This window comes from Intestinimonas sp. HCP28S3_D6, from assembly GCF_052065695.1.
Lineage (GTDB): Bacteria > Bacillota > Clostridia > Oscillospirales > Oscillospiraceae > Intestinimonas.
The window spans coordinates 110,727-162,810 of sequence record NZ_JBQHTM010000001.1; the positions used below are offsets into that span (position 1 = coordinate 110,727).

A 52,084-nucleotide genomic window follows, 5' to 3' on the forward strand; every position below is an offset into this window, starting at 1 on the left:
GAGTACCCTCACCGCCGCCGTTGCCGACTGGCCCTATGAGACCAGATACGGTGCCGGGGTGGAGGCGAAGGTGACGCTGGAGGACGGCATGGTCCTCCGGGCCACCCTCTACGGCGATGGGGAGGACCTGATGGACCTGCGCCCCGGCGACGCCCTCGCGGTGACGGCGGACTGGTCCGGTCCGCCCCAGACTGCCATGGAGAGCTGGACCTACCGCCTTTCCCAGGGTATCCACCTGACGGGGAGTGTGAAGGCGCTGGAGGTCCGGCGGCCGGAGACGGTCCCCCTGTGGGCCCTGCCCGCCCACTGGTCCCAGGCCGTCAAGGAGGCCGTGGCCGCAGCTTTCCCGGCGGAGAGCGCCGGACTGGTCACCGCCCTCCTCACCGGAGATACCGACCGCCTGGACCAGGGGGACTACAATGCCCTCCGACGGGCGGGACTGGCCCACGCCGTGGCGGTATCGGGGCTCCACATGAGCTTTTTGGTCCAGCTGGCGGTGGCCCTCACCGGCAGCCGCTACCGCCGCCGCACTGCCCTGGTGGTGCTGCCGTTGATGGTGTGCTATACCCTGGCGGTGGGGTGTACCCCCTCGGTGGTCCGGGCCGCCGTCATGAATGGCCTGCTGCTGTTGGGGCCTCTGCTGGGCCGGGAGAATGACTCTCCCACCAGCCTGTCCCTGGCCCTGCTGCTGCTCCTGCTCCAGGACCCCTGGGCCTCACTGAGCGTGAGCCTTCAGCTCTCCTTTGCCTCGGTGGCGGGGATTTTGGCCTTCTCCGGGCGGGTGCGGGACTATATGACCGGGTTCTTTCCCGCGCCGGAAAAGAAAGAGAACAAAAAGCCTGGCCCGCTCCGCCGGCTGGGCTGGCGGGCGGCCGGCTCCTTGGGGGTCACCGTGGGCGCTATGGCCTTCGCCGTGCCCCTGATGGTGTGGTATTTCGGCAGTCTCTCGGTGATCTCCCCGGTGTCCAACCTGCTGTGCCTGCCCCTTTTGCAGCTCACCTTCCAGGGCGGGCTGCTCACTGCCCTGGTCCAGCTCCTAGTCCCCGCCCTGGGGTCTGCTCTGGGTCAGGTGGTGGGACTGCTGCCCCGGCTGGTGCTGTGGCTGGTCCGGGGACTGGCCGCCGCCCCATTCGCCTCTGTGGCGATGGCGGGGCCCTACCTGATGGGCGGCCTGGCTACGGTCTATCTGCTGTGGCTCTGCTACCTGGGATTGAAGGGCCCACGCCGGCCTCTGGTGCCCCTGTGCTGCTCAACTATCGTGCTTGCCGCCGCCCTGGTGCTCAACCACGCCGCCTACTGGTCCGGGAGTCTCACCATGACGGTGCTGGACGTGGGCCAGGGCCAGTGTGTGGTGCTCCGCTGCGGGGACCGGGTGGCGGTGGTGGACTGCGGCAGCACCGGCGAGGACGCTGGTGATCTGGCGGCCAGCTACCTGAGCACCATGGGGATTGAACGGGTGGATCTGCTGGTGCTCACCCACTGCCACAGCGACCACGCCAACGGGGTCGAGGCCCTCATGGACCAGCTGGAGGTGTCCAACCTGGCCGTTCCCCAGGTGATCGAGGCGCCGGAGCTCCAGACCGAGCTCGTGGCCCGGGCGGAGGAGGCAGGCATCCCCACCCTGATGGTGTGGGACGACGTGACTTTGGAGTTCGGGGACGCCCTGCTCACACTGTACGGCCCGCTGGGCAGCGGCGACACCAACGAGGAGGGCCTGAGCCTGCTGTGTGAGACGGGGGACTTCTCTACCCTCATCACCGGAGACATGGACCAGATCGTGGAAGGACGACTGGTGAAGTACGGGCACCTGCCCGACATTGACGTGCTGCTGGTGGGCCACCACGGCTCCAAATACGCCGCCTCCGATCTGCTGCTGGAGACGGTGACGCCGGAGACGGCGGTGGTCTCCTGCGGCTATAATACTTACGGCCATCCTGCCCCGGAGACCCTGCTCCGGCTGAGCGAGGCGGGCTGTGACATCTACCGCACCGATTTGCAGGGAAATGTCACCATCACGGTGAGATAAGGAGGCTCCCTATGGCCAAGACCAACAACGCCGACGCCGCGGCGGTGAAACAGCTCAAAAGCGACCTGTCCGCCGGGACCCTGGGACAGCTCTACATCTTCCACGGGGAGGAGGCCTATCTCCGGGACTTCTACCTGGGGCAGATGAAGAAGAAGTTACTCCCCGGCGGCATGGAGGCCTTCAACCTCCACACCTTCCAGGCCAAGGAGTGCGACCCCAAGGCCCTGGGGCAGGTCATCGACTGCCTACCCATGATGAGTGAGCGCACCATGGTGGTGGTCTACGACTACGACCTCTTCAAGGCCCCCGCCGACCAGCGGGAGGCCATGACCGCCCTCTTCGCCGACCTGCCGGACTACGTCTGTCTGGTTTTCGTCTATGACCTCATTGAGTACAAGCCCGACGCCCGGACCAAGCTGGCCACCGCCATCAAGGCCCACGGCTCGGCGGTGAAGTTCACCCGGCAGGAGCAGGGGGATCTGGTGGACTGGATCCGCCGCCGGTTTAAGGCTTTGGACCACGACATCGACTCCGAGCTGGCCCGGTACCTCATCTTCCTGTGCGGGGACCTGATGACGGGCCTCATCTCGGAGATCGGCAAGATTGGTGCCTATGCCCAGCACCGGGCGGTGACCCGTGCCGACATCGACGCCGTGGCCATCCCCCAGCTGGACGCGGTGGTCTTTCAGCTCACCGACGCCATCGCCGCCGGGGACTTTGACAAGGCCTCGTCGGTGCTCTCCGACCTCCTCCACATGGGGGAGCCTCCCATCAAGCTCCTCTCAGTGCTGGGGCGGCAGCTGCGCCAGCTCTACTCCGCCCGGCTGGCCATGGAGGAGCGGAAGGGGGCGGGCTACCTGGTGGAGCTGTGGGGCATGCGTTCGGCCTACCCGGCCCAGAAGCTCATAGACGCCGCCCGGCGGTTTGACCGGAACTGGTGCCGGTACGCCGTGCTGGAAGCCGCCCGCACCGACCTGGCCATGAAGTCCCAGGCGGGGGCCGACGGGGAGGAGCTCCTCATCGACCTCATTTTGAAGCTGGCCAACCGCCCGCCCAAGACGGGCATCGCGTGAGCGGGGGAGAGAAGGGAACAGGGTATGAAGCGGATCTATAATGTGGCCGGGGTGCGGCTGGCCCTCACCTGCGGGGAGGAGGAGGCCGAGACGGCCAACTTCCTGGCGGCTGTCCTGCGGAAGCAGTCCGCCCTAGGACCTATCCTGGCCCCGGGCAAGCGCATCCAGGTGGGGTGGAATTTCTTCCAGCTGGCGGAGGCGGAGGACGGCCTGACCCTTCTGGCCCCGGACTACCGGAAAAATCCCTTTACCGACACCACCGAGGACCTCACCCAGGCCCTGGAAGTGTTCCAGGGCCAGCTGACCGCCCTGCGCCGGGCGGGGCGGCCGCCGGTGGTGGACGTCTCCTTTCAGGACACCATGGTGGTCCGGTGGAAGGGCCTCCAATCCCCCCTGCTCTATCTCCAGCGCCTGACCCCCTCTCACCCGCCGGACTCCGGCTGGTATTTAGGGCCGCTGGGGGAACCCCGCAGCGACGACCCCAAGGACTATGTCCGCATCTATACCTATCAGCTTTTGGACGTCTGCCCCCAGGGGCTCTCCCTCCTGCCCTTCCCGCCGGGGACGCTGGCGGTCTTTGACCACGGTGCCCTGGTGGAGGCGGTGGACGGGGAGAACCAAAAACTGCTGTAACAGGAGGAAGCCCATGCTGCACATACAAGAGGCCATCGTGGTGGAGGGCCGCTATGACAAAAACACCCTCTCCCAGGTGGTGGACACGGTGATCCTGGAGACCGCCGGCTTCGGGGTATTCAAAAATCAGGAGCTGGTGGCCCTGCTGCGGCGGCTGGCGGAGGAGCGGGGGCTCATTGTGCTCACCGACTCCGACGGGGCGGGCTTTCTCATTCGCAGTCGTCTCAAAAGCGCCCTGCCCCAGGACAAGGTGAAGCACGCCTACATCCCCGACGTCTACGGCAAGGAGCGGCGCAAGCGGACTCCCGGCAAGGAGGGCAAGCTGGGGGTGGAGGGTATGTCCCCGGCGGTGCTGGAGGAGGTCCTCCGCCGGGCGGGAGCCACTTTCCTGGAGGAGCCCGTCGGCGGCAGCGCCCCCAGAGAGGCCATCACCAAGGCCGACCTCTACCTGCTGGGCCTCACCGGCACCCCCGACTCCGCCCAGCGGCGGGGCGCCCTGCTCAGGCATCTGGACCTTCCGGAGCACATGAGCACCAACGCCCTGCTGCCGGTGCTCAACGCCCTCTATGACCGGGAGGCCTTCCTGGAGGAGGCGGAGTCATGGATGTGAACACCCCCCTGCGGGAGCTCCCCGGGGTGGGGGAGGCCCGGGCCAAGGGCCTGGAAAAGTTGGGACTCCGGGTGGCCGGAGATCTGGTGGGCTACTTCCCTAGAAGCTACGAGGACCGGCGGCAGGTCTATACCATCGCCGGGGCCCCGGTGGGGGAGCTGTGCTGCGTCCGGGTCATGGCGGCGGAGGAGCCCCGGCGCATGCACATCCGAAAGGGACTGGACGTGACCCGGCTCAAGGTGGTGGACGGGGCCTCCGCCATGCTGGTGACCTTCTTCAACCAGGGCTATGTCCGGCAGGCCCTCCACCGGGGGGAGGAGTACATCCTCTATGGCCGGGTGGAGCTCATGGGCAGCCACCGGCAGATGACTAATCCCCAGTTTGAGGGGGCGGAGCGACCCTGGGCCTGCGGGCGCATTATGCCGGTCTACCCCCTGACGGCGGGGATCACCAACCACCTGCTGGCCGGGCTGGTGGAGAAGGCTCTCCACGAGCTGCCCCCTCCGGCAGAGACCCTGCCCGACGATTTGCTCTCGCGACACCGCCTGGCTCCTGCGGTGGAGTGCTGGCGGAGCATCCACTTTCCCGCCGATGAAGACGCTCTGGACGCCGCCCGGTGGCGCTTCGCCTTTGAGGAGCTCTTCTACCTCTCCCTGGGTCTGGCCCTGCTGCGGGAGCGGCGGAGCCGGGGCCACGGCCCCGCCTTCGGGGAGACGGACCTGGAGGGCTTTTACGGGCTGCTACCCTTCACCCTGACGGGGGCGCAGAGACGGGCGTTGGAGGAGTCCGCCGCTGACCTGGCTCTCACCCGGCCCATGAACCGGCTGGTCCAGGGCGACGTGGGCTCGGGCAAGACAGCGGTGGCCGCCGGCTGCGCCTGGCTGGCCGTCCGCTCCGGCTGGCAGTGCGCCATGATGGCCCCCACCGAGATTCTGGCCGAGCAGCACGCCAAGACCCTCTCCGCCATGCTAGCCCCCGCGGGCATCGAAGTGGGGCTGCTCACCGGCTCCATGAAGGTGTCTGAGAAGCGAAAGGTCCTCTCGGCGCTGGAGACGGGAGAACTCCCCTTCGTGGTGGGCACCCACGCCCTCCTCTCTCAGGGGGTGGTCTTTCACCGCCTGGGGCTGGTCATCACCGACGAGCAGCACCGCTTCGGCGTGGAACAGCGGGCCGCTTTAGCGGCCAAGGCGGGGGGCGAGGAGGATTTTTCGCCCAATGTGCTGGTCATGTCGGCCACCCCCATCCCCCGGACCCTGGCTCTCATCATCTACGGGGACCTGGACGTGTCGGTCATCGACGAGCTGCCTCCGGGCCGTGTGCCGGTGAAGACGGTGCTGGTGGGGGAGAGCAAGCGACAGCGGATGTACGGCTTTGTCCGGGACCAGGTGAAGGAGGGGCGGCAGGTCTACATCGTCTGCCCTGCCGTGGAGGAGAACCCGGAGGGGGCCTGGGACCTGAAGGCGGTGACCGAGTACGCCCGGGTGCTGGGGGAGGAGGTTTTCCCCGATCTGCGGGTGGGTCTGGTCCACGGCCGTATGAAAGCAAAAGAGAAGGAGGCCGCCATGGCCGCCTTCACCGCCGGGGAGACGAACATCCTGGTGTCCACCACCGTCATCGAGGTGGGGGTGGACGTGCCCAACGCCAGCCTCATCATCATCGAAAACGCCGACCGGTACGGTCTTTCCCAGCTCCACCAGCTCCGGGGCCGGGTAGGTCGGGGGAAGCACCAGTCCTGGTGCGTCCTGGTCAGCGACAACCGCAGCCCGGACACCCGGGCCCGGTTGAAGGTCCTCACCCAGACCAACGACGGCTTCAAAATCGCCGAGGAGGACCTGAAGCTCCGGGGACCCGGCGATTTCTTCGGACAGCGGCAGCACGGCCTGCCCGCCCTGCGGATGGCCGACCTGGAGACCGACACCCGGGTCCTCAAGGAGGCCCAGGACGCCGCCGCCGAGATATTGACAGCCGACCCGGGCCTCACCGAGCCGGAGCACCGCCCCCTGTTGGAGAAGGTGCGGCGGCTCTTTGAGGAGGACCCGGACCGGTTCAACTGACAGAGATAGAATGGAGAGAACAACAATGGATTTGAAAAAACGGGCTGAAGAGCTCCATCACACCCCGGAGCCCCACTACAACTGTGCCCAGGCCACCCTCATTCCCTTTGCCGAGGAGCAGGGCCTGGACGCCCAGACGATGTACCGCCTGGCGGCCCAGTTCGGCAGCGGTATGCGTCGGGGCTCTGTGTGCGGGGCGGTGACCGGCGGCCTCATGGCATTGGGGCTCCAGGGGGCGGACAACCACACCGCGGCCGAGTTCCAGCGCCTCTTCAAGGAGCGGGTGGGAGCCCTGGACTGTGCCCAGCTCCTCCAGAACGCCAAGGAGCGGGGGGAGGAGCGCGGCGCCCACTGTGATCGCATGGTCCTCACCGCCGTGGAGCTGGTGGAGGAGCTCACCTCCGGTAAAAACTAAAAACGAAATAAAGATCCCGTTTTCCAGCCGGAAAACGGGATCTTTTTGTTATACTCAGCCCAGCGCGGTCTTCCGCCCGGCCTTGACGAGCCGGACCGGCGGGACGACGGCGGGCGTCTTAGGGTCCCGGGCTGGGGCCCGGCGGCGGACGCTCAGGTGGACGCACAGGGTGATGAGACCGCTGATGAGCAGGAAGCTGTAAAAGCTGATGCCCCGGGCCACCATGACGGCGGGGGCCACCAGGCCGGCGCCGAAGAAGAGGGTGAAGGCGTGGAGGGCCACCCCCTCGGCGGCGCCCACGGCACCGGGCAGGGGGAGGGAGCCCACGGCCAGGGAGACCAGGGCCTGGGTTCCCACCATCTGGAAGAGGGAGGCGCCGCTGAGGCCGAAGCCCAGGTAGACGGCAAAGGGCACGGCGTAGAGGGCAGTGAGCTGGAGGAAGGTGAGGCCGAAGAGGACGGGCACCAGGCTCAGGTTGGCCCGGAGGCAGTCAGCTCCTTCCCGGTAGGCCTTCATCTGGCGTTCCAGACCGGCGCGGACCTTGTCTTCCTGCTTCACCAGGCCCACCCGGACGCCCAGCGTCACCAGGCCGCCGGTGAGACGGCGGGCGGCGTTGGGGAGGAACATCATGGAGAGCATGCCGGCGGTGAGGACGATCATCACCACGCCGCCGTAGAGGAGCAGCAGCCCCAATCCGCCGCCCAGTCCGGCGCGGACTTGGGGCAGGAGGAAGAAGGAGAGGGCGGCGTAGAGGAAGGTGACGGTCTGATAGCACACGGCAATGACCATCATGTTGAGGGAGCCGTGGGCGGCGGGGATGCCATCCTTGGACATGTAGAAAATCTGGGCGGGCTGGCCGCCGGTGGAGGAGGGGGTGATAGAGCTCACGTAGAAGCCGGCGAAGGAGTAACCCAGGCACTTCCGGTAGGGCATGGTGTGTCCCAGGCGGCCCAGGATGAGCTTGGTGCACAGGGCCTCACAGCCCACAAAGCAGAACATGAGCCCCAGGCCCAGGAGCACATATCCTGGCCGCACCGAGCGGAGGACCTGGAGCAGGGTGGAGAGGGGCTGCTGCCGTAGGAGGAAGAAGAGGGTGCCGCCGATGAGGGCGGCCAGGAGAGAAAGGCTGAGGATGCGCTTGCGGTCCATCAGAGGGCCTCCTTTCCGGCGCCCACGGTGAGGGCGGCCATGAGCCGCTCCAGGCTCTGGGCTTCCAGCTGGCCCTTCAAGCGGCGCATGTTCTGCCCCATTCGGGCCAGGGCGATGTCGTCGGTGAGCAGCCGGGTGATGGCCTCCAGGCAGGCCTCGGGCTCCTTGGGGGCGATGCGGCCAATCTGGTGGCGGATAAGGAAACGGGCGTTCTCCCGCTCCTGCTGAAGGAAGGGCTCCCAGGCCAGAATGGGCAGCTCAGAGAAAATGGTCTCGAAGAGGGTGATGCCGCCGGGCTTGGAGAGCATCAGGTCGGCCTGGGCCATGTAGTCGTACACCCGATCAGTAAAGCCCACCACCTCGATGTGCTCGTAGCGCCCGTGCAGACGGTCATAGAGCTTCTGGTTGCCGCCGGTGATGATGGTGGTGCGCACGCCGGGCATGGCGTTCAATTCCTCGTAGAACTTGTCCTTTTTGGGCAGCAGACCCAGGCCGCCCCCCATGATGAGGAGGTGCCGTTCCCCTAGACCCCGGTGCCCCCGCTGGGCGGGGCGCTTGAACTCCGGCTTCACGGGGATGCCGGTGACCAGGATGCGCTCCGGCTCCACCCCCTTGGCCACCAGCCGGTCCCGGATGTCCCGGGAGCCCACCAGGTAGCAGTCTGTGGCGTCGTTGAGCCACTCGGAGTGGGAGGAGAGGTCGGTGATGCAGGTCACCAGGGGAAGGTCGGAGGCGACCTCCTCCTTGTAGTCGGCCACCAGCCGAGCGCAGAAGGGGTGGGTGGCGATGACGGCGTCGGGCCGCTCCTCCCACAGCAGCTCGCCCAGCTTGTCCTGAAAAAGGTCGGAGAGCAGGGGCCGGGCCTTCAGGGTGGCGTTTTCAGTGGCCTTGTAGTAGATATTGTAGAGACCGCTCCCTCTGGTCACCAGCAGGGAGAAGGCCTTGTAGATGGCCTCAGAGGCGTCGGGAATGGCGTAGGCGGGCAGGTCCACCACCTCCACCTGGGAGCCGGGGAAGGCGCCCAGCAGCTGGAGGCGCAGCGACTGGGAGGCGGAGTAGTGCCCCATACCGAATTTTCCGGTAAGGATCAGGATCTTCATGGCTGTTCCTCCTTCTCTTGATGAGAACAGTATACAGAGAGAACTTTTAGAAAAACCTGTTCCAGTTCTTAAAACTAGCTTAAGAATCGCCGATACATTCTATAAGAGGGCCTGTTTCCGCGGCGCAGAGGGCGGCCCGCCAGCCCTCTCCGGCGTAGGCGGTGAAGGTGAGGCCGTCCAGCAGGGCGTGTTGTCCGGGGTCCAGAAGGGGGACGGCGATGTCCCGGGCCGGGACGGTGAGGCCGGTACCGGTGTACTTTACCCGGGCCTCCTTCAATGTCCACAGGGTGTAGAAATCTTCCCAACGGTTTCCACGGTCCTGGAACCAGGCAAACTCCGTCTCAGATAGGACCTTTTTGGGGAGAAAGGGGCGGCGGGGCCGGACCACCTCGATGTCGGCGCCCACCTCTCCGTCGCTGAGGGCGCACAGGGCGTAGGGGCCGCTGTGGCTCAGATTGAACTGGTATTGGGGCATACTGTGGAAAAAAGGCTTGCCGCCGGGGGCCTGGTCCAGGTCCGGTAGCTCCTTCATAGCCCACACCAGCCCGGCGGCCTGCCGGAGCAGAGCGTGAGCATCCACAGTCTGTGTGAAAAATAACCGCAGCAATGCCATTCCTCCCTTGCCCCCCTATTGTACCATGTCCGGGTGGGGCTGCCACCGGGAATTTGTAAAATCGCGGTCTGGCTCTGGTATTCTGGAGGGACATCCTGTACAATGGTGGGTGTAGTCCGGCGCGGTTACGCACCGGGATCACAGGAGGAACAACAGCATGAAATTCATCTCATGGAACGTCAACGGCCTGCGGGCCTGTGTGCAGAAGGGCTTTTACGACTATTTTCAGGCATCTGATGCCGACGTTTTCTGCCTTCAGGAGACCAAGATGCAGCCCGGTCAGGCGGAGATCGAGACGCCGGGCTATCTCCAGTTCTGGAACTCGGCAGAGAAGAAGGGCTATTCTGGTACCGCCGTCTTTACCCGGAAGGAGCCTCTGGCAGTGACCTACGACATCGGCGACCCCGCCCACGTGGGCGAGGGCCGGGCTATTACCCTGGAGTTCCCCGAACTCTACCTGGTGACGGTGTACACGCCCAATTCCAAGGACGGCCTGGCCCGGCTGCCCTACCGCATGGAGTGGGAGGACGCCTTCCGGGCCTATCTGAAGGGTCTGGACGAAAAGAAACCGGTGGTGGTCTGTGGGGACCTGAATGTGGCCCATGAGGAGATCGATCTGAAAAACCCAAAAACCAACCGGGGGAACGCCGGTTTCTCCGACGAGGAGCGCGCCAAGATGACTGAGCTGCTCGCCGCCGGTTTTACCGACACCTTCCGCTACCTCAACCCCGAGCTCACCGGCGCCTACTCCTGGTGGAGCTACCGCTTCAAGGCCAGGGAGAAGAACGCCGGCTGGCGCATCGACTACTTCCTGGTCTCCGACCGGCTGCGGGAGCGCATCGAAGCCGCAGAGATCCACAGCGATATAATGGGCAGCGACCACTGTCCGGTGAGTCTCACTCTGGCGGATTTGGCATAATCCATTCCAAGTCATTCCAGCCCTCCTCCCTGTATAGGCAAAAGAATCCTGCGGATACTAAGGTCCGTGACCAAATATCACCGCGGGAGGAGAAAGATAGATGAAAGCAACTGGCATTGTACGCCGCATCGATGATCTTGGCCGGGTCGTCATCCCCAAAGAGATCCGCCGCACGATGAGAATCCGGGAAGGGGACCCGCTGGAGATCTACACGGACAAGGACGGCGGCGTCATTTTCAAAAAGTATTCCCTGATGGGGGGACTGAGCGATTTTGCACTCCAGGTGTGTGAGAGCCTGAACAAGACCACGGGCCGGGTGGCGGTCATCACGGACCGGGACACCTGCATCGCCGTGGCGGGAGCCGCCCGGCGGGAGCTCACCGACAAGCGGATCTCCGCCGAGCTGGAAAATATCATGGAAGGCCGCCAGATCTATCAGCACCAGAACGGAGAGAACCCGCTGCCGGTCTGCGAGGAGAACGACAAGTACCGCCTGGACGCCGCGGCACCCATCCTGTCCGAGGGGGACGTGCTGGGCAGCGTGCTCTTTGTCTCCCAGGAGGGGAGCGAAGCCGGAGAGGCGGAGTACAAGCTGGTGCAGATGGTGGCGGCTTTTCTGGGCCGGCACATGGAGAGCTGAACGGCGCAGCGTGTGGGAGGGAGAGAACGTGCGTCTGTTTGTGGCGCTGGTGCCGCCGGAGGAATTCCGGCGGGACCTGGAACGGCAGGGGAGGGGGCTGCGTGCCCTCTGTCAGAGGGGTAGGATGGTCCCCTGGGAGAACATCCACCTCACCCTGGCCTTTCTTGGGGAGACCGACCGCCGTGCGAAGGCGGAGCGGGCCATGGAGCGTGCTGCCGGCGCACCGTTTTCCCTCCACATCACCCGTCCGGGCCGGTTTTCCGGCAAAAAGGGGGACCTCTGGTGGATGGGGGTGGAGGAGTGTCCACCCCTCCTGGCGCTCCGCCGCCGGCTGGTCCGGTCGCTGGGGGAGGAGGGGATGTGGCTGGACGACACCAAGTCCTTTCGACCCCATCTCACCCTGGGGCGTGATCTGCGGCCGCTGCCCGGCGCCGATCTCACGGCCTGGGCCGCCGCCTGCACCCCGGGCGCCTGGCAAACAAAGGAACTGATCCTGATGGAGTCCCGGCGGGACGAGAGCGGGCTGCGCTACATACCGCTGTCCCGCTGTTCCATGGAGAAATAAGGAGACCACGATGGAAAAACAGACATTTCTGGGGCTGCTGGAGGCATCCGGCATCCAGGTCCGGCAGGCGCTGGACCGTTTCATGGGCAATGAGGACCTGTACCTCTCATTCCTGGCAAAGCTACCGGGACAGCTGCATTTTGAAGACATCCTCCGGGCACTGGGGGAGGAGGACGAGGAGGCATTCTATCTCGGCGTCCACAACCTGAAGGGCCTGGCGGGCAACCTGGGCCTCACGCCCATTCACGACTGTGCCCAGGCCATCCTGGTGGAGTTCCGGGCGTCCCGGTTCCAACACAGGAACAAGCTGACCGCGCTCACCTGGGAGGCCAAGCGGGAGAGCGAGCACGTCGCGGCGCTGATTGAAGGATATTTTGGAGAGGGGGCCCGGGCATGATACGGGACACACTGCTGGTGATCGACGATTCCGAGCTGGATCTGGCCATTTTAAATGAGATCTTCAAGCATCATTTTCGGATGGAGTGCGTGCTGGATGCCCACCGGGGGCTTACATACCTCAAACACGACCGGGACCGTATCTGTGCTGTGCTGCTGGACATCTGTCTGGGCCGGCGGGGGGCTGGCTTCACCGTCCTCCACCAGCTCCAGCTGGACCGGGACACGGCAGAATTGCCGGTGATCCTCATCACCACTGACGCCAATGAGAAGGATGTGCGTTCCAGTGTAGAGCGGGGGGCGGCGGACTTTCTGGTAAAGCCGGTGGACCCCCACACGGTCCAGGAGCGAGTGTGCGATGTAGTGCGGAAGTCCTGGCCGCCCAAGTCCACCATTCTGGACCATCCCAAGGAGGAGGAGAACTCACGACCGGCCGATGTACCTGGACGGGGTCTCCTGCTCTCCGACCTGACCTTGGAGGAGTCGGAGGTGTTGGCTCGGCGTTGGTTCGGGAAACTGGAGCGGTTCTGCCGGTTCCGCCCCATTCTGGACCCGGCGCGCTGCCGCCAGCTTGGGGCGCTCACCGCCTGCCTGGCCAAGGCATATGCCGAGGCACACCCGGAGGGGCCCTTGACCACTTTTGACGCCGCTCTCATCGGCATGGCGGCGCCCTTCTGCGACATCGGTATGCTGGGCTTGCCCGATCCGGAGAGCCCTCAGGAGGAGGGAGACCCCCGCCACACCGTCCTGGGCCATGAGCTCCTCACGGCGGAAGAGGATGTGCCCCTGCTCCGATATGGGGCGGAGATCGCGCTCTGGCACCACAGGAACGCCGATGGGTCCGGCTGGCCTCAGGATACGGAGGGCGATGCGCCGCTGAGCGCCATGCTGGTGCATACCGCCCTGCGGCTCCAGCACTATCTCCACTACTACCAGGGCTACGAAGATGCGCTGGACCGAGGTATCCGCACCATGGCGGGCGAAGTGGGGAGCGTCATTACCGGAGAGATGTATGAGCTTCTAAATGGGGAGCGGCAGCAGCTGCGTGCGGCCCTGGGGCGGTGATGCCCAAACTGCGGAAAAGCGAAGGCGCCCGGACCGATCCAATCGGTTCGGGCGCCTTTTGTCTATCGTGGGAGATACATTGGCTCAGAACACAACACAACCCCCCGGCCATCCAACGTGACCGGGGGGCTACAGCTGATTCTGAATTTCTACCAAATTGTGTACCTCTGACTTTCTACGGATTTTTAACGCGCTCAAAATCCATCGCTCTGGAAAAAGACCTTTGCTGTGCAGTTACCACTCGAACAAGCTGTGACACATTCGGTTCCGTCGTCTGCGATATTTCGCTTGAGGTTTGCCGTGTGCATTCTCACTTCAGTGAGCTTTGTTGGGGAACTTGCTGCGTAGGGGACTTTTTCTTTCTGCTGGAATCTTCAACGCGGTGGGCGCCACCTAGGTTTGACACCCGGGATAAGGACCCTTGCCTGGTACCGATCAGTACATCGGACTCACCTCATCCTTTCTGGCTATATAGTACAATATAGATGGAGAAATGTCAATAGGTTTTGTGAAAAAACGTATAAAATTTTATAAAGAAGGTCACTGCCCGTTATGGGCAAGAGGCAGGAGCGTACAGAACCTTTGTGATCCACATCCTCAACCAGCAGAATGCCATAGGGCAGGGGACCGCCACCCGGCTGGACGGAAAAATGAGGTGCGCTTAAATACCATGGTGACAATGTCACGGTAAGGCATTGAAAAACCTGATAGGCTATAAAATCAGAATGAAGCGTATTCCCAGTTTAGGCCGCCGGAGGAAGCCCGGCGGCGGAAAGGCGGTCATGGATGGAAAAGACGGAGAGAAAACGCCGCAGGGCCTTTGTGTCCACGGGGGACTGTGTGGCCTGCGGCTGCTGCGTCAAGGTGTGCCCCTTTGGGGCCATCGCCGTGGTGAAGGGCATCGCGGCCCGGGTGGACGAGGGGCGCTGCGTGGGCTGCGGCAAGTGCGCCAAGGAGTGCCCCGCCACCGTCATTGAGATCCGGGAGGTGGGGGCATGAAAAAGCACTGGTACGACTATCTGTGGGTCCTGTCCCTGACTTATCTCATTCTGGGATTTTTCAACATCCTGTTTGCCTGGCTGGGACTGCTGTGCTTTTTTATCCCCCTCCTCATCGCCATCATAGGGGGGAACAAGGGCTACTGTAACCGCTACTGCGGCCGGGGCCAGCTCTTCTCCCTGGTGGGCGGCCGCTTTGGTCTTTCCAGGCGGAGGGACGTGCCCCGGTGGCTCAAAAGCAAGGCCTTCCGCTACGGTTTTCTGATCTTTTTCTTCGCGATGTTTTTCCAGATGCTGTGGACAACTTTTCTGGTGTTCAGCGGCGCCCAGGATCTCAGGCAGGTGGTCACCCTGCTGTGGACCTTCCGGCTGCCCTGGCACTGGGCCTATTCCGGCGGTGTGACGCCCTGGGTGGCCCAGTTCGCCTTCGGCTTTTACAGCGTCATGCTCACCTCCACGGTGCTGGGCTTCCTCACCATGATCCTCTTCAAGCCCCGGTCCTGGTGTGTCTACTGCCCCATGGGCACCATGACCCAGCTTATCTGCAAGGTGCGGAACGGAAACAAGATCGATGTGTGACGGCTCAGGCCTGGCTCAGGCGGCGGAGGCGTTCCGGGTCCGTGAGCTCCACGGTGCCCCGGGTGAGGCGGACCATACCCTCTCCCTGAAAATAGCGGAGCATCCGGGTGACCACCTCCCGGGCGGTGCCCAAGTGGTTGGCGATGCGCTCGTGGGTGAGGTGGAGGGAGGTGGTGCCCTCCAGCAGGCTCTCCTCCAGCAGGAAGGCGGCCAGCCGGGCGTCAAAGCTCTTCCACATGACCTGCTCCATGAGCCACATGACCTCGGAGAAGCGGCTGCCCATGAGGTCGTTGGTGTAGTTGGCCACGGCGGCCGACTCCTCCATGAGAGACTGGTAGATGTCAGAGGGGATCACCCAAAGCTGGGTGTCCTTCTCGGCGGCGATGGTGACGTCGAACTGGATGTTGCGCAAGAGGCAGGAGGCGGAGAACAGGCAGATGTCCCGTTCGAAGAGACGGTAGAGGGTGATCTCCCGGCCCTGGTCGGAGAGGATATAGGCCCGCAGCTGGCCGGTGCGTACCGCCAGCAGGCCCTGGCAGTCGCCGCCCTGGTGGAGCAGGACCCCGGCCTTCACCGTCCGCAGGACGGCCCCGCCGGTGAGCCGCTGCCGCTGTTCCTCTGTGAGTTTCTCCCAGAAGGGAAAGACGTTGGAAAGATCCATGCCGATACCTCCGCCCGGTTGAGATCGCCCGGCCCTGCACGGGGAAAATCCGCCCCTTGACAGGCGGGACGCTTTTGGTGTAATGGGTGAACAGCGCCGCCGGACGAAGCCATTGTACCACAGATCCGGCCTCGCTGTCATCCCGCCTGTGCGGGAGTGAGACAAGAAAAGGAGCGTGACAACATGCAGTATCTGATCTCCTTCCTGGAAGGGATCATCACCTTCATTTCCCCCTGCCTGCTGCCGATGCTGCCCATCTACATCACCTACTTCGCCGGGGGCGGCGAGCGGACCACCCGCCGGACCCTGGCCGGTGCCGCCGGCTTTGTACTGGGCTTTACTCTGGTCTTTGTGGCCATGGGCGCCCTGGCCGGGACGGTGGGGGGCTTCCTCAAGGGCCACCAGACCGCGGTGAACGTGATCTCCGGCGCGGTGGTCATCCTGTTCGGCCTCAATTACATGGGGGTGCTGAAGCTCCCCTTCTTCCAGGGCGGCGGACACGGCCGGGCGGCGGGGAGCATGAACTTCTTCTCCGCCGTGGTCTTCGGCGTCATCTTCTCCCTGGGCTGGACCCCCTGCGTGGGCGCCTTTCTGGGCTCGGCGCTGCTGCTGGCCTCCCAGCAGGGGCACGTGCTGGAGGGAATGGCCATGCTGCTGGTTTACTCCCTGGGCCTGGGTATCCCCTTCCTGCTCAGCGCCGTGCTTATCGACAAGCTCAAGTCCACCTTTGACTGGATCAAGCGCAACTACCGCGTCATCAACCTAGTCAGCGGCGCCCTGCTGGTGCTCATCGGCGTGCTCATGGCCACCGGCACCCTGGGCCGCCTGCTGGAAGTGCTAAGCTGAGGAGGATACGTCATCATGAAGAAAAAAAGTTCCGTCTGGATCCTGGCGCTGGTGTTCGTCCTCTTCATCGGCGGCGCATATATTCTCTACGGCCGCCTGAGCGCCGACGCCCGGCCGGACAACCTGTCCGCCCAGACCCCTGCGGAGACCGAAAGTCAGACGCCCCAGGACTCAGATGCCCCGGCGGAGACAGAGCCTTCCAAGGTGGAGACTCCCGACTTCACCGTAGAGAACGCCGACGGGGAGGAGGTCAAGTTCTCCGACTATGTGGGCAAGCCCATCGTGCTCAACTTCTGGGCCAGCTGGTGCTCCCCCTGCAAGAGCGAGATGCCGGAGTTCAATGAGGCTTGGGAGGAGCTGGACGGCGAGGTTCAGTTTCTCATGGTCAACATGACCGACGGCGCCCGGGAGACGGTGGACACCGCCAAGGAGTACGTGGAGGGGCAGGGCTTCTCCTTTCCGGTCTTTTTTGACACCGGGTCGGAGGCGGCCATGGCCTACAGCGCCTACTCGCTGCCCACCACCTATTTCATTGATGCCGAGGGCTATGTAGTGGCCAGGGCGGTGGGGGCCATTGATGGGGACACCCTGCAAAAGGGACTGGACCTGATCCATCCCCAGGAATAAATCCATCGGAATCAAAGGTAGGCGGACGGCGCATTTTGCGCCGCCCGCCTACCTTTTTCTGTCTCACACAGGTGCGGGGGTGCGGTTGTATTTCCAGTGAAAAGCAGGTATAATAAACTGGACAACTGTTCCGGGCCGCCCGGCCCGGCAGAGATTCAGAAAGAAAAGGAGCGTGTCCTCATGTCCAACATCTGGCACGATATCAGCCCTGACCGCATCAAGCCCGAGGACTTTGTGGCCGTCATCGAGATCCCCAAGGGCAGCAAGAAGAAGTATGAGCTGGATAAGGAGACCGGTCTCATCATCCTGGACCGGGTTCTCCACACCTCTACCCACTACCCCGCCAACTACGGCTTCATTCCCCGCACCTACGGCGACGACGGAGACCCGCTGGATGTGCTGGTCCTCTGCTCCGAGGCCATGGACCCCCTGACCCTGGTGCGGGTCTATCCCATCGGCTTCATCTCCATGCTGGACGGCGGGAAGAACGACGAGAAGATCATCGCCATCCCCTTCTCCGACCCCACCTACAACAACTACAAGGACATCTGGGAGCTGCCTGCCCACATCTTTGACGAGATGGCCCACTTCTTCTCGGTCTACAAGGCGCTGGAGGGGAAGGAGGCCGTAGCCGGCGACGTCAGTGACCGGAAGGCCGCCGTGGAGGTCATCCAGCGGGCCATGGACCATTACAGCGAAAGCTTCCTGGGCGTGACCCGAAACTCCGTCGGAAAGCCTAGTTCCAACCGCTGAGCGGGGCGGTATTTTCATCAAACCTTAAGACTTTTTTCGTTCCCTTTTATACTTTCCTGTGGTAAAATATAGACCATTGACAGGAATACACGCCTCTTTTTGCCGAAGGGCGGAGGCGGAGAAAGTGAGGACAACGGATGGAGCGGACCTTTGACTGTCTGGTGATCGGCGCGGGCTATGCGGGCACCGTGGCGGCCCGGGAGCTGGCCGAGCGGGGCGGAAAGCGGGTGCTGGTGCTGGAGCGCCGGGACCATGTGGGCGGCAACGCCTATGACTGCCTGGACAAAAGCGGCGTGCTCATTCACCAGTATGGGCCCCATATCTTCCACACCGCCAGCAAGCGGGTGTACGACTGGCTCAGCCGGTTTACACAGTGGCGGGACTACCAGCACCGGGTGCTGGCCAACGTCCACGGCACATACATGCCCGTCCCCTTTAACCTGACCTCCCTCCACATGGCATTCCCGGCTGAGCAGGCCCAGCGGCTGGAGGACAAGCTCCTCGCTGCCTACGGGGAGGGCGCCCGGGTCACCATTCTGAAGCTGCGGGAGAACGACGACCCGGAGATTCAGGCGGTGGCCGACTACGTGTATGAAAATGTCTTTGTCCACTACACCATGAAGCAGTGGGGACAGACCCCGGAGGAGATCGACCCGGCCACCACCGCCCGGGTGCCCGTGCTGCTGAGCCGGGACGACCGGTATTTCCAGGACCCCTACCAGGGCATGCCCATGGAGGGCTACACCCCCATGTTCCAAAAGATCCTGGACCACCCCAACATCACCGTGGAGCTGGGGGTGGACGCCCGAGACCGGCTGGCGCTCACCGAGGGCGGCATGAAACTGGACGGCGAGCCCTTCACAGGGACGGTGATCTACACCGGTCAGGTGGACGAGCTCTTCGGCTTCCGGTACGGCCGTCTGCCCTACCGCACCCTGGACTTCGGCTTCGAGACCCTGGCCATGGACCGGTACCAGCCGGCGGCCACGGTGAACTATACAGTGAGCGAGGACTACACCCGTATCACCGAGTACAAGCAGCTCACCGGCCAGGAGCTGCCCGGGGTGACCACCATCATGAAGGAGTACTCCCGCGCCTATACCGGTACGGCGGGCGAGACCCCCTACTACGCAATTATCAACCCGGAGAACAACGCCCTCTATGAGCAGTATCGGGCCCTGGCCGAGGGCTGCGGCGACCTCCACCTGCTGGGGCGGCTGGCCGAGTACAAATACTACAACATGGACGCCATCGCCCTCCGTGCTCTGGAGTTGTGCGACGGGCTTTTACAGAAGTGACAGGAGCGGATTTTGTGAAATTACTGACATTCGCGGTACCCTGCTATAATTCCGGGGCCTATATGGAACACTGCATCCAGACCCTGCTGGAGGGCGGGGAGGATGTGGAGATCATCCTCATCGACGATGGCTCCAAGGACAACACCGGTGCCATCGCCGACCGTTACGCGGCGGAGTACCCCACCATTGTCAAGGCGGTCCACCAGGAGAACGGCGGCCACGGCGAGGGTGTCAACCAGGGACTGCGCCGGGCCACCGGCCTCTACTACAAGGTAGTGGACTCCGACGACTGGGCCGACGTGGACGCTCTGAAAAAGGTCGTTGACAAGCTGCGGGAGTTCTCTCAGATGGAGAAGCCCGTGGACCTGCTGGTGTGCAACTACGTCTATGAGCACGTGGAGGACAATACCCAGAAGGTCATGCGCTACGCCAACGTATTCCCCCGGGAGAAGGTCTTTACCTGGGAGGAGATCGGCCGATTCCGGCCCTCCCAGTACCTGCTGATGCACTCGGTGTTCTACCGCACCCAGCTGCTGCGGGACTGCGGCCTGGAGCTGCCCAAGCACACCTTCTATGTGGACAACATCTTCGTCTATCAGCCCCTCCCCTTTGTGGAGACCCTCTACTACATGGACCTGGACTTCTACCGCTACTTCATCGGCCGGGCTGACCAGAGCGTCAACGAGCAGGTGATGGTCAAGCGGGTGGACCAGCAGGTCCGGGTGACCAAGCTTATGATCGAGGCCCACGACCTCCGGAAGGTGGCGGCCCAGCATCGCCGCCTGAGCCGGTATATGTTCAACTACCTGGCCATGATGATGACCATCTCCTCCATCTTCCTTCTCATCGACGGCTCACCTGCCGCCCTGGGGAAGAAGACCGAGCTGTGGGAATACATGCGCACGGTGGACCCGGGCATCTATCACAAGATGAAATACCGGGCCATTTCCGCTGTGAGCAATTTCCCGGGCTATCAGGGGCGCAAGCTCTCCGTGAGCCTGTACCGTCTGGCCCGGCGGATATACAAGTTCAACTGACGTAAGGCAGAGAGCGCGGCCCAGTCACGGGCCGCGCTCTTTCAAAGAAAATGTGGGGAAGGAGGAGTGGGTATGTCGCCCTGGCTGATTGTGTTTCTGGCGCTGCTGGGCGGCGGACTGGTGCTGGCCGCCGTCTTCTACTGGACCGCCCGCCGGCGGGATCTGGTCCGGCGACCGGTGGAAAAGCAGGTGGGCTACGGCGCCCGGAAGGTCCTGCTCATCTACCAGCCCTCCAACCGGGGCAGAAACCACGCCATCGCCTGGGCCCTGGCCCGAGCCCTTGCCAAGGCGGGCCACACCGTCACCCTCAACTACCCCTCCCCGGTACTCAGCTACGATCCCCAGAGCTACGACCTGCTCGTCTTCGGCGGCAGCGTCTATATGGGGGAGGTGGGCCGGCCACTGAAGAACTACCTCTCTTCCCTGCACTTTCAGGGAAAGCAGGTCCTCCTCTTTGTGGTGGGTGACCTGGAGCAGTCTCCAGAGCTGGCGGGGCTGCGTCTGTGTGTTCCCGAGGGGAACCAGATCCGCTCCATCAAGATTCGACCGGGGGAAGAAAAGAAGCTCTGCCAGTTTGCCCTGGGATGAGGCCTTGCATTTTCCACAGCCTGTGGGTAAAATAATGTCTGCCAATGTCTGGTGCAGAACATGCCCCGGTGCCGGGGCGGAAAGGAGGGCGGGCAGTCCGCCATGACCCGCGAGGAAGCCTTTGAATTTTTGGACCGGGCGGCCCAGGGCATCGCTGAGATGTTCGGGTCCTCCTGTGAGACCCTGGTCCACGACATGGGGGTGCCCAGCCACCCCATTTTGAGCATTTACAACGGCCACGTCTCCGGCCGCACCGTGGGCTCCACCCTGGACATCCTGGGTACCGACCGGGAGCTGGAGCCGGAGGCCCGGACCAGCGATCAGGTCAACCTGTACGCCACCACCCCATCCGGGGCCCAGATCAAGTCCTCCACCTTCCACCTCATCGGGGAGGACTACAACCTGGCCCTGGGCATCAATTTTGATTACACCTCCCTGGTGTACGCCAACCGCATCCTGGTGGACCTGATGAGCGCCGAGGCCGACCTGAAGACGGCCCTGTGGCAGGGGGGCGACAGCGCCCTCAGCGACCTCTTCGACGAGTGTCTGGCCGCTCTGGGCAAGCCGGTGGACGCCCTGGGCAAGGCCGACCGACTCAAGCTGGTGGCCATGCTGGAGCAGAAAAACGCCTTCTCCTACCGCAAGAGCGTACCCTTCGTCTCCCGTCGCCTGGGGGTGAGCCGATACACGGTCTACAAGTACCTGGACGAGCTGACCAGGAAGGACGGAGAAGAGAGCCAATAAGACAACGGACGGAGGGAAGCCCCTCCGCTGGAAAGGAAGGATCAGCAATGTATCAGGAAAAGATTGAAGCCTATTGGAGCGACCCTGCCCGGGAGCGGGAGCTGGTGGCCGCCATCTCCCGGCTGGTGGCTGTGAAGAGCGTGAAGGGGGAGGCCGAGCCCGGCAAGCCCTTCGGCGCCGGCCCCGCCGCCGCCCTGGACGAGGCCCTGAAGCTCTGCGCCGAGCTGGGCTTCACCACCACCGACTACGACCACTATGTGGGCCTGGCCGACCTCAACGACCAGGAGACCCGTCTCCACATCCTGGGCCACCTGGACGTGGTGGGGGAGGGCTCCGGCTGGTCCACCGATCCCTACACCTGTGTGGAAAAGGACGGCATGCTCTACGGCCGGGGTGTCAGCGACGACAAGGGCCCCGTGGTGTGCGCCCTGCTGGCCATGAAGGCCGTCCGGGACCTGGGGCTGCCCCTCACCGCCAACGTGCGGATGATCCTGGGCACCGACGAGGAGAGCGGCTCCGAGGACATCGCCTACTATTACAGCAAGGAGCCCTACGCCCCCTATGCCTTCACTCCCGACGCCGACTTCCCTGTCATCAACATCGAGAAGGGCCACTATCACCCTGACTTCGGCGCCCAGTGGGAGCAGAGTTCCGCCCTGCCCCGAGTGGCGGCTATGACCGGCGGTTTCCGCACCAACGTGGTGCCCCCGGAGGCCGAGGCCATGGTGCTGGGGATCTTCCCCGTCGACGTCCAGGCCCTCTGCGACGCCGTGTCCGCCCGTACCGGCGCCGTCTTTACCGTCAATGGCTCCGCCAGCGGCTGCCATATCCACTGCGCCGGAAAGAACGCCCACGCCGCCTCTCCCGACGACGGCATCAACGCCATCGCCGCCCTGCTGGAGGTCCTGGCCGGTCTGGAGCTGGCCGACTGCGGCTCCACCAAGGCTATCAAGGCCATGTACCAGCTGTTCCCCTTCGGCGATAACCGGGGCAAGGCTTTGGGCATCGCCCAGGAGGACGCCGAGTCCGGCCCCCTCACCCTGAACCTGGCCATCATGAAGCTCACCGAGACCGGCTTTACCGCCAAGTTTGACGTGCGCTTCCCCCTGTGCGCCAATGAGGAAAACTGCAAGAAGGCCTGCGAGGCCAGCTTTGCCGCCCACGGCATCGCCGTCACCGGCTCCCCTGATATGACCACCGTCCACTGTGTGGAGGCTGGCTCTCCTCTGGTGCAGACCCTGCTGAACTGCTACTCCACCTATACCGGGGTGGAGGACCCCAAACCCATCGCCATCGGCGGCGGCACCTACGTCCACGACATCCCCGGCGGCGTGGCCTTCGGCTGCGACTTCCCCGGCTTTGACCCCAAAATGCATGCCGCCGATGAGCAGGCCAGCATCAAAAACCTTCTCCTCTCCTGCAAGATCTTCACCCAGGCCATCGCGGAGCTGTGCCGGTGAGAGGGCCTGTCATCCGCCGCTGGGGCGCCGTCGGAGCGGCCCTGGTGCTGGTCCTGTCCCTGAGTGCCTGCCAGGGGGAGACCATGACTGCCTTTGACGCCACCGCCTATGTGCAGGGGGTGCTGAACGAAACCTACAAGGGCACCTGGGACAATGCCTTTCTGGATCTAGTGGACCTGACCGACGGTGAGGCCCAGGACGCCTATGAGGCCTCCCTGAAGGAGGAGTATAAGCGCTTTGCCTACCAGTTTGACCTCAACGACAGCCTCCTCACCGAGGAGACCCGTCAGTCCGCCCTGGACCTGCTGGCCGAGGTGTCGGCCAAGGCCCGGTACACCGTCCAGCAGGCGGTGGCCCTGGACGACACCCGGTACGCCGTGGAGGTGTCGGTGCGGCCCATGGACCTCTTTATCCAGGTCCGGGAGGACGCCCTGGCCGACTTCCAGACTCAGTTTACCGAGCAGTACACCGACGTGGACCTGGACGGTTTGTCGGAGGAAGAGCGGACGAACCTGGTGACCGAGTACGAAAATGCCTGGGCCAACGGCATCGTGGAGCTGTGCCAGAGCCGGATGGGGCTTATGGGCTATGGGGATGTGGAGAGCATTCTGGTGATGGTGGCCCCTGACGACGACGGACTCTACACCATGGGCGACAACGACTTTTCTAATCTCTCCGCCCTGATCCTGCCCTACTGAAACCCAACAAAAACGGCCGCGCCGTATCAAAGGCGCGGCCGTTTTGTCTGTCCTGTTTACAGAATGTCGATGTGCTCTCCGCTGAGGGCCTTGTTCATGGAGCGGACGGCGCAGAACTTGCCGCACATGGAGCAGGTGTCGTCGTGCTCGGGGGAGCGGTCATCCCGGATGGCCTTGGCGGTCTCCGGGTCCAGGGCACAGGCCCACTGCCCCTCCCAGTCCAGCTTCTGCCGGGCCTCGGCCATCTTGTCGTCCATCTCCCGGGCGCCCCGGATGCCCTTAGCGATGTCGGCGGCGTGGGCGGCGATCTTGGAGGCGATGATACCCTGCTTTACGTCCTCCAGGTTGGGGAGGGCCAGGTGCTCGGCGGGGGTGACGTAGCACAGGAAGGCGGCGCCGCTCATGGCGGCCATGGCCCCGCCGATGGCGGCGGTAATGTGGTCGTAGCCGGGGGCGATGTCGGTGACCAGGGGCCCCAGCACATAGAAGGGGGCGCCCATGCAGATGGTCTGCTGGACCTTCATGTTGGCGGCGATCTGGTCCATGGGCACGTGGCCGGGGCCCTCCACCATGACCTGCACGTCCTTCTCCCAGGCCCGTTTGGTGAGCTCGCCCAGCCGTACCAGCTCCTCGATCTGGCACACGTCGGTGGCGTCGGCCAGGCAACCGGGCCGGCAGGCGTCGCCCAGGGAGATGGTCACGTCGTACTCCCGGCAGATGTCCAGAATCTCGTCGTAATATTCGTAGAAGGGGTTCTCCTCACCGGTCATGCACATCCAGGCAAAGACCAGGGAGCCGCCCCGGGAGACGATATTCATCTTCCGCTTGTGCTTGCGGATCTGGTCGATGGTTTTCCGGGTGATGCCGCAGTGGAGGGTGACGAAGTCCACCCCGTCCTGGGCGTGGAGCCGGATGACGTCGATGAAGTCCTGGGCGGTGAGGGTGTCCAGGTCCCGCTGGTAGTGGATGACGCTGTCGTACACCGGCACAGTGCCGATCATGGCGGGGCACTCGCCGGTGAGCTTGCGGCGGAAGGGCTGGGTGTTGCCGTGGCTGGAGAGGTCCATGATGGCCTCGGCGCCCATGTTCACGGCGGACATCACCTTCTGCATCTCCACGTCGTAGTCCTTGCAGTCCCGGGAGACGCCCAGGTTGACGTTGATCTTGGTGCGCAGCATGGAGCCCACGCCCTGGGGGTCCAGGCAGGTGTGGAGGCGGTTGGCGGGGATGACGACCTTGCCGGCGGCCACCAGGGGGAGAAGCTCTTCCACGGTCATCCGCTCCTTTTTGGACACCGCCTCCAGCTCCGGGGTGACGATGCCCTTCCGGGCGGCTTCCATCTGCGTGGCATAGTTTCGTTCCATGGTCATGTACTTCCTTTCGTATCCAGTCAGAATGTATCGGCGTATTCGCCGGAGACCGCGAAGGCGTGGTTCATGGGTCCGCTGCCCCTGCCCAGGTCCAGCATGGCCCCCAGGGCGCCGGAGAGGTAGCCCTTGGCCTCCCGGACTGCCCTCTCCAGGTCCTTGCCCTTGGCCAGGTTGGAGGCGATGGCGGAGGAGAGGGTGCAGCCGGTGCCGTGGGTGTTGGGGTTGTCGATGCGCCGTCCTCGGAACCATTTGACCCCGGAGGGCTGCCAAAGGCAGTCGTTGGCGGTGCTCACCTGGTGTCCCCCCTTGCACAGCACGGCGCAGCCGTAGGTAGAGCCGATGGCCGCGGCGGCCGCCTCCATGTCGGACTCGGAGGAGATGGACATGCCGGAGAGGACCTCCGCCTCGGGGATGTTGGGGGTGAGGACCTCGGCCAGGGGGAGCAGCTCCGCCTTCAGGGTGGAGACCGCCTCCTCCGACAGCACCCGGGCGCCGCTGGTGGCCACCATCACCGGGTCCACCACGATGTGGGGGGGGCGGTACTGGGCCAGCACCCGGGCGATGACCCGGATGAGGGGGGCGGAGGAGACCATCCCCACCTTCACCGCCTGGGGCGGGATGTCGGTAAAGATACTTTCCAGCTGCTGCGCGAAAAAGTCGGGCGGGACTTCCAGAATGCCTGTGACGCCGGTGGTGTTCTGGGCGGTCAGGGCCGTGATGACGCTCATGGCGTACACGCCGTGGACGGTCATGGTCTTGATGTCTGCCTGGATACCGGCGCCTCCGCTGGGATCGCTCCCAGCGATCGTCAATGCTGTGACCATAAGGATGCTCCTTTCAGCAGTGCCGTTTTGTTACGCGACGGAAGGTGGTGCCCCCGGTCCGCCGCGGTGGGTGAATTTGTGTCAGCGGGCGGCCAGGTCGGCGGCCGTCCGCAGGGTGCGGGCGGCGGCGGTGAGGTCGCTCTGGGAGAAGATGGCGCTCACCACGGCGGCCCCGGCGATGCCGGTGCCGGCCAGGGTGGGCAGATTCTGGGCGTTGACGCCGCCGATGGCCACTACGGGAATGGACACGGCGGCACAGATGGCCTTTAAGGTGTCCGCCGAGGTGGGGACGGTGTCGGCCTTGGTGCCGGTGGGGAACATGGCCCCCACCCCCAGGTAGTCCGCCCCCTCTGCCTGGGCCCGGAGGGCCTCCTCCACGGTGTGGGCGGTGGCCCCGAGAATACGGTCGGGACCCAGCAGGGTCCGGGCCTCGGGGAGGGGCAGGTCGTCCTGGCCCAGGTGGACCCCGTCGGCTCCGGCGGCCAGGGCGATATCCACCCGGTCGTTGATGAGGAGGGGGACCCTCCGGGCCCGGCACAGGGGGAGCAGGGTGCGGGCCAGGGCCAGGATCTCCCCGGCGGAGGCCTCCTTCTCCCGGAGCTGGAGGCAGGTGACGCCGCCCTCCAGGGCGGCCTCCACCGCCTGGGCCAGGGTGACCCCGGCGGGGAGGGCGCGGCGGTCGGTGACGGCGTAGAGCCGCAGGTCAGAGGGGGATAGCTTCATAGCGGGCTCCTTTCTCCAGCGCTTGGCCGGACAGGTGATAGATGGCGTCGATGATGTGGCCCCGGTAGGCGGCGTTGCCGTCGCCGGGGGCCATCCGCGCCCAGGCCAGCTCGCCGGCCAGGCCCATGGCGCACACCGCCCCGAGGGCGGCCTCCAGGGGACTGTCTGGCCGGCCAGAGAGGAAGGCGGTGAGGAGGGCGGAGAGCTGGCAGCCGGTGCCGGTGACCCGGCCCATCTCGGGCCGGCCGTTGGAGACGGCGTAGCAGACGGCGCCGTCAGTGACCAGGTCCACGGCCCCGGTGACGGCCACCACCGCGTTCAGTTCCCGGGCCTGGGCGGCGATGCGGGGGGCGGCGGAGGAGAGGTTCTCCCGGGTGATCCGGTCGGCGGGGGCGGTGTCCACCCCGGCGCCGCCTCCCTCCCGGCCGGCCAGAGCGGCCAGCTCTGTGGGGTTGCAGCGGAGGACGGCGGGGCGGAGGGCCCGGGTCAGATCCCGGGCAGTCTGGGTGCGGAAGGTGCTACTCCCCGCCCCCACCGGGTCCAGCACCAGGGGGATGCCCTTGGCAGCGGCCGCCGCGCCGGCGGCGTACATGGCGGGGACGGAGGCGCTGTGGAGGGTACCCAGGTTGAGGCAGAGACCCCGGGCGGCCAGGGTGATCTCGGCGGCCTCCGCCGGGTCGTCGGCCATGACGGGCCGGGCGCCGATGGCCAGAAGGAGATTCGCCACGTCGTTGGCGGTGACATAGTTGGTGATGCAGTGGATGAGGGGGACGGTCTCCCGCACCGCCTCCACAACGGCGCCGTCCATATCAGCCCTCCTGGGGCCGGCGGAGCTGCCAGGTCCGCAGCACCCCGGCCCGGTCCAGCACCCCCAGGGCGGCGCCGGCCAGGATGGCGCCGGCGGCGGTGGAGATGAGGAAGGGGACGATGTAGGCGTAGAAGGCGATGGCGGCGGGGTCCTTGCCCACCACCAGGATGGCCACGGGGTAGGCGCACAGGCCGCCCAGCACGGCGGTGCCGAAGACCTCAGCCAGGCAGGTGGGCAGCAGCCGGGGGAATTTGGCGTATACAAGGCCGCAGAGGAGGGCCCCCAGCATGCTGCCGGGGAAGGCCATGGGGGTGCCCAGGCTCAGCAGGTTGCGGATGAGGCTGGCGGCGAAGGCCACCCCCACGCCGTACCAGGGCCCCAGGCAGACGGCGCAGATGATGTTGACCATGTGCTGAACGGGGGCGCACTGGGAGCCCAGCACGGGGAAGGAGAAGAGGCTCCCCACCACGGCCACGGCGGTAAGCAGACCGGCGGCCGAGAGCTTTTTGACGCGGGTATGGTCCATGGATAACAGCTCCTTTTTCGGTTTTCCGGCGCATGGCGCGCCGGGCGGTCGAGGCTTGCTGGCCTCCTCTCACGCCGGAACACGGCTTCCCATCGCGGTCTTTGCCCGCGGCACAGGGCGCTCCCCCTCTGCCGCCATGCCCAAGGCTGAGCATGCTCACTGTCCTGCCCTCTCTCACCTCCGGAAAACGAAAAAAACGGACGCGCCAACATGACGCGTCCGCTTTCACCAAGCTCACATCCCTACGTTGGCATTACCCAAATCAGGTCAAAGGGTCGGAGTTGGATGACTCCCTCTCAGCCCGCCGCACGAGCTCCCCGTGGGAAATTATAGCACCGTGGTGAAGAATGTCAAGACGGTGTCGAAAGTATGTTGCATCCCGATGAGATACCGGGTACAATGGGAGCACATCTCCGGCTGGGCCGGAGGGAAGGGGGCGGAGCGCCGTGGACGAGGCGAGAATCCTTTTGATTGAGGACGACCCGGATATCCGGGAGGGGGTACGTCTGCTGCTGGAGAGCGAGGGCTATGCCGTAGACGAGGCGGCGGACGGCGAGACGGGGCTGGCCCTGGCGGGGGAGGACACCGACCTGGTGATCCTGGACGTGATGATGCCGGGCATGTCGGGACTGAAGGTGTGCCAGGAGCTGCGGAAGGCCTCCAACGTGCCGGTCCTCTTTCTCACCGCTCGGGCCCAGGAGTCGGACAAGCTCATCGGCCTCATGGCCGGCGGGGACGACTACCTCACCAAGCCCTTCTCCTACACGGAGCTGTTGATGCGGACCCGGGCCCTGCTGCGCCGCTATCGGGTCTATCGGGGAAAGGGGGTGCAGCCCGTCCGGGAGACCCCTGCCCAGCTCAACGCCGGCGGAATCCGGCTGAGCACCGTGGGCAACCAGGTGTGGGTGGACGGCAGGGAGGTACGGCTCTCCGGGCTGGAGTACCGCCTGCTGCGGCTGCTCATGGAGTACCCCGGCACCATCTTCTCCGCCCAGACCCTCTACGAGCGGGTGTGGGAGGAGCCCTATTTTTACAGCTGTGCCAGCACCGTGATGGTCCACGTCCGCAAGCTGCGGCTGAAGGTGGAGCGGGACCCCCAGCATCCCAAGCGCATCGTCACCGAGTGGGGAAAGGGGTATCGATTTGAAGCTGTGGAATAGGCGCAGCTCCATCCGGGCCAGGCTGGGACGGCTGCTGGTGCTGGCGGCAGCGGTGGCCGGGCTGTGCTATCTGGGGCTGGATATGGTGGGACGGAGCCTGATGGACCGGTACCTCACCGGCGAGGAGTTCGTCCAGAGGCAGGACCAGCGGTATTTGGACAGCTTGCGGGACTATATCGAAGAGGAGTCGGTGACGGCCTGGGACGCGGACAAGCTCACCCAGTGGGTCTACCAGCAGAATGTGGTGTCCATCCAGGTGGTGCGGGACGGCATGGTGACCTACGACTCCTTCTATCCCGAGGCCGACTTCAACGCTTACCCCTCCATGGGCCAGTACTACGAGTGGGGGGATTACCACGACATGACCTTCGCTGACGGACCGGCCACCGTCTGGCTGTATGGTTATTACTACTACCAGTACGACGTCCGGCTGCTGGTGATCTCCCTGGCAGGGGCCTTTCTGGTGTTTTTGGGCGTTGTCATGGCGGGGCTCCGGGGTACGATCAACTACATCCGCCAGCTGAGCCAGGAGATCGGCGTGCTGGAGGGGGGGACTTTGGATGTGCCCATCACCGTCCGGGGACAGGATGAGCTCACCGATCTGGCCCAGGGGCTGGACGCCATGCGTAGCTCCTTTCTGGAGCAGACCCGGCGGGAGCGGCAGTTGGTCCAGGCCAATCAGCGCATGATTACGGAGATGTCCCACGATCTCCGTACCCCGCTCACTGCCATTCTTCTCTATGTGGAGCTCCTGCGTCGGAACGGCGGTGAAGCCGAGAAGCGGGAGGAGTATCTGGACCGGCTGGAGGGCAAGGTGGAGCAGATGCGCACCCTGGCCGATCACCTGTTCCGCTACGCCCTCTCCAGTGGGGAGACGCTGGCCGGGCACACCGAGGCGCTGACTCTGGAGGCCGGTGTGGGGGATGCTCTCTCAGAACTGGCGGCCTGCCTCACCCAGCGGGGCTTTCAGGTGGAGGCAGACCTCCCCTGGGACGACCGGCAGGTGGCGGTGGACTGCGAGGGGGCGGCTCGGGTGCTGGACAACCTGAGCTCCAATCTTCTGAAGTACGCCGATCCCCACGTGCCCGTGACCATCTCGCTTCTGGAAGGGGAGGACCGGGTGGGGATACGGATTACCAACGCTCTGCGTCCCTCCGTCGATGGGGCGGAGAGCAGCGGTGTGGGTCTGGCCAGCGCCTCTAGAGTCATGGAGCAGATGGGGGGACGGCTGGACCGTGAGGAGACCGATGGTGGCTTCCAGGTCACCCTCTTTTTCCGATGCGTATAGGCGGGACCGCCCCGGAGGCGCGCTATCTGCGCGCCCCCGGGGCGGCCTTTTTTGAAGCGTTAAGAAAAATTAAGAAAGGACTTTAGGCGGACGGTAAGATTTGGATGCTATCCTACTTTCAGAAAAGAAAGTGACCGGAGCCAAGCTCCGGGAAAGGGGGCATGGCTGTGCTCTGTCCATTTGTCAATCAATACCCCTCCGGAGAGGGGCTTCTCCAGGCCTACCTGCGGGAGTCGGTGGCCCGTGACCTGAGCTGGGGCTGCCTTGTTCTGGGGGCGGTAGGCGTGGTACTGTACGCTCTGCTGACCCAGGCCGGACTGTGGCTGGAGGGTGGATTGTGTCTGGGGCTGGGCCTGTTGGCTCTGGCTGCCGCAGTCAGTGCCCGGCTGCTTCCCCGCCTGCGAGCGGGTCGGACCAAAAACAGCCCGGAGAGCGTGGGCATTGTGGAGTTCGGTCCCCGCATCCGGGTCACCGAGGGGGCAGAGACCTTCTGGGCTGACTACGACCAGATCGTTCGGGTAAAGCAGCTGAGCACCTTCTCCGTGCTCCAGCTGGACAGCGGAGAGGCCATTGTGGTGGCTAACAACGGCTTCACACGGGGCGAGCCGGATCGCTTCTGGCCCTTTTTGGAGGAGATGATGGCCCGCCACAGGGCGGAGCTCAATAAAAAGACGCCGGAACGCGGCGGAAGGGAGCAGATATGAAGATCACGCAGGCCTTTAAAATGGCCCTTCGGTCTATCACCGCAAAGAAGATACGGGCTGTCCTCACCATGCTGGGCATTATCATCGGCGTGGCCTCGGTGGTCATCATGGTGTCGGTGGTCAAGGGCTCCAACCAGAAGATGCTGGAGTACTTTGAGCGGCTGGGTAACAACAAGGTATCGGTACTCATCCACGGCCGGGACCGTCCGGGGCTTAAGGAACTGATCTACGAGTACTGTGACCGGCGGAAAGACGTCTTTTCCGGCATCACACCGGATGTGGACCTGAGCCTGCCCATCAACTACGGCGCCCGGAGCACTACCAAGATGGAAACTGGCGGCCCCAGCGTCTACCTAGGGAACACCTCCTACTCCATCTGCAACAACTTCAAGATCGGCAAGGGGCGGGATCTGAGCTACCTGGATAGCAAGCTCTACCGTAACGTGGTGGTGCTGGGGGCTAGAACGGCTTCCTACCTCTTCGACCAGGTGAATCCAGTGGGCAAGGAGGTCCACATCGGCGGCCAGCCCTTCCTGGTCGTGGGGGTCTACCAGGCCAAGGACCCGGGTTCGGACTACTCCATGGACAACATGGCGGTGGTGCCGGAGACGGCCACCCGTATCCTGAGAAGCCAGGAGAAGATCACCAGCTTTACCGCCAAGGCCAAGAACCGGGCGGCGGTGAAGCAGGCCATCACCCTCCTGAGCGGCTATCTGGAGGGGCAGGTGGGCAAGGACAACTGCTCGGTGCAGTCGGACGAGCAGTTCATCGACGACGCCAAGCAGCAGAACGCCACCATGAGCCTGGTGCTGGGCGGCATCGCCGGTATCTCCCTACTGGTGGGCGGCATCGGCATTATGAACATCATGCTGGTCACCGTGTCGGAGCGCACCCGGGAGATCGGCATCCGCAAGGCCATCGGTGCCCCCCGGTCCTCCATTCTCCTCCAGTTCCTGGTGGAGTCGGCCGTGGTGTGCGGCCTGGGCGGGGTGCTGGGCATCCTCATGGGGCTCATCGGCACCCTCATCGCGGGCAAGCTCATCCTGAAGCTCCTCCTCTTCCCCGATCCCGTTCTGGCCGCAGGGGCCTTCCTCTTCTCGGTGGTGCTGGGCATCGCCTTCGGCATGTACCCGGCCATCATAGCCTCCGGCCTCACGCCGGTGGCCGCCCTGCGGACGGACTGACCATAGATTTCCCACCACTTTTCCTCAGCCGCAGCGGCCCTCCCATCTTTTGACGGGAGGGCCGCTGCGGTGTTTTCTAGCAAAACTGATCGGTGACCGGGAGAAAATCCGGGGCCTCGTCCAGGGGAAACTGGAGGGGTGTCGGGCGGTCCAGCAGCGGGTCCAGCTCCAGGTAACGTATCCGCTGGTTCTCGTAGGTGGTCCAGTAGAACCGGCGGGACTCGGCGCAGCAGACGCCGGTGTAGACGGTGTAGTCAAAGGGGAGAACATCGGTGTCCAGGTCGGTGGCGGCGCTCTGGTGGCTCACCCGCACCGCCCCCAGGGGAAAGGCGGCACTCTGGAGGAGGCGGAACATCCGGCTCACTCCGCTCTCCTCGTCCTCCCCGGGCGGGGCGAAGGTGCGCAGGAAGGCCAGGCGGACGAAACGGGAGGGGGAGCTCCAGTCTCCGGGGAGGCCCTGGGCGCCGCTGCCGGAGAAGCACTGCTCCAGGCCGTCCCCAAAGGGGGTGGCGGCGTGGTCCAGATCCCGAAGACCGGCGTAGTTGAGAAGGTTGAGCCGGTGCCAGGGGTAGCCGGGGCTGTTGGTCATGACCCCCAGGGCGTGACGGTAGATATGGAGACTGCCGGTGTCGGGTTCCACCACCATAGTCTCCCCGGTGGTGTCGGAGAAGGACCAGTGGAGGGGCGGCACCGTCCCCAGCAAGGGAATGTCCGCCAAAGCCAGTTCTTCCTCCAGAAGGGCTGCGGCCTCTGCCACCGAGGCGCACTGGGCCAGCAGGTGGAGGACCAGAAAGGGGGGCTGGACAGGGCGGGCGTGGGGACAAGGGCCGCCGTAGTGGGCGAAGCCCCGGTAGTAGAGCTGTCCGCCCATGAGCCCGGCCTCGTTGAGCCCCTCATAGAGTACCGGCGCCCGTCCCAGCAGCAGCCCCGTGCCGGCGCAGGCGTAGCGGACGGCGGCGCGCTCCTCCGTTCCGTCCGACGCCTGAAGCAGCCAGTAAGGCGTCCCACGGGGGAGGACGGTCACCTTGCTCCCTTCCGCCAGCCGGTCAAAGTCGTAATTCCGGCCCCAGAGGTGCTTGCCGTCCCCGGTGTGCCAGCTGAGGGCGCTGCACCCCGCCGCCCACGGCCCGTTTCTGGAAAAATCCGTCATGACATTCCCTCCCTTTCCCTTCATTGTGCGCCGGCAGGGAAAAGATATACTCGCATAAGTTGAGCCCGGCGGGACAGACTGTGACTGGGAGGTACGCTATGGTGATCCGATTTTTCTGGACCCGGGCCGCGACGGTCTGGCTCGGCATCCTCTATATGGTCCTGGGCCTGCTGCTGCTCCTGTTCCCGGATGCCAGCGGACGGCTCTTCGTCCGCAGCCTGGCCGCCGGCGCGGTGGTGTACGGTGTTGTCCACCTGTGGCGCTATGGGCAGGACCGCCGGACGGAGGAGGCCTCGCCGGGAGACCTCTTTCTTGGGGTCCTGCCTCTGGCCTTTGCCGTCTTTGCCCTGCTGCGCCCCCTGACCATCCTGGCCTTTTTGCCCCTCACCCTGGGGCTGCTGCTCCTGGCCGACGGCCTGGGCAAGCTCCCTCTGATGGCCCGGGCGGTAAGGGGCCGGGGGACCGACCTGATCCCCCAGCTCATCGCCTGCCTGCTGCCCATCGCACTGGGCATCTTGCTGGTGGCCAACCCCTTCCGGGGCGTCCGGGCGGTCATCATGGTTTTTGGTGTGGGCCTTCTAATCGACGGGGCCAGCGACCTGGCCACCGCCCTTCTGGCCCGGCGGGCGGAAGGCGGAGGGTAGGGCCGTGCTGATTTTTTTGACCGCGCTCCTGCTGGCCATCCTGGTGCTGGTCTGGAAGGCCGGCCCGGTACCCGCCGCCGCGCTGCCCCAGGGTGTTCCCCGGAAGGAGGGCCTTCCAGTTCCCGGCAGCCTACCCACTGTTCTGGACCTTTCTGGCGGCAGGCTTTCTGGGGGAGCGCATCGAAGTGGCCTATGTCTGGAGCGCCACCGGCATAGTCATGAGCCGCAGCAGTCTCCTCTACGGGCCCTTCAGCCTGGTGTGGGGGCTGGGGGCCGTCTTGGTGACCTGGTGCCTCTGGCCCTTCCGGCACCGGGGCCCCTGGGTGCTGCTGATGGCCGGGGGCGTGCTGGGAGGCGGCTTTGAATATGTGGCCAGCGCGGTGGGGGAGGCCATGTTCCACAAGCTTTTTTGGGACTACTCCCACATGCCCTTTCACCTGGCGGGGCGGACCAACCTGCTCTTCGCCCTGCTGTGGGGCCTGGGCGCCGCTCTGTGGGTGCTCCGGGGCTTTCCCGCCCTGACCCGCCTGACCGGCCGGCTGCCGCCCCGGGCCAGCCGGGTCCTGCTGCGGGGCATGGCTATGGTCCTGGCGGCGGACACCCTCCTCTCCTCCGCCGCCATGCTGCGGATGGAGGAGCGGCAGGCAGGCCGTCCCGCCGACGGGCCCGTGGCCCAGGTCATGGACCAGTGGTACCCGGACACGGTCCTCCACCGCCGGTTTCAGAACCTGATGGAGCCCCATTGAAGCACAAGAGCGCCCCGGACCAAAATTCCGGGGCGCTCTTGTGTGGGTCAGTTTCCCTGGAGGTAGGCCAGGATGTCGGCGGCGTTGGTGTCGGGCTTCACCTTGGGCATCACCTTCTCGATAACGCCATTTTCGTCGATGATGAAGGTGGTGCGGACCACCCCCATGCTCACCTTGCCGTAGAGCTTCTTCTCCTGCCAGACGCCGTAGGCCTGGAGGACGCCCAGCTCCGGGTCGGAGAGGAGAAGGAAGGGGAGGTCATATTTCTGGGCAAATTTCTGGTGGGAGGCGATGGAGTCCTTGCTCACCCCGATGACCACTGCGTCCAGGTCCCGGAAGGCGTCGTAGCTGCCGGCGAAGGCGCAGGCCTGCCGGGTGCAGCCGGGGGTGTTGTCCTTGGGATAGAAGTAGAGGATGACCTTTTTGCCCAAAAAGTCGGAGAGGGAGATGGGGTTGCCGTCCTTGTCGGGGAGGGTGAAGGCGGGGGCTTTGACGCCGGCTTCCAGCATGATGAATCGCTCCTTTTCGTTGATTAGAGGGCCATGTCGATGGCCACCTTGATGACGCCGTCCTCGTGCTGCTCAAAGAGAGTGTAGGCGGCGGAGATGTCCGGGAGGGGATAGGTGTGGGTGATGAGGGGCGTGGTGTCCAGCTTCCCGGCGGCGATGAGGTCCAGGGTCTCGGCGCAGTTGCAGCCGTCCACCCCGCCGGTCTTGAAGGTGAGGTTTTTGCCGTACATATCGGGGAGGGGGAGGACCTGGGGACCGTCATAGAGGGCCACCACCGTCACCACGGCGTTGGGCCGGGCGCACTGCCAGGCCAGACGGAAGGTGTCCTCGGTGCCCGCTGCCTCGATGACGGCGTCGGCGCCGCCGTGGTCGGAGTGGGCCAGAACAAAGGAGAGGACCTCTTCGGGGCCCACCGTCAGCACTTGGGGATAGTGCTTTTCCACAAAGGCCCGGCGCTGGGGGTCCCGCTCACAGACGATGACCCGTTTGGGGCTCTGGAGCAGCAGGCACTGGAGGGTACATACGCCGGTGGGCCCGGCGCCGATGAGGAGGACGGTGTCCTCCGGTCCCACGGGGGTGATCTGGGCGGCCCAGTAGCCGGTGGCCAGGATGTCCCCCACAAAGAGGGCCTGGGCATCGCTCACCCCGGCGGGGATGGGGGTGAGACCCTGGTCGGCCAGAGGTACCCGGACGTAGGGGGCCTGTCCGCCATCAATGCGGCAGCCCAGGGCCCAGCCCCCCTGGGGGTGGACGCAGTTGTTGACCCAGCCGTGACGGCAGAAAAAGCAGTCCCCGCAGAAGGTCTCCACGTTTACCGCCACCCGGTCGCCGGGCCTGACCCGGGTGACGGCGGCGCCCACCTCCTCCACCACGCCCACCATCTCATGCCCCAAGGTGATGCCGGGCACCGCCCGGGGCACCGAGCCGTGCTTGATGTGGAGGTCGCTGGTGCAGATGCTGGCCAGGGTCACCCGGACGATGGCGTCACGGTCCTCCAGCAGCACGGGCTTGGGTTTTTCCAGCAGCCGGAGGTCTCCCCGGCCCACGTAGGTATAGGCCAGCATAGGCCCACTTCCTTTCCTGATTACTCCCCCAGGCCGGTGGAGAGCAGGGGGATGGCGTTGATGACGGGTTCCTCGTAGGGGTGGACCGCCTTGACGGCGGCGACGGTCCTTTCCAGATCGGCCACCCGGCAGGTGACCTCCACCTTCAGCTCGGGGGCGGTGCACAGCTCCCCCACCCGGCCCAGATAGGGGGCGGTGCCGGGGAGGGGCCGCCAGCAGCTGGTGACAGGGGAGTAGGAGAGACAACCGTCATAGGCGCCGATATGGCCCGCGTCCACCGACTGAAGGGCGGCCCCGAGAGCCTCCAGGTGGCTCTCGGGAATAAAAATTTCCAGCTTGCAATAGGGCCCTGACATGGGGCTGCCTCCTTTCCGTCTTACCGCACCCGCAGCTCCCAGAAGGCCACGGCGCTGGCCGCCGCCACGTTGAGGGAGTCCACGCCGTGGGACATGGGAATGCACACGGTGTAGTCGCACCCGGCGATGGTGTGGTGGGAGAGGCCGTCCCCCTCGGTGCCCAGCACGATGGCCAGGCGCTCCTCCGAGCGGAGCCGGGGGTCCTCGATGGTGACGGCGGTGGGGCTTAAGGCCATGGCGGCGGTGGAGAAGCCTAGGGCCTTCAGCTGCTCCAGCCCCGGGTGGGGCCAGTCGCCGGCCCGGCTGCCGATGACCGTCCAGGGGACCTGGAAGAGGGTGCCCATGCTTACCCGCACCGAGCGGCGGTGGAGAGGGTCGCAGCAGGTGGGGGTGACTAGTACGGCGTCCATGTGGAGGGCGGCGGCTGAGCGAAAGACGGCCCCCACATTGGTGGGGTCCACGATGCCCTCAAGCACGGCCACCCGCCGGGCGCCGGCGCAGATGTCCTCCACCGTGGGGAGGGCGGGCCGCCGCATGGCGCACAGGATGCCCCGGGTCAGCCGGTAGCCGGTGAGGGAAGCCAGCAGGTCGCTCTCCCCGGTGTAGACGGGGATGTCCCCGCATCGGTCCAGAAGGGCCGCTCCCTGGCCCCGGAGGTGTTTTTCCTCCATGAGGAGGGAGACGGGCACATAGCCGGCGTCCAGGGCGTGGCCGATGACCTTGGGGCTTTCGGCGATGAAGAGGGCCTCCTCCGGGTTCCGGCGGCTGCGCAGCTGGTGCTCGGTGAGCCGGGCGTAGGGGGAGAGCCCGGGGTGGGTGAGGTCGGTGACGGGGACGATGGTGGCCATGGCCGCTCCCTTCCGGTCCACCTGGGGACCGCTTCAGAGTGCCCCGCCGAGGCGAGGCCTATACCAGCATTATAGTAGCCCCCGGCCAGGATGGCAAGGGCCGCCGCCTTGACAGCCGCCTTATAATAAAAAGGTAAGTATGTTGAGGATCGGCGGCACCGGGTGCGCCGCGCCTTCCTGTGTGCGTCGGGAGAGGAGCAGGTCGGTATGACGGGGACGAAGCTGGGCGGATTGATCAAGCGCTATGTGCTCCTGTGCGTTGGACTGGTGATCATGTCCTTCGGGGTAGCCTTCTCCATCAAGGCGGGGCTGGGCACCTCCCCCATCTCCAGCCTGCCCTATGTGACGGGCCAGATCAGCGGGCTGAGCGTGGGGACCACCACCATCCTCCTCCACGTCACCCTGATCGTGCTTCAGATCCTGCTGCTGCGCCGGCGATATGAGCCCATCCAGCTCATCCAGCTGCCGGTGGCCTTGGTGTTCGGTGGCCTCACCGACTTCAGTGTGTGGGTGCTCAGCGGCGTGGTTCCGGGCTCCTACCTCACCCAGTGGGTGCTGTGCGTGGTGGGCATCCTGCTGGTGGGCGTGGGGGTCAGCTTCGAGGTGACCGCCAATGTGGTCACTCTGGCTGGCGAGGGCATGGTGCTGGCCGTGTGCAAGGTCTTCCCGGTACCCTTTGCCCGGGCCAAGGTGGGCTTCGACGTGACCCTAGTGGTCCTCTCCTGCATCCTGTCCTTTCTGTTTCTCCACGGCCTGGTGGGGGTCCGGGAGGGCACGGTGGCGGCGGCGCTGCTGGTGGGCATGGTGGCCCGGCAGGTGAACCGGCCCATGGCCGTCTTTGCAGAGAAATATTTGACGTAACACAAAGGAGCGCAGCATGGGAGCGGGACGCTATATCGCCTTTGACGTGGAGACCCCCAACCACGCCAACGACCGCATGAGCGCCATGGGCGTGGCGGTGGTGGAGAACATGCAGGTGACGGAGACCTACGACTTTCTGGTGGACCCGGAGGTCCCCTTTGAGCCCTTCAACGTGGCCCTCACCGGCATCACCCCTCAGATGGTGGCCGGGCAGCCCACCTTTCCGGCGCTGTGGGAGAAGCTGCGCCCCCTCTTCGAGAGCGGGCTGCTGGTGGCCCACAATGCCCAGTTCGATATGTCGGTGCTGGCCAAGTGCCTGCGGGCCTACGGGCTCTTTTGGAAGGAGCAGGTGCCCTACGCCTGTACCTGCCAGATGAGCCGCCGGCTGCTGCCGGGGCTTCCCAACCACCGTCTGGACACCCTGTGTGCCAGCCTGGGCATCGGGCTGGACCACCACCGGGCGGGCAGCGACAGCGAGGCCTGCGGCCGCATCCTCCTCCACCACCTGGAGACCGGCGCGGCGGTGACCCCCTTCCTGCGGACCTACGATCTGGTGAAGGCCCGCACGGTGAAGGCGGCGCGCTAAGGAGAATAAGAGTACATAGTGAAATGACGTCCGGCCGTGGCCGGACGTCATTCCAGTTTGTCGAAAAAGGAAAATGCCTCCAATTTTGTGCAAGAGCCTCGCAGAGTTCCGTCGTCCGCAGACGACGGAAAAAATTTAAGTCTGTTTTTTCCGGGGACATGTGCCTCGGAAAAAACACGACTCGGGCCGCAAACGTGCGAGCGCAGCGAGTGCGATGCAGCGGCCCGCAGCCTTTCGAAAAAATGCTTGCATTTTTGAGAGAGCCTGTCGACTTTATCGACAGGCTCAAAGGACGTCCGGCCGTGGCCGGACGTCCTTTTTGGTTCAATCGCCGAAGGGGTCTTTGGGACACTGGTACCGGGGCTTGCCCCGGCTGACCTTTCCGTATTCGATGGCCGACGTGGGGCAGCCGCAGATGCAGGCCATACAGTGGGTGCAGCGCCCGCCCCACACCGGCCGTCCGCCCTCCAGGCGGATGTTGCCCAGGGGACAGTCCCGTTCACACCTGCCGCAGGAGATGCAGGCGTCGGAGACGGTGAAGGGGCGGTCCTTCACCTGGAAACGGTAGAAGAGGTCGTTGACCAGGCCCGACTTCAGGCGGTCCAGAGGGCCCACCTTCCCCTCGGGGAAGTCGCTCCCCTGCCGGATGCAGGCGGCGGCCCGCTCCAAAGCCGGGCGGGCGGCGGCCAGAATGGGGCGGGCCTCCTCTGGCGTGGGGGCGGAGAACATGGCGATATAGTTCTCCGGCATGACCACCGTCAGGGTCCCCCGGCAGCGCAGGCCCAGCCGGGCGCAGAGGGCCCGGTTGTACCGGGGGGCGGCGCCGATGTCCTCGCCGCAGGTCATGACAAAGTAGGCGTCCCGGGCGCCGGAGAGACGGCTGGTACGGAGGAAGCGGTCAAAGACCCTGGGGAGCCGCCAGCTGTACGTGGGGGAGACAAAGACCCAGGGGGTCCGGGAGACGAACTCCCCAGCGATGCCGTCCCGGACGAAGGAAAAGACGTCCCGGCAGTCGTCACCCAGGACGTCGGCCAGCCATTTGGCGCAGGCACGGCTGTTGCCCGTGCCGGAAAAATAGAGGATCATGTCCCGTTACCCCCCTTAAAAGGCCAGCTGCTCCGGCGGGATCTTGTCCTCTTCGGTGATGGGCCGGATGGGGCGGCAAGGCACCCCGGCGGCCACCACTCCCGCCGGAATGTCCCGGGTGACCACGCTGCCAGCGCCGATGACGGAGCCCTTGCCGATGGTGACGCCGCCGCAGACCACGGAATTGGCGCCGATCCACACGTCCTCCTCCAGGGTGATGGGCCTGGAGGTGCTGATGCCCGACGAGCGCTGCTCCGGGTCGATGGAGTGGCCGGCGCAGCTCAGGCAGACCCCCGGCGCGATAAAGGCACCCGCCCCGATGTGGACGGGGGAGGTGTCCAGGATGACGCAGTTGTAGTTGATGACGGCCAGGCCGTGGGTGTGGATGTTGAAGCCGAAGTCGCAGCGGAAGGTGGGCTCGATGAAGGTCAGGGGGTGGCAGGTGCCGAAGAGCTCCCGCAGGATCTCCTGCCGCCGGTCGGCGGCGTCGGGCGGGGACTGGTTGAATTCCCAGCACAGCTGCCGGGCCTTGGTCTTCAGGTCCGGAGGCAGGTTCCGGTTCTGGCCCATGTGGCCGGCGGGGTCTTTGACGATGTCCAGATATTCCATGGATGGTCTCCTTTTTGCTTGGTGTATCAGTCATAGGATACCACAAAAGGCCGCCGGGGGCAAACTGCCCTCTTGCCCCGCGGTAGACTATGTGGTAAAATAAAGATAAATTTTAAAAACTATCTTTATTAAAGGAGGCGGGAAGGATGCCCAAGGTGGCCTATTCCGAGGAGGAGCGGGCGCGTATCCGGGAGACCCTGGTCACCACCGGCCTGGCGCTCATGGCCCGGCAGGGCATCCAGCACACCACCGTGGAGCAGATCTACCGGACGGTGGGCATCTCCCGCACCTTTTTTTACACCTTTTTCCCCAGCAAGGAGGACCTGATCGTGGAGGCCCTCTACCATCAGCAGCCCAGGGTCCTGGCCTACGCCCGACAGCTGATGGAGGACCCGGCCCTCACCTGGCGGGAGGGTGTGGAGGGGTTCCTCCGCGCCTGCTGCTATGGCGAGCGCAACGGCATTGCGGTCATGACCATCGAGGAGCAGCAGCTCCTGTTCCGGCGGCTGTCCGAGGAGAGCTACCGGCGCTTTCGGGAAAAGCAGCTCCAGCTCTTTTCCAGGCTCCTGGAGTGCTTCGGCATCCGGCCCGACCACGGGCGGGTGGCCCTCTTCACCAACCTGAGTCTGGCGGTCATGGTCCTCCGCCGGGCCATCCCGTCCTCACTCCCCCTGCTGGTGCCCGAGGCCGCCGACGCGGCGGCGGAGGTCCAGATCACCGCCATCGTGGACTGCCTGGAGGGGATGCGGGAGGACAAGCCCCGCTAGAAGCATACCCAGATCCGTCTGCCATCACGGCTGCGGCCTGATCCCGGCGGATCTGTTTTTTACCCTAAATAAATACAAAATATAAATTTTATCTTTATTCTGCGTGAGCGGCAGGCCGCCCGGAAGCCGGGCTGTGCGGCTTACAAATAAATGGATGCTGGGAGGATACAGCTATGGGATTTTTCGGAAAACTGTTCAAAGGACCCGAGATCGACATGGAGAAGAGCAACGCCAATGCCCAAAAGATGCGCACCCTCTTTGACCAGGTGGTGGAAAACGGGGGCGACTACCGGCTGATCTTCGGCTATACCGAGGACGTATCCCGGTTCAACTACGGCTTCGTCCACGGCAGCAAGACCAAGATCGGCAACCTTATCGTGGGCTGGAACGAGGAAAGCGAGACCATCGTGGTGGTGCCCACGGTCCCCGACCTCTCCGGCTGCGGCGAGCCCACCTGGTACCGCCGGACGGAGATCCTGAAGGCCTACCGGAACAAGTACCCCACCGAAGCCTTTGTCATCTACCCCGACCGGCACGGCTACATCGCCATCAACGCCTATGACTGGCTGGAGGACGAGAAGCTGTACGTCTACGTCTCCCAGGAGGCGGAGCTGGCGGACTTCACCGCCTTCTTCAACAGCCGCTTTGTCAAAAAGTAAAATACAACAAAAGGGTTCCCCGCGCGGCTGTATAACCGCACGGGGAACCCTTTTGCATATGGGGAAACTCAGCCCAGCTGTCCGTAGTCCTCGTCGGAGACGGCCTCAAGCCACTGGTTGGAGGTGTCCTCTCCAGGCACCTCCAGGGCCAGGTGGGAGAACCAGCTGTCCCGGGCGGCGCCGTGCCAGTGCTTCACCTCCGGCGGGATGTTGACCACGTCGCCGGGGCGGAGGGCCCGGGCCTCCTTACCCCACTCCTGGTACCAGCCCCGGCCGGCCACGCAGAGGAGCAGCTGCCCACCGCCCTTGGCGGCGTGGTGGATGTGCCAGTTATTGCGACAGCCCGGTTCGAAGGTGACATTGTACACCCCCACCTGGTCGGTGGAGAGGGGCTGCAAATAGCTCTGGCCCACAAAATATTGGGCGAAGCCGTCGTTGGGGGCGGCGATGGGGAAGACCATCTCCCGCTGGTGGCGGGCCTTGCCGTCGTCGCCGTCCTCGGCCCACACCTCCTTGGCCATGCGGAAGGCGGCCCAGGCCTTGGGCCAGCCGGCGTAGAAGGCGGCGTGGGTCAGGATCTCGGCGATCTCCTCCCGGGTGATGCCGTTTTTCTTGGCGGTGGCCAGGTGGTACTGAAAGGAGCTGTCCACCAGCCCCTGGGCCATGAGGGCCACCACTGTCACCAGGGAGCGGTCCCGGAGGGAGAGCTTGTCCTCACGGCTCCACACCTCGCCGAAGAGCACGTCGTCATTGAGCTGGGCGAATTTAGGGGCGAACTCCCCCAGGGCCTCCCGGCCCGCGGTCTGTTTGACTGCCATGTAAAAGACCTCCTATTCTAGAGAAAAGGTGACCGAGACCGTCCCATTTCCCAGCCTCTCCCGCAGGTCGGTGGGATCGTCGATCCTGGCCAGCCGTGTAAAGTTCCAGGTGTTGGTGCCGTAGTAGATGGTGATCTGATCCCCTTGGTAGAGGGTCACGTCGCCGGGCTGGGTGGTGATCTGCTCGTCGCTCCGGGTCAGGGCCGTACCCAGGGAGCCAACTTTTTCAAAGCCGCCGTAGTCGTCCATCTCCACCGTCACCGGGCCCTGGGCGAGCAGGTCCCGGAACTCCTCAGCGGAGAGGTTGTCCTCGAAGGTGGCCAGCAGCACCTCGTCTCCCACTGTGATCTTCAGCTTGGTCTCCTCCTCACCGGACGTCGTCTCCCCGGAGGGCAGGGGCGTCTCCTGTTCTGATACCACCGCCTGGGTGGGAGGCGGGGTGACGGGGGCGGTGGATATTTCCGCCGCCGTGCAGGCGGAGAGGCCCAGAATGGCCAGGAGCATGGTCAGGATTCCGGTCATGACTGCATACCTCCGCCTCAAAGCTGTCTGCCCAGTCCGTAGGCCTGTTCCAGGGCGGGATGGCCCTGGACCTCTCCGGGGGCGTTGACGCCGCCGGCAAAGACGGTGCCGGCCAGCCGGGCCTTTTCAAAGCAGTCCACCCAGCCGGTGAGGCCGGTGACGGTGCCGTCCACAGTGTGTTCGTCCTCCTCCGCGGCGGCGGCCAGGAGGTAGACCTCCCGGAACCGGTAGTCGGCGGAGTAGAGGGGGTTGGCCCGGTCCAGCAGGGTCTTCATCTGGCCGGACATGCCGTAGTAGTAGACCGGGGTGGCAAAGCAGAGCACGTCCGCCGCCCCTATCTTCTCCACGATGTCGTTGGCGTCGTCGTCAATGACGCAGCGGGGTGCCTTCAGGCAGGCCAGGCAGCCGGTGCAGAAGCCCAGGTCCTTGCCCCGCAGGGTGAGGACCTCCACCTCATGGCCGGCCTCCCGGGCGCCCTGGGCAAAGCGTTGGGCCAGCAGATCGGAGTTGCTGCCCGACCGCAGGCTGGTGGAGATGACCAGAACGTTCTTGCTCATTTCAGTTCCTCCTCGCTCAGCTGTCGGATGATCTTGGCGGGTACGCCGCCCACGATGGTGTTTTCCGGCACGTCCTTGGCCACCACCGCCCCGGCGGCCACGATGGCGCCGTCGCCTATGGTCACCCCGGGCAGAATAGTGGCATTGGAGCCGATCCACACGTTTTTGCCGATGCGGATGGGGGCGGGGACCATGCTGCTCCTGTCCCTGGGGGATTTGACATGGTTGAGGGTGGCCAGCACCACATTGTGGCCGATGAGGGCGCCGTCCCCGATGTAGACGCCGCCCTGGTCCTGGAACTTGCACCCCATGTTGATAAAGACGTTCTTGCCGATGTGGATGTTCTTGCCGCAGTCGGTGTAGAAGGGGGGAAAGAGGCCAAAACTCTCGTCCACCGGCCGACCGATGAGCCGGGAGAAGAGCTCCCGCAGCTCCTCCGGCGTGTGGTAGCCGCTGTTCATTTCAGCGGTGATGCGCAGGGCCTCCTGGCTGACGCCGTGCATGAAGAGGTGGGCCTCACTGCCCCCCTGTACCGTCTTTCCACTGTTCAGATAGGCCAAAAATGTTTCCAGATCCATATTGAACTCCTACTTTGTCTGATTTCTACCCCCATTGTATCACTTGGCTGCACAGATAACAAATACCTATATAGAATGACTTATTATGCTTGAAACCTATGACTGACCTGTGTTATCATCAGACCAACAGGAGGTGAACGGCGTGGAACTGAGGGTGCTGCAATATTTTCTGGCCGTGGCCCGGGAGCAGAACATCTCGGCGGCGGCCCAGTCCCTGCACCTGACCCAGCCGACCCTGTCCCGGCAGCTCCGGGAGCTGGAGGAGGAGCTGGGCAAACAGCTCATGATCCGCGGCAGCCGGAAGATCACCCTCACGGAGGAGGGCATGCTGCTGCGAAAGCGGGCGGAGGAGATCCTGGAGCTGGTGGATCGGACGGAGCGAGAGGTCACCCAGTCGGACCGGGCGGTCAGCGGGGACATCTACATCGGCACCGGCGAGACCGACGGGGTGCGGCAGCTGGTCCGGGCGGCCAACCGGCTCCAGCTGAGCCATCCGGGCATCCGGTTCCACATCGTCAGCGGGGACGCCGTGGACGTGTGCGAGCGGCTGGACAAGGGGCTGCTGGATTTCGGGGTGCTGCTGGGGGACATCGACAAGATCAAGTATCACTATATGGAGCTGCCCATGAAGGACACCTGGGGGGTGCTGATGCGGCGGGACAGCCCTCTGGCCCACCGGGAGTCTGTCTCTCCCCGGGACCTGTGGGACAAGCCACTGATCCTCTCCCGGCAGGTGGACAACAAAAGCGGTCTGTACCGCTGGCTTCGGCGGGAGCCATCCGAGCTCCATACCGTGGCCACCTATAACCTCATCTATAACGCCTCCCTGATGGTGGATGAGGGGATGGGCTACGCCTTTACCCTGGCCAAGCTGGTGAACACCACCGGCAGCAACCTGTGTTTCCGTCCCCTGGAGCCCAGGCTGGAGCTGGGGATGTACCTGGTGTGGAAAAAATCCCAGATCTTTTCCAAGGCGGCGGAGCTGTTTTTGGATTGCCTGCACGCGCAGCTGTCCACATACCGGAAGAAGCCGGCGGGCGCGGGAGAGGAGGATACAGATGAACGTGTGCATTTCTGACGATTTTGACCCGGAGAAGATCATCGACAGCGGCCAGTGCTTCCGGGCCGTCCGCCTGGAGGACGGCGCCTTCCGCTTCCTCACTGGAAATCAGGCGGTGTACCTCCGCAGGACCGGGGAGGAGCGGTGGGAGGTGAGCTGCGGCGGGGAGACTTGGGAACAGGTGTGGCGCCCCTATTTTGACCTGGGACGGAGCTACCGGGCCGTCCGGGAGAAGATCCCGGCCAGGGACACCTTCCTGCAGGAGGCCGCCCGGACCGGGGCGGGCATCCGCATCCTGCGCCAGGACCCCTGGGAGACCCTGCTCACCTTCATCATCTCCCAGCGCAAGAGCATCCCCGCCATCCGGGCCATGGTGGAGGAGCTCAGCCGCCGGTACGGCACCCAGCTGAAGACGTCCCGGGAGACCCTCTATGCCTTTCCCACCCCCTTGCAGCTCAAGGACGTGACGGTGGAGGACTACATAGACTGCAAGGCCGGCTATCGTGCCCCTTATCTCCGGGACGCAGTGGAGCGGGTGCTGGCGGGGGAGACCGACCTGGCGGCCATGGCCACCCTCCCCGACGGGGAGCTCCTCGCCGCCCTGGAGGAGATAAAGGGGGTAGGGGTGAAGGTAGCCAGCTGTGTGGCTCTGTTTGCCTACGGCCGCACCGCTTGCGCCCCGGTGGACACCTGGATCAACAAGATCATCCGGGGCAAGTACCGGGGCCGGGACCCCTTTGCCCGCTACGGCGACGGGGCGGGGATCATGCAGCAGTACTTCTTTTACTACGCCCTGCGCCATAAGTCGGAGACGGCATAGCAAAAAGGCGGAGCCCCCCACAGGGTTCCCGGCCCAGCTTGTCCAAAGACTGGGTAAAATGCTTTTCAGGAATGTCAGCCCATAAGAAGCGGGCATTTTACATTTCCAGCGGCACGGCTTACAATGGTGTAAAAGGAGGAGATTTTTATGAGCAAAGCACTGGTTGCCTATTTTTCCGCCAGTGGCACCACCGCCAAAGCGGCGAAAGTCCTGGCCGGGGCCGTGGAGGCCGACCTCTATGAGATCAAACCAGCGGTACCCTATACCAGCGCCGACCTGAACTGGACAGACCAGCAATCCCGCAGTAGTGTGGAGATGAAGGACAAGCGATCCCGCCCGGCGCTGGCCGACGGGGATGCCCCTGTGGCCGGTCATGATGTGATCTTCCTGGGCTTTCCCATCTGGTGGTATGTGGCCCCCACCATCATCAATACCTTCCTGGAGCGCTATGACTTTACCGGCAAGACCATTGTGCTCTTTGCCACCTCCGGCGGCAGCGGTTTGGGTAAGTCGTCGGAGGGGCTGAAGGACAGTGCCCCCGGTGCCAGGATTCTGGAGGGACGTATGCTCAACGGCCGGCTGGACCCGGCGGAGCTGAAGGCGTGGGCCGAGGGATTGAAGCTGTAAGATACAGTGCGCCGGGACCGGGTCACCGGCAGCTGAAAACGAATAGGAAAAGGCCAAAAGGGCAGCGAGGGGAGCATCCCACGCTGTCCTTTTTCTTTTGGGCATTTGGGGAGAAGGTCTGGACTAAACCAGCAGTTCAATGACAGAGGGGATGTTTGGAGCTATGATAGATCCGACAAGAGACAAAGGGAGGTAAGCCGAATGAACCTGAAAGACGCGTTTCGTGTCCAGAACAAGCTCCAGGCGGTCATGCTCCAGGCCATGGACATCCTGAAGGATGAGCGGAACATCCTCAAGATCAAGACGACACACCTGCGCAGCAAGGTAATGGCCGATGACCGGGATGTGGTGGTGGAGGAGAACGCCTCCAGCGAATACGCCGGACACGCCAATGAGATCGCGGGATTTCTCATGGACATGATGGGCGAGCGGGAGAAGCTCAGCCGGGCCATCCGGGACGCCAAAAGCAGATTGACGCTGGATCTGGACAGTGAGACGGGGCTCAACCGGCAGCGGCAGGCCCTGGCCCGGACCTTCCGCGGTATGACCGCCCTGCGCAGCAGCGAGAAGACCATTCCGGGGGGCGGTTCCGGGTACCGGTTCAACAGTGACGGGAACCAGGTCACCTATCGATGCGATGCCAGACAGGTGGTCACCATCGACTTTGACCGGAACAGAATCCGTGCCCTGGCCACCGCTCTGAGCAAGCAGGCCGATGGGTGCTCCATGGAGATGGACAAGTGTTTGGTCAATACGGAGGTGGACTATGTGCCCCCCTTCGATCTCAATGACAGCTTTGAGACCATCCTGAACGACGTGATCGAACGGGCGGCAGGCGGCGGGAACGCCGGTGCGTAACAGAGACAAAACCCGCTGCGCCTTCGGGTGTGGCGGGTATGGCAAAACGGTGGCGCTGCTGCGGCCGGTTCAGACGCAGATGAACTATGAGGCTGCGTGTTCTGCGGAGAAGTCTAGTATTTTCGATGCGAGATGGCGGCATAAAACATGCCGGGCCACTTTGTACGTGATATGCCTCGTACTGCGCGCCTTCTGCTCCGTAATTTGTCCACCTGTAAATCCGCTCACAGCCCAAATCCGTAAATACGTCTCCATTCCTTTTCAGATCTACCTGAGGGACGGGATAAGAAAAGTCGCCCGGAATGCCGCATATCCCCCTCAGCCGTTTGGTGGAGCGGGGCAGCGGGAGCCGGGCGGATAAGGGCCTGCGTGGTGCTGAAGTTTTGCCATACCCCCTGCACCCGGGAGAAAACCGCCGTGATATGGTTTGAGCAGCAGGCCGAGGCCTGCTGCTCAAGAGAATCGATATGAGAAGAGGAAACCAGGATCTCGTTCATGGAGATGTGGAGCAACGTGCTGAGGGCGTACAGGTTGTCGATGCTGGGCAGGCTCTGCCCTCTCTGCCACTTGTAAATCGCCTGGGGCTCCTCAAAGCCGAAGAACCGCTGAAGATCCCGCACGGTGAAACCGTGCTCACGGCGCAGCCGGGTGATGTTTGCGCCGGTTGCCACCGGATCGATCACCGGAAACCGGGTGATCGCCATAAAGATCGCCTCCATTCTTGCCGATCGGATAGGTTGCATGGGACAATCAATATAGCCCATCCGCGGCCGAAACGCAAGGCGCTGGAGAGAAATGTAAAGAAGTTGTCACAAAGGAAAGGGGGAATACGCATCCATGAGGACCCAAATGGTGCCGTTGGACAAGCGGAGCAAAAAGGAGCAGCGGGCCTATCACGCCAGACAGCGGGGCTCCTGGTATGGCCTCAGTCCTGTCACCCGCACCGTGCCGAACCGGAAGGCATATGACAGAAACCGGCTGAAGCAGAGGGACCGCCGGGACGATGCATGAGTGGAGCGGCAAGACTCCGGCAGGGGGACGAGGCAGGGAATATCGCCGGCTCCAGAGCATCAAGCATGGGGAGAAGCTGCTCTTCCTGATCCGGCATCTGGGCTATGCTCCCCACATCGGCTATATTGACGGCGGCTTTGACGGCGGGAGGCTGCTGCACAGCGGCGTCCATATCAAGCAGCCCGGAAGCAGCAGCGCCCAGCAGTACCTCAAGCGAAAAACGAGCCGGGCGGTGCGGAGGTGTGCGGAGCTGCCGCCCAAAGGAAACCGATACCGCAGGTTGGTGGAGTATTGGTGGGCGCTCTACTGAGCGCCCAAAGAATCTCACCTTGTCTATCTCCCCTGACTATACGGCCGCTCCATTTGTCCGGCGTCCTGTTATGCGGGATCGGGCTGCTCCTGTGGGTCCCTGGTGAGATCCAGCCCCTGGGCCCCAATATCCACAGAGCCATCTTTCAGGGAGATGAAGGGAGAAAACTCCGCTGTCTCATCCCCGTAGTCCAATCGGATCAGGGCGTCGGCAAAAATGTCGCTGGCATTGCACTGGAGGATAAACGGGCCGCAGTCCGGATCTTCATAGAGGAGGATGGGCTGAGAGGTTTCCAGGTCATTGCGGTACAGCTTCAGTTCCGTACCGGCATATCGGGGGATCACCAGATAATAGTCCCCATCAGAGATGTAGTGGATGGGGATCTTGTCGCTGTCCAGATACTGCTCCACATAGAAGTCCAAGTCGTCGATCTGTTGGTAGCCCAGGTAGGCTGCGGCATAGGACTGTCCCTCTGAAAAGGGGATCTCGTCCTGCCGGACGGTATCTCCCATTCCGGCAGTACACCCCGTCAAAAGACAACCCGACAGCAGCAATCCCAAAACTGCATTTCTCATGGTGCACCTCCACGGTTGTTATGATGATGGATTCTATCAGGCCGTGTGCGAGATTGCAACGGCCTTCCTGGGCGGCACTCGTAATATAAGATTCCCCCTATACTGTGCTGTAAACCAAACAACACAGCATAGGGGGTTTTTGGTGAAACAACATCTGACGGAACGGGTCTTTATTCTGGGTGGCCGCCGCTGCTCTGCGTCACACCTGGCCCTTCCATACCCGGGCCAGAATATCCTTGAGCACCAGCAGGGCATCGGTGTGGTTGTAGCCGTAGTCCACCCGCAGCTGGGTGAGCATCTCCCGCAGCATGGGGGCGTAGTCATCGATGCGCACCTTTTGGTGATAGGTGGCCAGTACCGGATATTTCTTGCTCTACACCTTGTTCCAGTCGATCCTGGCCTGGGCCTCGTCGCTGACGCTCTCGATCATCTGCCGGGCCTGCTGCTCGTCGAAGTCGTACTCGATGAGCTCGTCCAGGGTCACGTGGTAGAGCATGGCCAGCCCCTTGGACTGACGGATGTCGGGCAGAGTCTCGTCGGTCTCCCATTTGGAGATGGTCTGCCGGCTCACCCCCAGCTTTTCCGCCACATTTTCCTGGGTCAGCCCGCTCTTTTTCCGGGCGTGGTAGAGGCTGCTTCCCAAACCCATGGCCCATCCCTCCTCCTGTTTTGGTTCCGGGCTTCAGTATACCCTTTGGGCAGAATGAAATCCACCAGGGAAAACGGTCTCTTTCGCCCGTTTTCCTGACATGGGCCCGGAGGGAGCCGGGATCAGCCCAGCGCGCCGGCCTGGATGCGGGCCTTCAGGTCCAGTATCTTCGTTTCGATTTGCGCCATCACGGCGAGAAAGGCGCTGTCCTCCTTGCCGCTTGGGTCATCCAGCCCCCAGTCCTCCCGGTGGGAGCAGGGAAAGGTGGGACACTGGACGTTGCAGCCCATGGTGACCACAATGTCCACCGCCGGCAGCTCAGAGAGGGGCTTGTTGTGCTGGGTCTGCTCCATGTCGATGCCGTAGACCTGCTTCATCAGGCGCACTGCGTCGGGGTTGATGCGGTTGCCGGGCTCGGTGCCGGCGGAGAAACTCTCAAACACGTCACCGGCCAGCTTTTTCCCCAGCGCCTCCGCCATCTGGCTGCGGCAGGAGTTGTGGACGCAGAGGAAGGCCACCTTTGGCCTCGGGTGGTTGGCTGCCGAGAAGGGGCAGCGCTTGCCAATGCACTGGTTGTTCCGGGGACTGTAAGAGCAGACGGGAGGAGTGCGCGTCATCTCCACCCCCAAGTGCTCCCGGGTAAAGTCAATGGCGGCGAGAATGGCCAGGAAGGAGTCCCGCTTGCAGCACCGGGGACCGCCCACCTTGCCAATGCTGTCCAGGGCCCGGGCGGTCATCTGATTGCTCAGGCCCCAGGGCTCCTTGGCCAGGGGGGTGGACGCCGTGGCGATGGCCAGAAACTGCCCCGCGCCGATCCCTGCGCCGCAGGCGCCCCAGAAGCCGCAGGCCCCGCCGGGGACCTTTTTCCCCCGGTTGTAGATCTCGTGAAGGGCCTTCTCTAGCTCCAACTGCCCGCCGGCATTCTTGTAGGCGGTGATCAGGGCCGCCCCCACCATCACATGGTGCTCAGGTCCGTGCATGTGGCAGAAGGGCAGGTCCATCATCTTACGGGCGATGGCGATGGGATCTGTGGAGGTCTCGGCAAGGCACAGGCCGAAGATGCTGTCCATGCCCTGGGTGTGGCAGTCGCTGCAGACGTAGTGCCCGTTCACGCAGCGGGTCTTGCTGGGCTCTTTTTTGTGGCAGATGGCGCACTCCATGACCTGGTCATGGGTCAGATACTCCAGGGGCGCCTTGCAGATCAGACATTCTTCTGTATTCAAGTCTCTGTCTCCTCCTATGGTCTCAGTAGGGGCCTTTGGGCTGTGGTGCGAAGCCGGGAATGTCCTCCCCACAGGGAAAATTTCCGCCGCCCTGCGATAAACGGGCCTTCTGATGCGTTATTCTGGCAAGAAGGACACAAAATTAATAAGACGGAGGAATATCGCTATGTTGAAGCAGTTTAGTGGGAAAACGCGTGCCCTGGCCATCGCCGGGATCGCAGTGGTGGCAGTGCTGGTGGTTGCGGTAATCGGCTCTCTGGTGCTGCGTGTGGGTGTGGGCGAGGCCCGTGAAACCGCGCTGGCCGCCGCGGGCGGTGGAGAGGTCGTTGGACAGGAGATCGACCGGGAGGGGCTGTGGAATGAGTACAGCTTTGACATCCTCAACGGCGACACCTGGTATGAGGTAGAGGTCAACGCCTTCGGCTGGGTGACCGGCCTGGAGAGCAGCCGGGGTGGA

63 protein-coding genes, 2 pseudogenes and 1 riboswitch (2 of these 66 only partly in view) are annotated in these 52,084 nt (G+C 64.1%); of the genes and pseudogenes, 39 read left to right on the top strand and 26 right to left on the bottom strand.

Translation table 11 applies throughout. The features are described from left to right. The 6 genes in view from ACTNBK_RS00555 to ACTNBK_RS00580 are tightly spaced (at most 25 nt apart) and all read left to right on the top strand, a layout consistent with a single transcriptional unit that may run on beyond the window. A protein-coding gene (locus ACTNBK_RS00555) for a DNA internalization-related competence protein ComEC/Rec2 (protein WP_441142702.1) crosses the window boundary here: on the top strand, window positions 1-2,026 show its 3' portion. 227 nt of this gene lie to the left of the window's left edge; only the last 2,026 of its 2,253 coding nucleotides appear in the window; the start codon falls outside the window, past its left edge; the stop codon is at window positions 2,024-2,026. Between the two features lie 11 nt (window positions 2,027-2,037). Next, the gene (gene holA, locus ACTNBK_RS00560; RefSeq protein ID WP_441142704.1) at window positions 2,038-3,099 is read left to right on the top strand and encodes a DNA polymerase III subunit delta; all 1,062 of its coding nucleotides are present in this window, start codon (window positions 2,038-2,040) and stop codon (window positions 3,097-3,099) included. A 24-nt stretch (window positions 3,100-3,123) separates the two neighbouring features. Further along, a complete protein-coding gene (locus tag ACTNBK_RS00565; protein WP_441142706.1) occupies window positions 3,124-3,732 on the top strand; it encodes an immunity protein Imm33 domain-containing protein in 609 nt (202 codons plus the stop codon). Between the two features lie 13 nt (window positions 3,733-3,745). Next, the gene (locus ACTNBK_RS00570; protein ID WP_441142708.1) at window positions 3,746-4,342 is read left to right on the top strand and encodes a toprim domain-containing protein; all 597 of its coding nucleotides are present in this window, start codon (window positions 3,746-3,748) and stop codon (window positions 4,340-4,342) included. Continuing rightward, entirely contained in the window at window positions 4,333-6,396 is a 2,064-nt protein-coding gene (gene recG, locus ACTNBK_RS00575; RefSeq protein WP_441142710.1) for an ATP-dependent DNA helicase RecG, read from the top strand. The genes ACTNBK_RS00570 and recG overlap by 10 nt, the downstream gene beginning before the upstream one ends. A gap of 25 nt (window positions 6,397-6,421) precedes the next feature. Next, the gene (locus ACTNBK_RS00580) at window positions 6,422-6,811 is read left to right on the top strand and encodes a C-GCAxxG-C-C family protein (protein ID WP_441142712.1); all 390 of its coding nucleotides are present in this window, start codon (window positions 6,422-6,424) and stop codon (window positions 6,809-6,811) included. A gap of 54 nt (window positions 6,812-6,865) precedes the next feature. On the opposite strand, the gene ACTNBK_RS00585 is transcribed toward ACTNBK_RS00580, so the two are convergent. From ACTNBK_RS00585 to ACTNBK_RS00595, 3 genes are all read right to left on the bottom strand, one after another. Next, window positions 6,866-7,960: a lysylphosphatidylglycerol synthase transmembrane domain-containing protein gene (locus ACTNBK_RS00585; RefSeq protein ID WP_441142714.1), complete on the bottom strand. Its 1,095-nt coding sequence runs from the start codon at window positions 7,958-7,960 to the stop codon at window positions 6,866-6,868. Further along, window positions 7,960-9,060, bottom strand: a complete 1,101-nt coding sequence (locus ACTNBK_RS00590; RefSeq protein ID WP_441142716.1) for an MGDG synthase family glycosyltransferase — start codon at window positions 9,058-9,060, stop codon at window positions 7,960-7,962. The genes ACTNBK_RS00585 and ACTNBK_RS00590 overlap by 1 nt, the downstream gene beginning before the upstream one ends. Before the next feature lie 79 nt (window positions 9,061-9,139). Continuing rightward, window positions 9,140-9,667, bottom strand: coding sequence for a 4'-phosphopantetheinyl transferase family protein (locus tag ACTNBK_RS00595; protein WP_441142718.1), 528 nt, complete (start codon window positions 9,665-9,667; stop codon window positions 9,140-9,142). Window positions 9,668-9,830: 163 nt separating this feature from the next. Here ACTNBK_RS00595 and ACTNBK_RS00600 point away from each other — a divergent pair, with 163 nt between their 5' ends. The 7 genes and pseudogenes from ACTNBK_RS00600 (at window position 9,831) to ACTNBK_RS00630 (ending at window position 14,835) form a co-directional block, all read left to right on the top strand. Continuing rightward, window positions 9,831-10,592, top strand: a complete 762-nt coding sequence (locus ACTNBK_RS00600; protein ID WP_441142720.1) for an exodeoxyribonuclease III — start codon at window positions 9,831-9,833, stop codon at window positions 10,590-10,592. A gap of 100 nt (window positions 10,593-10,692) precedes the next feature. After that, window positions 10,693-11,232: a stage V sporulation T C-terminal domain-containing protein gene (locus ACTNBK_RS00605; protein ID WP_441142721.1), complete on the top strand. Its 540-nt coding sequence runs from the start codon at window positions 10,693-10,695 to the stop codon at window positions 11,230-11,232. Between the two features lie 28 nt (window positions 11,233-11,260). Further along, window positions 11,261-11,797: an RNA 2',3'-cyclic phosphodiesterase gene (gene thpR, locus ACTNBK_RS00610; RefSeq protein ID WP_441142723.1), complete on the top strand. Its 537-nt coding sequence runs from the start codon at window positions 11,261-11,263 to the stop codon at window positions 11,795-11,797. A gap of 10 nt (window positions 11,798-11,807) precedes the next feature. Next, a complete protein-coding gene (locus tag ACTNBK_RS00615; protein WP_441142725.1) occupies window positions 11,808-12,194 on the top strand; it encodes an Hpt domain-containing protein in 387 nt (128 codons plus the stop codon). Next, the gene (locus tag ACTNBK_RS00620; protein ID WP_441142727.1) at window positions 12,191-13,258 is read left to right on the top strand and encodes a response regulator; all 1,068 of its coding nucleotides are present in this window, start codon (window positions 12,191-12,193) and stop codon (window positions 13,256-13,258) included. The genes ACTNBK_RS00615 and ACTNBK_RS00620 overlap by 4 nt, the downstream gene beginning before the upstream one ends. 774 nt (window positions 13,259-14,032) lie before the next feature. Next, a pseudogene (locus ACTNBK_RS00625) lies at window positions 14,033-14,257 on the top strand (4Fe-4S binding protein); the annotation flags it as partial. Next, window positions 14,254-14,835 carry a 4Fe-4S binding protein gene (locus ACTNBK_RS00630; protein ID WP_441142729.1) on the top strand — a complete coding sequence of 194 codons (582 nt, stop codon included), beginning with the start codon at window positions 14,254-14,256 and terminating at the stop codon, window positions 14,833-14,835. The pseudogene ACTNBK_RS00625 and the gene ACTNBK_RS00630, both read left to right, overlap by 4 nt. Window positions 14,836-14,839: 4 nt before the next feature. Here ACTNBK_RS00630 and ACTNBK_RS00635 read toward each other — a convergent pair whose 3' ends face one another. Beyond that, on the bottom strand, window positions 14,840-15,496 hold the full coding sequence (locus tag ACTNBK_RS00635; protein ID WP_441142731.1) for a Crp/Fnr family transcriptional regulator: 657 nt from the start codon (window positions 15,494-15,496) through the stop codon (window positions 14,840-14,842). Window positions 15,497-15,679: 183 nt separating this feature from the next. Between ACTNBK_RS00635 and ACTNBK_RS00640 the strand changes: the two genes are divergently transcribed. The 9 genes from ACTNBK_RS00640 (at window position 15,680) to ACTNBK_RS00680 (ending at window position 23,547) form a co-directional block, all read left to right on the top strand. Next, a complete protein-coding gene (locus ACTNBK_RS00640; protein ID WP_441142733.1) occupies window positions 15,680-16,342 on the top strand; it encodes a cytochrome c biogenesis CcdA family protein in 663 nt (220 codons plus the stop codon). Between the two features lie 15 nt (window positions 16,343-16,357). After that, the gene (locus ACTNBK_RS00645; protein WP_441142735.1) at window positions 16,358-16,969 is read left to right on the top strand and encodes a TlpA family protein disulfide reductase; all 612 of its coding nucleotides are present in this window, start codon (window positions 16,358-16,360) and stop codon (window positions 16,967-16,969) included. 180 nt (window positions 16,970-17,149) lie between these two features. Further along, entirely contained in the window at window positions 17,150-17,722 is a 573-nt protein-coding gene (locus ACTNBK_RS00650; protein ID WP_441142737.1) for an inorganic diphosphatase, read from the top strand. Window positions 17,723-17,859: 137 nt separating this feature from the next. Next, the gene (glf, locus tag ACTNBK_RS00655) at window positions 17,860-19,020 is read left to right on the top strand and encodes a UDP-galactopyranose mutase (RefSeq protein ID WP_441142739.1); all 1,161 of its coding nucleotides are present in this window, start codon (window positions 17,860-17,862) and stop codon (window positions 19,018-19,020) included. Window positions 19,021-19,034: 14 nt separating this feature from the next. Continuing rightward, window positions 19,035-20,057, top strand: a complete 1,023-nt coding sequence (locus tag ACTNBK_RS00660; protein ID WP_441142741.1) for a glycosyltransferase family 2 protein — start codon at window positions 19,035-19,037, stop codon at window positions 20,055-20,057. Window positions 20,058-20,129: 72 nt separating this feature from the next. Continuing rightward, window positions 20,130-20,645 (top strand): flavodoxin family protein, encoded by a 516-nt coding sequence (locus ACTNBK_RS00665; RefSeq protein WP_441142746.1) that lies wholly within the window; start codon window positions 20,130-20,132, stop codon window positions 20,643-20,645. 102 nt (window positions 20,646-20,747) lie between these two features. Beyond that, window positions 20,748-21,389, top strand: coding sequence for a helix-turn-helix transcriptional regulator (locus tag ACTNBK_RS00670; RefSeq protein WP_441142748.1), 642 nt, complete (start codon window positions 20,748-20,750; stop codon window positions 21,387-21,389). 47 nt (window positions 21,390-21,436) lie between these two features. Next, window positions 21,437-22,849, top strand: coding sequence for a M20 family metallopeptidase (locus tag ACTNBK_RS00675; protein WP_441142750.1), 1,413 nt, complete (start codon window positions 21,437-21,439; stop codon window positions 22,847-22,849). Next, window positions 22,846-23,547 (top strand): hypothetical protein, encoded by a 702-nt coding sequence (locus ACTNBK_RS00680; protein ID WP_441142752.1) that lies wholly within the window; start codon window positions 22,846-22,848, stop codon window positions 23,545-23,547. The genes ACTNBK_RS00675 and ACTNBK_RS00680 overlap by 4 nt, the downstream gene beginning before the upstream one ends. A gap of 56 nt (window positions 23,548-23,603) precedes the next feature. On the opposite strand, the gene thiC is transcribed toward ACTNBK_RS00680, so the two are convergent. The 5 genes from thiC to thiW form a co-directional block, all read right to left on the bottom strand. Continuing rightward, complete coding sequence (thiC, locus tag ACTNBK_RS00685; protein ID WP_441142754.1) at window positions 23,604-24,911, bottom strand: phosphomethylpyrimidine synthase ThiC; 1,308 nt, start codon at window positions 24,909-24,911, stop codon at window positions 23,604-23,606. Between the two features lie 26 nt (window positions 24,912-24,937). Then, window positions 24,938-25,741 carry a bifunctional hydroxymethylpyrimidine kinase/phosphomethylpyrimidine kinase gene (thiD, locus tag ACTNBK_RS00690; protein WP_441142756.1) on the bottom strand — a complete coding sequence of 268 codons (804 nt, stop codon included), beginning with the start codon at window positions 25,739-25,741 and terminating at the stop codon, window positions 24,938-24,940. Window positions 25,742-25,822: 81 nt separating this feature from the next. Beyond that, the gene (gene thiE, locus ACTNBK_RS00695) at window positions 25,823-26,464 is read right to left on the bottom strand and encodes a thiamine phosphate synthase (protein WP_441142758.1); all 642 of its coding nucleotides are present in this window, start codon (window positions 26,462-26,464) and stop codon (window positions 25,823-25,825) included. After that, entirely contained in the window at window positions 26,445-27,272 is an 828-nt protein-coding gene (thiM, locus tag ACTNBK_RS00700) for a hydroxyethylthiazole kinase (RefSeq protein WP_441142760.1), read from the bottom strand. Before thiM ends, thiE begins: the two co-directional genes overlap by 20 nt. 1 nt (window position 27,273) lies before the next feature. Next, window positions 27,274-27,798 (bottom strand): energy coupling factor transporter S component ThiW, encoded by a 525-nt coding sequence (gene thiW, locus ACTNBK_RS00705; protein ID WP_441142762.1) that lies wholly within the window; start codon window positions 27,796-27,798, stop codon window positions 27,274-27,276. Between the two features lie 222 nt (window positions 27,799-28,020). Further along, window positions 28,021-28,128: riboswitch (TPP riboswitch) on the bottom strand. Window positions 28,129-28,244: 116 nt separating this feature from the next. Between thiW and ACTNBK_RS00710 the strand changes: the two genes are divergently transcribed. The 4 genes from ACTNBK_RS00710 to ACTNBK_RS00725 all read left to right on the top strand — a co-directional run bounded on the left by ACTNBK_RS00710 (window position 28,245) and on the right by ACTNBK_RS00725 (window position 32,134). Then, a complete protein-coding gene (locus ACTNBK_RS00710) occupies window positions 28,245-28,958 on the top strand; it encodes a response regulator transcription factor (RefSeq protein WP_441142764.1) in 714 nt (237 codons plus the stop codon). Next, a complete protein-coding gene (locus ACTNBK_RS00715) occupies window positions 28,942-30,246 on the top strand; it encodes a HAMP domain-containing sensor histidine kinase (RefSeq protein WP_441142766.1) in 1,305 nt (434 codons plus the stop codon). Before ACTNBK_RS00710 ends, ACTNBK_RS00715 begins: the two co-directional genes overlap by 17 nt. Before the next feature lie 167 nt (window positions 30,247-30,413). Then, window positions 30,414-30,950: a hypothetical protein gene (locus ACTNBK_RS00720; RefSeq protein ID WP_441142768.1), complete on the top strand. Its 537-nt coding sequence runs from the start codon at window positions 30,414-30,416 to the stop codon at window positions 30,948-30,950. After that, window positions 30,947-32,134, top strand: coding sequence for an ABC transporter permease (locus ACTNBK_RS00725; protein ID WP_441142770.1), 1,188 nt, complete (start codon window positions 30,947-30,949; stop codon window positions 32,132-32,134). Before ACTNBK_RS00720 ends, ACTNBK_RS00725 begins: the two co-directional genes overlap by 4 nt. Before the next feature lie 76 nt (window positions 32,135-32,210). Here the strand turns inward: ACTNBK_RS00725 and ACTNBK_RS00730 are convergent, their stop codons facing one another. Then, window positions 32,211-33,284, bottom strand: a complete 1,074-nt coding sequence (locus ACTNBK_RS00730; RefSeq protein ID WP_441142773.1) for a linear amide C-N hydrolase — start codon at window positions 33,282-33,284, stop codon at window positions 32,211-32,213. A 98-nt stretch (window positions 33,285-33,382) separates the two neighbouring features. Between ACTNBK_RS00730 and ACTNBK_RS00735 the strand changes: the two genes are divergently transcribed. Together ACTNBK_RS00735 and ACTNBK_RS00740 are read left to right on the top strand one after the other, a co-directional pair. Continuing rightward, the gene (locus ACTNBK_RS00735; protein ID WP_441142775.1) at window positions 33,383-33,928 is read left to right on the top strand and encodes a DUF308 domain-containing protein; all 546 of its coding nucleotides are present in this window, start codon (window positions 33,383-33,385) and stop codon (window positions 33,926-33,928) included. 92 nt (window positions 33,929-34,020) lie between these two features. Continuing rightward, on the top strand, window positions 34,021-34,674 hold the full coding sequence (locus tag ACTNBK_RS00740; RefSeq protein ID WP_441142777.1) for a putative ABC transporter permease: 654 nt from the start codon (window positions 34,021-34,023) through the stop codon (window positions 34,672-34,674). 47 nt (window positions 34,675-34,721) lie between these two features. Here the strand turns inward: ACTNBK_RS00740 and bcp are convergent, their stop codons facing one another. Genes bcp through ACTNBK_RS00760 form a run of 4 tightly spaced genes read right to left on the bottom strand, consistent with a single transcriptional unit; the run spans window position 34,722 to window position 37,451 of the window. Next, complete coding sequence (gene bcp, locus ACTNBK_RS00745; protein WP_441142778.1) at window positions 34,722-35,183, bottom strand: thioredoxin-dependent thiol peroxidase; 462 nt, start codon at window positions 35,181-35,183, stop codon at window positions 34,722-34,724. Between the two features lie 23 nt (window positions 35,184-35,206). Next, entirely contained in the window at window positions 35,207-36,247 is a 1,041-nt protein-coding gene (locus ACTNBK_RS00750; protein WP_441142780.1) for an alcohol dehydrogenase, read from the bottom strand. A 20-nt stretch (window positions 36,248-36,267) separates the two neighbouring features. Next, a complete protein-coding gene (locus tag ACTNBK_RS00755; RefSeq protein ID WP_441142782.1) occupies window positions 36,268-36,603 on the bottom strand; it encodes a cytochrome C biogenesis protein in 336 nt (111 codons plus the stop codon). A gap of 20 nt (window positions 36,604-36,623) precedes the next feature. Then, complete coding sequence (locus ACTNBK_RS00760) at window positions 36,624-37,451, bottom strand: TrmH family RNA methyltransferase (protein ID WP_441142830.1); 828 nt, start codon at window positions 37,449-37,451, stop codon at window positions 36,624-36,626. Window positions 37,452-37,658: 207 nt separating this feature from the next. Between ACTNBK_RS00760 and ACTNBK_RS00765 the strand changes: the two genes are divergently transcribed. Further along, window positions 37,659-38,312, top strand: a complete 654-nt coding sequence (locus ACTNBK_RS00765) for a YczE/YyaS/YitT family protein (protein ID WP_441142784.1) — start codon at window positions 37,659-37,661, stop codon at window positions 38,310-38,312. A gap of 16 nt (window positions 38,313-38,328) precedes the next feature. Further along, window positions 38,329-38,898 carry a 3'-5' exonuclease gene (locus ACTNBK_RS00770; RefSeq protein WP_441142786.1) on the top strand — a complete coding sequence of 190 codons (570 nt, stop codon included), beginning with the start codon at window positions 38,329-38,331 and terminating at the stop codon, window positions 38,896-38,898. Window positions 38,899-39,222: 324 nt separating this feature from the next. Here the strand turns inward: ACTNBK_RS00770 and ACTNBK_RS00775 are convergent, their stop codons facing one another. Next, window positions 39,223-39,984 carry an EFR1 family ferrodoxin gene (locus ACTNBK_RS00775; RefSeq protein WP_441142787.1) on the bottom strand — a complete coding sequence of 254 codons (762 nt, stop codon included), beginning with the start codon at window positions 39,982-39,984 and terminating at the stop codon, window positions 39,223-39,225. Between the two features lie 15 nt (window positions 39,985-39,999). Further along, entirely contained in the window at window positions 40,000-40,554 is a 555-nt protein-coding gene (locus tag ACTNBK_RS00780) for a sugar O-acetyltransferase (RefSeq protein WP_441142832.1), read from the bottom strand. 185 nt (window positions 40,555-40,739) lie between these two features. Here ACTNBK_RS00780 and ACTNBK_RS00785 point away from each other — a divergent pair, with 185 nt between their 5' ends. Beyond that, complete coding sequence (locus tag ACTNBK_RS00785) at window positions 40,740-41,360, top strand: TetR/AcrR family transcriptional regulator (protein ID WP_441142789.1); 621 nt, start codon at window positions 40,740-40,742, stop codon at window positions 41,358-41,360. Window positions 41,361-41,533: 173 nt separating this feature from the next. After that, window positions 41,534-42,019: a hypothetical protein gene (locus ACTNBK_RS00790; RefSeq protein WP_441142791.1), complete on the top strand. Its 486-nt coding sequence runs from the start codon at window positions 41,534-41,536 to the stop codon at window positions 42,017-42,019. 68 nt (window positions 42,020-42,087) lie between these two features. On the opposite strand, the gene ACTNBK_RS00795 is transcribed toward ACTNBK_RS00790, so the two are convergent. From ACTNBK_RS00795 to ACTNBK_RS00810, 4 genes are read right to left on the bottom strand one after another with little or no spacing between them, the layout of a single operon-like run. Continuing rightward, complete coding sequence (locus ACTNBK_RS00795; protein WP_441142793.1) at window positions 42,088-42,837, bottom strand: carboxymuconolactone decarboxylase family protein; 750 nt, start codon at window positions 42,835-42,837, stop codon at window positions 42,088-42,090. A 12-nt stretch (window positions 42,838-42,849) separates the two neighbouring features. Next, complete coding sequence (locus ACTNBK_RS00800) at window positions 42,850-43,359, bottom strand: cyclophilin-like fold protein (RefSeq protein ID WP_441142795.1); 510 nt, start codon at window positions 43,357-43,359, stop codon at window positions 42,850-42,852. Window positions 43,360-43,376: 17 nt separating this feature from the next. Then, a complete protein-coding gene (locus ACTNBK_RS00805) occupies window positions 43,377-43,916 on the bottom strand; it encodes a flavodoxin family protein (RefSeq protein ID WP_441142797.1) in 540 nt (179 codons plus the stop codon). Further along, window positions 43,913-44,494 carry a DapH/DapD/GlmU-related protein gene (locus ACTNBK_RS00810; RefSeq protein ID WP_441142799.1) on the bottom strand — a complete coding sequence of 194 codons (582 nt, stop codon included), beginning with the start codon at window positions 44,492-44,494 and terminating at the stop codon, window positions 43,913-43,915. Before ACTNBK_RS00810 ends, ACTNBK_RS00805 begins: the two co-directional genes overlap by 4 nt. A 142-nt stretch (window positions 44,495-44,636) precedes the next feature. On the opposite strand from ACTNBK_RS00810, the gene ACTNBK_RS00815 reads away from it, so the two are divergent. The 4 genes from ACTNBK_RS00815 to ACTNBK_RS00830 all read left to right on the top strand — a co-directional run bounded on the left by ACTNBK_RS00815 (window position 44,637) and on the right by ACTNBK_RS00830 (window position 47,859). Beyond that, a complete protein-coding gene (locus ACTNBK_RS00815; protein ID WP_441142801.1) occupies window positions 44,637-45,572 on the top strand; it encodes a LysR family transcriptional regulator in 936 nt (311 codons plus the stop codon). Further along, window positions 45,553-46,374 (top strand): DNA-3-methyladenine glycosylase family protein, encoded by an 822-nt coding sequence (locus tag ACTNBK_RS00820; protein WP_441142803.1) that lies wholly within the window; start codon window positions 45,553-45,555, stop codon window positions 46,372-46,374. The genes ACTNBK_RS00815 and ACTNBK_RS00820 overlap by 20 nt, the downstream gene beginning before the upstream one ends. A 147-nt stretch (window positions 46,375-46,521) precedes the next feature. Further along, on the top strand, window positions 46,522-47,001 hold the full coding sequence (locus ACTNBK_RS00825) for a flavodoxin (protein ID WP_441142805.1): 480 nt from the start codon (window positions 46,522-46,524) through the stop codon (window positions 46,999-47,001). 201 nt (window positions 47,002-47,202) lie between these two features. Further along, a complete protein-coding gene (locus ACTNBK_RS00830; RefSeq protein WP_441142806.1) occupies window positions 47,203-47,859 on the top strand; it encodes a hypothetical protein in 657 nt (218 codons plus the stop codon). A gap of 224 nt (window positions 47,860-48,083) precedes the next feature. On the opposite strand, the gene ACTNBK_RS00835 is transcribed toward ACTNBK_RS00830, so the two are convergent. Beyond that, complete coding sequence (locus tag ACTNBK_RS00835) at window positions 48,084-48,563, bottom strand: helix-turn-helix domain-containing protein (protein ID WP_441142808.1); 480 nt, start codon at window positions 48,561-48,563, stop codon at window positions 48,084-48,086. Window positions 48,564-48,696: 133 nt separating this feature from the next. Between ACTNBK_RS00835 and ACTNBK_RS00840 the strand changes: the two genes are divergently transcribed. Further along, complete coding sequence (locus ACTNBK_RS00840; RefSeq protein ID WP_165449760.1) at window positions 48,697-48,870, top strand: hypothetical protein; 174 nt, start codon at window positions 48,697-48,699, stop codon at window positions 48,868-48,870. Next, the gene (locus ACTNBK_RS00845) at window positions 48,863-49,180 is read left to right on the top strand and encodes a hypothetical protein (protein WP_441142810.1); all 318 of its coding nucleotides are present in this window, start codon (window positions 48,863-48,865) and stop codon (window positions 49,178-49,180) included. Before ACTNBK_RS00840 ends, ACTNBK_RS00845 begins: the two co-directional genes overlap by 8 nt. Before the next feature lie 68 nt (window positions 49,181-49,248). Here the strand turns inward: ACTNBK_RS00845 and ACTNBK_RS00850 are convergent, their stop codons facing one another. The 5 genes and pseudogenes from ACTNBK_RS00850 to ACTNBK_RS00870 form a co-directional block, all read right to left on the bottom strand. Beyond that, window positions 49,249-49,755 carry a hypothetical protein gene (locus tag ACTNBK_RS00850; RefSeq protein ID WP_441142812.1) on the bottom strand — a complete coding sequence of 169 codons (507 nt, stop codon included), beginning with the start codon at window positions 49,753-49,755 and terminating at the stop codon, window positions 49,249-49,251. Window positions 49,756-49,954: 199 nt separating this feature from the next. Then, entirely contained in the window at window positions 49,955-50,089 is a 135-nt protein-coding gene (locus tag ACTNBK_RS00855) for a hypothetical protein (RefSeq protein WP_441142814.1), read from the bottom strand. A 39-nt stretch (window positions 50,090-50,128) separates the two neighbouring features. Next, window positions 50,129-50,404, bottom strand: coding sequence for a helix-turn-helix transcriptional regulator (locus tag ACTNBK_RS00860; protein ID WP_441142815.1), 276 nt, complete (start codon window positions 50,402-50,404; stop codon window positions 50,129-50,131). 122 nt (window positions 50,405-50,526) lie between these two features. Beyond that, entirely contained in the window at window positions 50,527-50,970 is a 444-nt protein-coding gene (locus tag ACTNBK_RS00865; protein ID WP_441142834.1) for an arsenate reductase ArsC, read from the bottom strand. Continuing rightward, window positions 50,962-51,564: pseudogene (locus tag ACTNBK_RS00870) on the bottom strand (DUF5714 domain-containing protein); the annotation flags it as partial. The pseudogene ACTNBK_RS00870 and the gene ACTNBK_RS00865, both read right to left, overlap by 9 nt. 229 nt (window positions 51,565-51,793) lie before the next feature. Between ACTNBK_RS00870 and ACTNBK_RS00875 the strand changes: the two are divergent. Continuing rightward, on the top strand, window positions 51,794-52,084 hold the 5' portion of the coding sequence (locus tag ACTNBK_RS00875; RefSeq protein ID WP_441142817.1) for a PepSY domain-containing protein. It continues 27 nt past the right edge of the window; 291 of the gene's 318 nt are visible here — the first part of the coding sequence; it begins with the start codon at window positions 51,794-51,796; the stop codon falls past the right edge of the window.

Coding starts and splice junctions, on each gene's coding strand:
- holA (WP_441142704.1), top strand. CDS start 2,038: ATGGCCAAGACCAACAACGCCGACGCCGCGGCGGTGAAACAGCTCAAA.
- ACTNBK_RS00565 (WP_441142706.1), top strand. CDS start 3,124: ATGAAGCGGATCTATAATGTGGCCGGGGTGCGGCTGGCCCTCACCTGC.
- ACTNBK_RS00570 (WP_441142708.1), top strand. CDS start 3,746: ATGCTGCACATACAAGAGGCCATCGTGGTGGAGGGCCGCTATGACAAA.
- recG (WP_441142710.1), top strand. CDS start 4,333: ATGGATGTGAACACCCCCCTGCGGGAGCTCCCCGGGGTGGGGGAGGCC.
- ACTNBK_RS00580 (WP_441142712.1), top strand. CDS start 6,422: ATGGATTTGAAAAAACGGGCTGAAGAGCTCCATCACACCCCGGAGCCC.
- ACTNBK_RS00585 (WP_441142714.1), bottom strand. CDS start 7,960: ATGGACCGCAAGCGCATCCTCAGCCTTTCTCTCCTGGCCGCCCTCATC.
- ACTNBK_RS00590 (WP_441142716.1), bottom strand. CDS start 9,060: ATGAAGATCCTGATCCTTACCGGAAAATTCGGTATGGGGCACTACTCC.
- ACTNBK_RS00600 (WP_441142720.1), top strand. CDS start 9,831: ATGAAATTCATCTCATGGAACGTCAACGGCCTGCGGGCCTGTGTGCAG.
- ACTNBK_RS00605 (WP_441142721.1), top strand. CDS start 10,693: ATGAAAGCAACTGGCATTGTACGCCGCATCGATGATCTTGGCCGGGTC.
- ACTNBK_RS00615 (WP_441142725.1), top strand. CDS start 11,808: ATGGAAAAACAGACATTTCTGGGGCTGCTGGAGGCATCCGGCATCCAG.
- ACTNBK_RS00620 (WP_441142727.1), top strand. CDS start 12,191: ATGATACGGGACACACTGCTGGTGATCGACGATTCCGAGCTGGATCTG.
- ACTNBK_RS00630 (WP_441142729.1), top strand. CDS start 14,254: ATGAAAAAGCACTGGTACGACTATCTGTGGGTCCTGTCCCTGACTTAT.
- ACTNBK_RS00635 (WP_441142731.1), bottom strand. CDS start 15,496: ATGGATCTTTCCAACGTCTTTCCCTTCTGGGAGAAACTCACAGAGGAA.
- ACTNBK_RS00640 (WP_441142733.1), top strand. CDS start 15,680: ATGCAGTATCTGATCTCCTTCCTGGAAGGGATCATCACCTTCATTTCC.
- ACTNBK_RS00645 (WP_441142735.1), top strand. CDS start 16,358: ATGAAGAAAAAAAGTTCCGTCTGGATCCTGGCGCTGGTGTTCGTCCTC.
- ACTNBK_RS00650 (WP_441142737.1), top strand. CDS start 17,150: ATGTCCAACATCTGGCACGATATCAGCCCTGACCGCATCAAGCCCGAG.
- glf (WP_441142739.1), top strand. CDS start 17,860: ATGGAGCGGACCTTTGACTGTCTGGTGATCGGCGCGGGCTATGCGGGC.
- ACTNBK_RS00665 (WP_441142746.1), top strand. CDS start 20,130: ATGTCGCCCTGGCTGATTGTGTTTCTGGCGCTGCTGGGCGGCGGACTG.
- ACTNBK_RS00670 (WP_441142748.1), top strand. CDS start 20,748: ATGACCCGCGAGGAAGCCTTTGAATTTTTGGACCGGGCGGCCCAGGGC.
- ACTNBK_RS00675 (WP_441142750.1), top strand. CDS start 21,437: ATGTATCAGGAAAAGATTGAAGCCTATTGGAGCGACCCTGCCCGGGAG.
- thiC (WP_441142754.1), bottom strand. CDS start 24,911: ATGGAACGAAACTATGCCACGCAGATGGAAGCCGCCCGGAAGGGCATC.
- thiD (WP_441142756.1), bottom strand. CDS start 25,741: ATGGTCACAGCATTGACGATCGCTGGGAGCGATCCCAGCGGAGGCGCC.
- thiE (WP_441142758.1), bottom strand. CDS start 26,464: ATGAAGCTATCCCCCTCTGACCTGCGGCTCTACGCCGTCACCGACCGC.
- thiM (WP_441142760.1), bottom strand. CDS start 27,272: ATGGACGGCGCCGTTGTGGAGGCGGTGCGGGAGACCGTCCCCCTCATC.
- thiW (WP_441142762.1), bottom strand. CDS start 27,798: ATGGACCATACCCGCGTCAAAAAGCTCTCGGCCGCCGGTCTGCTTACC.
- ACTNBK_RS00725 (WP_441142770.1), top strand. CDS start 30,947: ATGAAGATCACGCAGGCCTTTAAAATGGCCCTTCGGTCTATCACCGCA.
- ACTNBK_RS00730 (WP_441142773.1), bottom strand. CDS start 33,284: ATGACGGATTTTTCCAGAAACGGGCCGTGGGCGGCGGGGTGCAGCGCC.
- ACTNBK_RS00735 (WP_441142775.1), top strand. CDS start 33,383: ATGGTGATCCGATTTTTCTGGACCCGGGCCGCGACGGTCTGGCTCGGC.
- bcp (WP_441142778.1), bottom strand. CDS start 35,183: ATGCTGGAAGCCGGCGTCAAAGCCCCCGCCTTCACCCTCCCCGACAAG.
- ACTNBK_RS00750 (WP_441142780.1), bottom strand. CDS start 36,247: ATGCTGGCCTATACCTACGTGGGCCGGGGAGACCTCCGGCTGCTGGAA.
- ACTNBK_RS00755 (WP_441142782.1), bottom strand. CDS start 36,603: ATGTCAGGGCCCTATTGCAAGCTGGAAATTTTTATTCCCGAGAGCCAC.
- ACTNBK_RS00760 (WP_441142830.1), bottom strand. CDS start 37,451: ATGGCCACCATCGTCCCCGTCACCGACCTCACCCACCCCGGGCTCTCC.
- ACTNBK_RS00765 (WP_441142784.1), top strand. CDS start 37,659: ATGACGGGGACGAAGCTGGGCGGATTGATCAAGCGCTATGTGCTCCTG.
- ACTNBK_RS00770 (WP_441142786.1), top strand. CDS start 38,329: ATGGGAGCGGGACGCTATATCGCCTTTGACGTGGAGACCCCCAACCAC.
- ACTNBK_RS00775 (WP_441142787.1), bottom strand. CDS start 39,984: ATGATCCTCTATTTTTCCGGCACGGGCAACAGCCGTGCCTGCGCCAAA.
- ACTNBK_RS00780 (WP_441142832.1), bottom strand. CDS start 40,554: ATGGGCCAGAACCGGAACCTGCCTCCGGACCTGAAGACCAAGGCCCGG.
- ACTNBK_RS00785 (WP_441142789.1), top strand. CDS start 40,740: ATGCCCAAGGTGGCCTATTCCGAGGAGGAGCGGGCGCGTATCCGGGAG.
- ACTNBK_RS00790 (WP_441142791.1), top strand. CDS start 41,534: ATGGGATTTTTCGGAAAACTGTTCAAAGGACCCGAGATCGACATGGAG.
- ACTNBK_RS00795 (WP_441142793.1), bottom strand. CDS start 42,837: ATGGCAGTCAAACAGACCGCGGGCCGGGAGGCCCTGGGGGAGTTCGCC.
- ACTNBK_RS00800 (WP_441142795.1), bottom strand. CDS start 43,359: ATGACCGGAATCCTGACCATGCTCCTGGCCATTCTGGGCCTCTCCGCC.
- ACTNBK_RS00805 (WP_441142797.1), bottom strand. CDS start 43,916: ATGAGCAAGAACGTTCTGGTCATCTCCACCAGCCTGCGGTCGGGCAGC.
- ACTNBK_RS00810 (WP_441142799.1), bottom strand. CDS start 44,494: ATGGATCTGGAAACATTTTTGGCCTATCTGAACAGTGGAAAGACGGTA.
- ACTNBK_RS00820 (WP_441142803.1), top strand. CDS start 45,553: ATGAACGTGTGCATTTCTGACGATTTTGACCCGGAGAAGATCATCGAC.
- ACTNBK_RS00825 (WP_441142805.1), top strand. CDS start 46,522: ATGAGCAAAGCACTGGTTGCCTATTTTTCCGCCAGTGGCACCACCGCC.
- ACTNBK_RS00830 (WP_441142806.1), top strand. CDS start 47,203: ATGAACCTGAAAGACGCGTTTCGTGTCCAGAACAAGCTCCAGGCGGTC.
- ACTNBK_RS00835 (WP_441142808.1), bottom strand. CDS start 48,563: ATGGCGATCACCCGGTTTCCGGTGATCGATCCGGTGGCAACCGGCGCA.
- ACTNBK_RS00840 (WP_165449760.1), top strand. CDS start 48,697: ATGAGGACCCAAATGGTGCCGTTGGACAAGCGGAGCAAAAAGGAGCAG.
- ACTNBK_RS00845 (WP_441142810.1), top strand. CDS start 48,863: ATGCATGAGTGGAGCGGCAAGACTCCGGCAGGGGGACGAGGCAGGGAA.
- ACTNBK_RS00850 (WP_441142812.1), bottom strand. CDS start 49,755: ATGAGAAATGCAGTTTTGGGATTGCTGCTGTCGGGTTGTCTTTTGACG.
- ACTNBK_RS00860 (WP_441142815.1), bottom strand. CDS start 50,404: ATGGGTTTGGGAAGCAGCCTCTACCACGCCCGGAAAAAGAGCGGGCTG.